Source organism: Kribbella sp. NPDC043289 (assembly GCF_056436705.1).
The window spans coordinates 56,180-111,985 of record NZ_JBWKCB010000006.1; the positions used below are offsets into that span (position 1 = coordinate 56,180).

Genomic DNA, 55,806 nt, shown 5'->3' on the forward strand with positions numbered 1-55,806 from the left:
CAGCACCGGCCGCTGTGCCGCCGAGGATCGCGCGGCGGGACGGCGTACCCATCAGCAGGCTGCTGTCGGGGTGAAGTCGGCGCCGTACGTTCCGACCGAGTTTCCGCCGGTGTTGCCGGACATCGTGTTCCCGCAGACCTGGCCCTGCGGCGTGCGCATGAACTTGATACCGCCGGAGCCGTTGTTCGTGATGGTGTTTCCGTAGACGTTGTTGTCCACGCCATCGGTTTCCGTGTCGCCGCCGAGGCGGACACCGGCGCCGACGTTGTCGTGCAGGGTGTTGTACCGGAAAGTGTTTCCGTTGCCGCGGGCATCCAGGCCGCCCGAGCTCGAGTCCTGCTGCTGGCTGCAGTCGTTGTGCTCGACCGTGTTCGCGGTCGAGTTCTCCTTCACGTCCACGCACTCGTTGCCGTACGTCGCGATCGTGTTGTCGTGGATGTGGTTGTTCCGGCTGCGGTCCGGCTGTGCGTCCGGCGCGCCGTTCTGGCCCTGCTGTTCCGGCGCGGTGCCGAGGTAGATCCCCTCGCCGTTCTTCCCGCCGTCGTTGAACTTGAAGTCGTACACGCCGCACGGGCCGATCGTGTTGTCGTGTACGTCGGCGTTCGTGACCAGGTACCGGAGCCGCAGGCACTCGCCGCCGGCGTTCTTCAACCGCATGTTCCGGATCGTCAGTGTGCCCACGCCGTCACCAGGCGACGTGCTCATCACGTACACCAGCTTGTCCCGGTACCCGGACTTGCTGCTCGACGAGCCGAACAAGCCGTCGATCGTGAATCCGTCCAGCGTCACGCCGTCGTGCTGGACCTGGAAGATCCTTGAGTTCCCCGCACCTTTCACCACCGCGCTCGACGGTCCGGTGACCGTCACTCCCGATCGGATGGTCACCGCATCCTGCAGATAGGTGCCAGAGGCAAGATGTACGGTCGCCCCGCGCGGAGCGGTGTCGAGGGCTTTCTGGATGGTCGCGAACGGCGTACCGGACGACGTACCGGAGTTGCTGTCGCTGCCGGTGGTCGAGACGTAGTAGTCGGTCGCGGCGTGCGCCGGTACGGCGGGCAGCGCGAGCGCGGCGCCGAGCAGCAGAATCGGGACGGCTCTGAACATGATGGTCCTCCTGATAGGGCGGTCAGAAACGGACTGTGCACGGCCGGAACAGAGCATCCGGCCAGAACGGAACGTCCTGTCGGAAACGGAACGTCCGTTGTCGGAACGGAAAGTCTGCGGAGTGGGCTAGGCGCGGTCGGCGACGAGCAGACCGACCAGGACCGGGACGGTGGTGCCGAGAAGCAGCGGGCCTGCCGGAATCGGGAGTGAGAACACCGGCGCGGCGATCGCGGCGCCGAGGAGTGCGGTGCCTCGGGGGACGGAGGTGAAGGCGAGTTGGAAGGCGGTACGGCGCCACTCGGCGGCTGACCCGGACGGGTTCCGGCCGGCGGCGACAGCGAGGGCGATGTGGTATGTGACCGCGGCGGCGATCAGGCCGACGTGGATCATGAAGAGCGTCACGACGAGCGGCCCGGAACGACCGGACAGGAACGACAGGTTGCTGGCAGCAACCACTGCGGCAATGGTCATCAGGATCGAGTGCGGGAGCAGCGGGCGCCAGTACTTGCGCCATCCGGCGAACACCCCGGTGAAGCAGCGCGTGTCCCCGTCGGTCCGCCACCGGTTGAGGGCGAACCCGACCGCCGCCAGCGCCGGCAACCAGGTGACGATCCCCAGGCACAGCAGCACGAACGCCGCCCCGGAAAGCGCTGGACTGGCAATCCAGCCCAACCAGTCCAGCGCTTTCCTGGTCATACCGTGATCCTCCGGTCCGCGGTCTGGATCACGGCCTTCGCCTGCTCGTCCTCGATCATTCCGTCGTCGTCCGGCAACAGAACGGTTTCTCCGTCGAAGGCGATCCCGTGGCCGCGCGCGAGCGTGAGCCGGCGGACGGTCGGTGGTGACGGGTGCAGAGAAGAGGTCGGCTCGATCGTCGTGAGGAGCGTCGCGATCGAGGACTGCTCGGCGGTCGCGCGCAGGGTGTGCATCGTCCGAGTCAGGCGGAGGCTCGGCGTACTCGAGGTGGGGTTGGCCTCCACCTCGGTGACGGCGGACTCGACCGTCAGCGGGGTGTGCAGCCGGACCCAGGCCTGCGCGGAACCGGAACGGAGCGCGATTTCCTTGCCGTACTCGATCGGCCAGTCGGCGTGCAGCAGGAGGGTCCAGTCCCGTGGAGAGTCCGCAGCGCAGCGGTCGAGCAGGACGATGCGGCCGGCGGGGGTGAAGACCAGTGTCCGGTCGAGCCGCGTGATCCCGAGCTGGGCCGGGTACATCGCGGCGATCTGAGCCGTCGCGTGCGCCATCCCGTCGACCGCGTGGACGTCGACCATCCGCGCCTGCCGCTCGTACGGAATCTCCTTGTAGACGTGGTAGCGATCCTCGTCGGCGTAACCGAACCCGTCCACCAGGATCAGGTTGTGGTCGCCGGCGCGCTTGCGGTTGCTATATCCCTCGTCCACCGCCAGGAACGCGCCCCGCGACGTGAGCACGAACGATCCCGCGTCGGGGTGATGATGTCCGGCGCTCAGCGTGTCCCACCCGCGTTCGCGGTCCAACTGATGCGACGTCTCCCACGCCTGATGCCCACCACCCGGCGCGGCCTTGAACGACACCATGGTGGCCTCGTCGTCCCATCCGGTCCGCGCCGTGACCAGACCGAGGTCCGGAAAGTACGCCGACAGCGGAGCATTCTTCGCGGGATCGACCGGCGGCAGCGAGTCGTCGTACCAGAGCATCTCCAGGTACGCCTCCGGCATCACGCCGGGTTTGACGCCGCTCGCGTACGCCTCACGCCAGAAAAATCGTTCGGACACCAGGTCGGCGAGCCACTGTGCTTCGCCGATCCGGTACGCGGCGGCCAGTTTCCGGTACAGCGCGACGCTGTGACCACTCCGCCGATCGTGGCAGTCGCCGTGGTCGATGTTTTCCTCGAATCCTGGCGCGCATTGCTGCAGCCGGTAGGAAAACGTGTTCGCGAGGAACGCGCAGCGCTGCCACCAGTCGAGGCGTTCCTGATCCTGCAGCAGATCCAGGTACGTCGCGAGCCACGGAACGCCGTACCGCCAGTAGACGACGCCTTCCATGTCCGACCCGTCGGCCGGCAGCATTTCGATCACGGTCGCGAAGTTCGTCTTCGCCCGCTCGGTCCACTCGGTACGCCCGAGCGCGTACCCGGCGGCGGCGAGGCCGGTGTAGCAGATCCAGTTGTGGTTCTGCCAGTACGACGAACTCCACCACGAGCCCTCGGACTCGACGGCGAACTCGTACAACCGGGAACCTTGCAGCTCCAGCTTCGCCCGCAGCTCCTTCGCGAGCTCGAAGTCCTCGCCCAGCCAGGCCGACGCGAGCGACAGACCGTGCAGCAACCACCCGGCGTCGAGGTCGTGGTCGGGCATGTGCGCCTTGCCCCAGTGCGGGAACCCGATCGCGGCCGAGATCCACCGCGCCGCCTCGGCGCGGTAGCCCTCGTTGCCGGTCAGGCGGTAGGCGAGCGCGAGGTTCGCCGCCGCCGGACCGAAGAACGTGATGCTCGCCGACGGGTGCTCGGTGGGCGGGGTCTGCGTCCGGTACCAGTCGCACTGCTCGCGCAGCCGCCGCCACTGCGCCGCGTACCGCCCGTCGAGACCGGCACGGAGTACGTCGAGCCGCTCGTCATACATCGGAAATCACGTCCTCGAGGTTTCCGTCGATCGGCGTGGTCGAGTACACGGAACGGAAAGTCGCCGTCGTCCCGACCACCGTCCAGTCCACCCAGGTGCGGGTTCGCTGCGGGTCGTCGGCCGGGCCAGGCCCGGGTCGCGTCACCGGAACGCCGTCTCCACGGTGGTAGCCGTACAGCGTTTCGTCTCCGGCCCACGTCGTCCGGAACGCGTCCGGCCCGACCTGCACCGCGAGGTCGACATCCGGCCGGAACTGGAGCACGATCTCGCGCTCGCGATCCGCCGTCACCCGGACCACGTCGATCAGGAAACCGTTACCGGAAATCAGTTGCCGCGTTGCCCGCACGCCTTCGTACCAACCGTCGACCGTGGCCGTCACCGACGTTGCGTCCTGGGTGAGCACTCCGGTCGCCTCAGCGGGTTCGAGATCGTCGATGCGGATGGTCGGGTGGGAGGTGACGGACTTGTAGTGGCGGCGCCACTCGGCATGGCCGTACGGGACCTGTCCCGGATCCGGCTGCCACGGCGTGTCCACGCCGTACAGATAAAGCGCGAGCTTGTCGTCGTGACCGTGCGAACCGCCGTGCGGCCCGTGGTCGAGGACCGCGTGGATGCCACCGACCCGGACCACCGCGTACGACGAGCTCACGGGCTCAGGCGACAGCGCATCCGACCGTGGCTCCCCGGCGAACCAGCCGGTGAGCTTGTCCTCCAGGCCGTCGTACCCGTCCCCGACCTCCGCGAGGGCGCGTGCCGCGACAGCGTCGAGACCGTGTTCGGACGTGAACTGCCTGGCCAGCGCGGCGATCTCCAGCCACTCCAGCGCCAGCGGGATCCGCTGGTACGGACCGTCGTGGAGGGCCGGCAGGACGCCGCCGTCGGTGGCGAGCCCGGCCAGCGCGCCGATCATCCGGCCGAGCCGCTCGGGAGCGGCGGCGGGGTCGAAGCCGCGCAGGCTCAGCAGGTACGCCCGCAGGACGAAGCCGTGGTAGTACGTGCTGGCTTCCCATTCCAGGCCATCCTCGCCGGTCGCGACCTCGAGGTGCGCGAACTGCCCGTGCTCACCGGTCAACCACTCCTTCGCGCCGTCCCAGGTCTCGCCCCGAACGGCAGCGGCCGCCTGACTCGCCGTCGTACCCAGCGCGTTGAACCACGCCGTGTAGTTCGACGAGAACTTGTCCTGGGCAACCATCGCGTCCCGCGCTCGCCGGGCCCCGGCGACCATGTCGTCGAGCATCGGCAGCGTCTCGGCCAGCTCGGCCGACCCGGACCGCTCGGCAAGGTTCAGGATCGAGTGCGCGATCGGCACCCCCCACACGGCATCGGTGAGCGCCTGGTGGAACAGCCGGCCGCGCTGCATCCACCCCTGCGCCTGCTCGTGCTCCCCCGCCTTCGTGAGCTCCAGATACAGCCGCGCGTACGACGTGAGCAGGTCCGCCCCACCCCCGTCGTACGAGAGCAGCCGGATGCGCCGTGCCCAGAAATGATGGGCGAGCACAGTCCAGGCGCCCCGGACCGCGGGCGTGTCGATCCGGCACCCGTACGCGCACGGCACTCCGCCATCCGGAAACTTTCCGGAATCGAAGCCGACGTGCTCGAGTTCGACACCGTGTGCCGGACACACGTACTGGTGCCACCAGCCACCGCGTTCCGTCGGCGGTTTTCCGGTCAGCGGGGCCACGTGCCACCGTCGATGTCGATGGTGATCCCGGTCAGGTACCCCGAGGACGGCAGCGCGAGGAACCGGACCGCGTTCGCCACGTCCTCGACCTGTCCGGCGCGACCGATCGGCGTACCGGCGACCATGTTCGCCTGCGCCTCGGCGGTCGAGAACGTCTGGTGGAACGCCGTTTCCGCGATGTATCCCGGAGCGACCGAGTTGACCGTGATCCCGCGCGACCCGAGCTCCTTCGCCAGGCCCTTGGTGAAACCGCGGACCCCGGCCTTCGCAGCGGCGTAGACCACCGAGCCGGGGCCGCCGCCGTTGTGCGCGGCCAGCGACGCCATCGTGATGATCCGCGGGTTCGCCGACTGCGCGAGGTGCGGGATCGCGGCCCGCGTGGTCCGGAACGTCGCGCCGAGGTTCACGTCGACGACCTGCTGGAAGTGCTCGTCGGTCATCTCCTCGACCTTGACCCGGCCGATCAGGTGGCCGGCGTTGCACACCAGGACGTCGAGTCCGCCGAGGAAACCGGCCGTCTCGTCCAGCAGGCGGTTGACCTCCACCGTGCTCGTCACGTCGGCGCCGACCGCGATCGCTTTCCGGCCGAGTTCCTCGATGGCGGAAACAGTCTGCGCGGCCTCGGCGGCGGACTTTCCGTAGTGCACCACGACGTCGGCCCCGGCCGCGGCCAGCCCGAGCGCGATCCCGCGGCCGATACCGTGCCCGGCTCCGGTCACCAGCGCCCGCGTGCCCTGCAGTTCCCCGGTCATAAGAGGTGTCCTTTCGATGTATGTCATTTGATGCCCGCGTTCGCGAACCCTTGGACGAAGTACCGCTGCCCGATCAGGAACAGCACCACCATCGGAACGGTGGCCAGCGTGGTTCCGGCCATCAGGAACGCCCACTGCGTGTCGTTCTCGGTCCGGAACACCGACAACCCGACCTGGATCACGCGCAGGCTGTCGCTCTTGGTCACCAGCAGCGGCCAGAGGAAGTTGTTCCAGGAACCTTCGAAGGTGAGCAGCGCGACGGTGATGAACGCGGGCTTCACCAGCGGCGTCATGATCCGCGCGTAGATGCCCAGCTCACCGAGGCCGTCCAGCCGCGCGGCCTCCTCGAGTTCGACCGGCAGGTCCAGGTAGAACTGCCGGAACAGGAACACGGAAAACGGACTCACGGCGCCCGGGATGATCAGCGCCCACCAGGTGTCCAGCCACCCGGTGCCGCCCTGCCCGGTGATGTCGTTCCCGCCGAACAACGGCATGAACCGCACGATCAGGAACTCCGGCAGGATCTTCGTGTACGTCGGAATCATCAGCGCCCCGACGAACCCGAGGAAGATCAGCGAGCTGCCCCGGAACCGCAGCCGCGCCAGCGCGTACCCGGCCATCGACGCGATCACCACGTTCAGCAGCGTATGACTCGCGGCGATCACGAAACTGTTCCGCGCGTACGTCGCGAACGGCGCCGCGTGCAACGCGTCCACGTAGTTTCCGAACGCCCATTTCGTCGGAAATAGTTTCGGCGGTACGGCGGCGATGTCGCCCGGCGTCTTCAGCGAGGTGAGCAGCATCCAGACGAACGGCACGATCATCACCAGGGCGATCGCGGTCAGGGTCAGGTACAGCGCGATCCGGCCGGGACTGACGCGCCGTCGCGCACCGGGGCGGACCGGCGATTTCCGGCCCGTACGGACCCGAGGTTGTTGCTCGGTGAGAACCTCAGCGGGTGGCACGGTCACCTCCGGTGATCCGCCGGTTCAGCAGGGTCAGGACGAGGAGCAGCGCGAACAGCACCAGGCTCTGCGCGCAGGCGTACCCCATCCGGAACTCCCGGAACGCGGACTTGTAGATCTCGTACGTCATCATCGTCGTGCTGTTCGCCGGTCCGCCGTCGGTCAGGATGTACACCTGGTCGAACGACTGGAACGCGCCGATCACCGACGTCACGAAGACGAAGAACGTGGCCGGCCGCAGCAACGGCACGGTCAGGCTGAAGAACTGCCGGACCTTGGAGGCGCCGTCCACCGATGCCGCCTCGTACAGGTCGGTCGGCAGACTCTGCAGCGCGGCCAGATAGATCAGCATCTTCAGCCCGATGCCTTGCCAGATCCCGACCACGATCACCGCCGGCATCGCCCAGTCGGTGGACGACAGCCAGGCCGGCCCGTCCAGTCCGAGGAAGGACAGTATGGCGTTGGCCAGTCCACTGCGCGGGTCGTAGATCCACAGCCAGACCAGCGCGACCGCGATCGTCGCGGTCACCTGCGGGATGAAGATCGCGGTCCGGAAGATCGCCCGGCCCTTCAGCTTGGTGTTCAGCATCAGCGCGATCAGCAGTGCGATCGACATCGCCACCGGAACCGTGAAGAACGTGTAGATGCTGGTGTTCAGCACCGCCCGCCGGAAAACGTTGTCGGACAGCAGGTCGCGGAAATTCTCCAGCCCGACGAACCGCGGCGGCGTCAGCACGTCGTACGACGTGAAGCTCAGTACCACCGCGGCGACCAGCGGGATGCCGATCCAGATCAGTGCGTGCAGCACGGCGGGCGCGACCATCAGCAGGCCGGCCCGGCGCCGGTTGCGAAGCAACCGGCCGCTGGGTGGAGGGGAGGCCGGAGCAGGCGCGGTCTCGCGCACCTGCTCCGCCATGGTTGTCGCGCTCACAGCCTCGAGATCGCTTCCTTGCTCAGACCGGCGAGCTCGTCGATCGCCTCCTTGGCGCTCCGCTTACCGACCACCGCGGTCTCCAGCGTGGTCTTGATCTTCTCCCGGATCTCCATCCAGGCCGCCGTCCCGCCCTCGGACCGGGCTTTGCTCATGTTGTCCAGGGCAAGCTTCACGAAACCGTTGTCCTTGACGTACTCGGAGTCCCGCAGGTTCTGTACGCCGGGCACGGATCCGCGCTGCTGCGCCGTCGGCAGGATGGACTCCGGCGTACCCATGAACTCCACCAGGGCCTGGGCCGCGGCGGCGTGCTTGGACGATGCGGAGCGGGCCACCAGGGTTCCGCCCTGCAACATCGCCGGCACCTTGTTGGCCAGGATGAACGCGCCGACCTTGTCGTCCTTGAGCAGCTCCGGGTTCTGCTTCTGCAGCTGCGTCCAGAGCGAGTTGTTCGCCATCATCATCGCGGAACGACCCTGCTGCAGGGTGGTCGGCTGACCGGCAGAAGACTTGAACGAGTAGTCGGCGGACTTGTCCTTGATCACGTCGAGGAACAGCTGCAGCGCCTCGACACCGCGGTCGTCGTCGAACTTGACCTGCTGTCCGGAATCGTCGAACAGGTTTCCGTCGTTCGCGAACAGGAACGTCTCCCAGCACTGCCGCAGATCGATCGAGAACGGATCGAATCCGACCCGCGTCAGCTTTCCGGAACCGTCCCGGCGGGCGAGTTCCTTGGAGATCTCGCGCAGCTCGGCCCAGTCCTTCGGCGGCGCCTTGATCCCGGCCTCGGCGAACAGGTCCTTGCGGTAGGTGACGATCCGGGTGTCCAGGACCATCGGCAGCGCGTACAGCTTTCCGTCGAACCGGGACGGCTCGAGCACCCGGTCCTCGTACTCGTACCGCTTGGCCAGGTCGTCGGGCAGCGGCGCGAGCACCTTCTTGTGCGCGAACGGCGGGATCCAGCCGACACCGAGCATCACCACGTCCGGCATCAGGCCGCCGGCCAGGCTGGTGGTGATCTTCTCGTTCAGGGCGGCGTACGTCGTGTAGTCGACCTTGACCGCGACGTTCGGGTTCTTCTGCTTGAACGCCGGCAGCAGCTTGCCCTCGAGCAACTGCTTGCCGGTACTGCCCTCGAACAGCGGGGTGAGCAGCGAGATCTCACCTTCGACGGGTCCGTCGGCGGCCGCCTGGGTGTTGCCGCCCGACGCGGAGCACCCGGTGGCCGCGGCGACGGCGCCGAGCCCGAGGGCGGTCAGGACTGATCTACGGGTGTACTCCATGGCGCGCCTTTCGTGGTGCTGCGGAAGTGGAGTGGTGCATCGATGCACTGGCTGGAGCGGCGCAGATGTGCGAGGTCGGTGCAACGATGCACCGCATGTTAGGAACGGATTTCGCGGCCCGTCAAGAGGTTGACGCCTCTCGAGTTCTGCTGGACTTTCGGAAGATCCTGATGCATCGTTGCACTGCAGTCCAGATCGAACCACGGGGTGACAGAATGCGCGGGTGGCCGGTGAATTGAGGACGGGTGAGGTGACGATCCAGCAGGTTGCGACCGAGGCGGGCGTCTCGCCGAGCACGGTGTCGAACCTGCTCAACGGGCGCAGTCACCGGATGCTGCCCGAGACCCGGCAACGGATCGAGCGCGCGATCGACAAGCTCGGGTACCGGCCGAACCGGGCCGCCCGGCAACTGCGGACCGGCCGGAACACGACGATCGGACTCGTCGTTCCGTCGGTCGGAAACCCTTTCTGGGGCGCGCTCGCACGACACCTGGAGTCCGCCGCGCTGGCCGAGGGCTATCACGTTCTGCTCTGCAACTCCGAGCGCGATCCGCGCCGCGAGCGCGACTACATCGACGAACTGTGGGCCGACGGCGTGCACGGCGTCGTACTGTGCTCGTCGCTGCCGTCGCTCGAGCATGTGATGCCGCTGGTCGAGCGTGGACTCCAACTGGTCGCCTTCGACCGTACGTCGCAAGCCGGCGATCCGGCCTCACTGGTGAGCATCAGCGTCGACAACTCGATCGGCAGTCAGTTGGCCACGCAGCATCTGACCGAGCTCGGGCACCGTCGGCTGGCCTTCGTTTCCGGCGCGCTGGCGAGCGTGAACCGCAAGGAGCGGTACCGCGGTTTCGTGGCCGCGCTCGAACAAGCCGGAATCGATGCGGAAAGTTCTGTCCGGGCTCCGGTCAAGGGCGACGCGGACGACTTCGGTGACGTCGAGGCGTCCGAGCTGGGCCGCGCGGCCGCCGCCGAGTTGCTGGCCCTGGAGGAACCGCCGACCGGGATCGTCGCGATCAACGACATGTGCGCGCTCGGCGTCTGCCGTGGACTGCGGGACGGCGGGCTCGAAGTCGGCAAGGACGTCTCGGTGGTCGGCTTCGACGACATCGTGCTCGCGGACCTGTACGCGCCGACGCTGACCACGGTGCGGCAGCCGATGCGCGAGATGGCCGCGGCCGCGTTCACCCAGCTCAGGGCACGATTGGACGATTCCGGACCGACACAAGGACAGTCGCTGCTGTTCCGGCCCGAGCTGATCGTCCGCGAGTCGACTGCGCCGCCAACTCCCTAGGGCGCCTGCCCGTAGAGTGGTGGCTGTGCAACGGATCTCGTCGCGGAATGCCCGTTTCCAGGTCTGGCAGGCGTCGCTCACCAACCGGACCAAGCGGCAGCGGTCCGGCGAGTTCCTGGTCCAGGGCGTGCGGCCGATTTCGGTTGCCGTGGACAACGGCTGGGTGGTGCGGACAATCATCACCGACGCATCGCGGCCGCTTTCCGGATGGGCGTCCGAGCTGCTGCAACGACTTTCCGGCGTGGAACGGGTGTCGATGGCGCCGGAGTTGCTGGCCGAGCTCGGCGAGAAGCAGGAGCCCGAACTGGTCGCCGTACTCGAGTTGCCGGCCGACGACCTGGATCGGATTCCGGTCGGGCCGGACTTCCTCGGCGTGGTGTTCGACCGGCCGACCGGGCCGGGGAACATCGGATCGATCATCCGGTCCGCGGACGCGTTCGGCGCCGGCGGCGTGATCGTCACCGGGCACGCGGCCGACATCTACGACCCGAAGGCGGTCCGCGCGACGACGGGATCGCTGTTCGCGGTTCCCGCCGTCCGCGCACCGTCACACCGCGAGGTCCTCGACTGGGTACGGCGTTCCGCGGTCCCGATCGTCGTGGTCGGGACCGACGAGCACGGCACGACGGACGTCTACGACTTCGACTTCACGCAGCCGGTTCTGCTGCTGATCGGAAACGAGACCGCCGGCCTGAGCACGGCGTGGAAGGAGGCGGCCGACCACCTGGTCCGGATCCCGATCACCGGCTCGGCCAGCTCCCTCAACGCCGCCAACGCGGCGACCGCCGTGCTGTACGAGATCTCCCGCCAGCGATCACGCCACGCACAGTAGTTCGGCGTGCAGGACGGAAATCCAGCCATCCGGAGTTTCCGTCCACGTCCGCCACGCCCGCGAGATCGCTTCCAGCTCTTGCTCGGGTACGCCGTCCGCTCGGGCCTGATCCGCGAGAGCGGACTTCAGGATCCGGTCGGCCCACATCCCACCCCAGAACGCACGGCCCTCGGGATCGGTGAACGCCCAGGTCGACGTGGTCGCGTCGACCTTCTCGAAGCCGGCCGCGTGCGCCCACGACAGCAGACGCCGGCCTGCATCGGGCTCACCACCGTTGGCGCGGGCGAGGCGCTGATAGAGCGCCATCCACTCGTCCAACTCCGGCAACGCCGGGTACCAGACGAAGCCGTGGTAGTCGGAGTCGCGCACCGCGACGATCCCGCCGGGCTTGCAGACCCGCCGCATCTCCCGCAGTGCCTGCACCGGATCCGCGACATGCTGCAGCACCTGGTGCGCGTGCACGACGTCGTAGGTGTCGTCCGGAATATCCAGCGCGTGCACGTCACCGACAACGAATTCCACGTCGAGGTCCAGGTCCGCGAACGTCGCCTTGGTGATGTCGAGCGCCGAGTTGCTCGCCTCCAGCGCGGTCGTCCGGCCGGGCTCGACCAGTCGCGCAAGATCCGCGGTGATGGTGCCGGGACCGGCGCCGACGTCGAGCAGCGACATCCCGGGCCGTAGGTGCGGAATCAGGTAACCGGCAGAATTTTCCGCGGTCCGCCAACTGTGCGACCGCAGCACAGACTCGTGATGTCCGTGGGTGTACACGTTGTTCATCGCAGGCTCCTTTGCCCTCCGCCAACGTTTTCCACCGTAGTCCAGGATCTTGAAAAATGAGACATATCGTCTCTATATACGAGACGATCAGAGATGACCGAGATGACCGAATATGGCCAGACCCACCCCCGGCCGGCAGGCGAACCTTGAGGTACTTCGAACCGACCACAGGAGGAAATCCGATGCTGGCCAAGGTGTTTCCGATCAAACTCAAGGACGGCAACCAGGCCGCCGCCGAGGCGATCGTGCAGGAGTTCGCGCCGAAGGGGCCGGGAACCGAGGAAGGCACGTTGTCCTTCCGCGTCTACCGCGACCCGGCGAACCCGGACTACCTGCTGTTCGTCGAGCACTTCGCGGACCAGGCGGCGTACGACGCGCACACCGGCTCGGCGGCGTACAAGGAACTGATCGCGGGGCGGTTCGCCGGCCTGATCGTCGAATTCGTCGAGATCGACCACGAACTGCTGGTCAGCCTGTGAGCGCGCGGAACGAGCTGGCGCGGCGGCTGCGCGAACTGCACGGACAGCCGCCGCTCGTGCTGCCGAACGCGTGGGACGCCGGCTCGGCGCGGGCGATCGAAGCGGCCGGCGCGGCGGCGATCGCGACGACGAGTGCGGGCGTCGCGTGGGCCTACGGCGTCGAGGACGGCGGCCCGCTGGACCGGGCGTCCGCGATCGCGACGATCCGCGCGGTGTGCGCGGCGGTCGCGCTCCCGGTGACGGCGGACATCGAGGCCGGGTACGGCGATGTCGCGGGCACGGTCAGCGAAGTCATCGAGGCCGGCGCCGTCGGGATCAACCTCGAGGACAGTACGGCGCGAGTTCTCGACGACCCGTTGGTGCATGCCGAGCGGATCAAGGCGGCGCGCGCCGCAGCTGTTGCTGCCGGCATCGAACTGGTGATCAACGCACGGACCGACACCTACCTGTTCGGCGACCGGACCGGCACGATCGAGCGCGCGAAGATCTACGCCGACGCGGGCGCGGACGTGCTGTTCGTCCCGGGCGTGGTCGACGCCGAGGTCATCGCGGGGCTGGTGAAGGAGTCGCCGCTGCCGCTGAACGTGATGGTCGGTCCGGGCGCTCCCCCGGTCGCCGAACTCGCGGACCTCGGCGTGGCGCGGATCAGCGTCGGGCCGGCGATCACGAGCGCGGCGTACGCGCTGGCAACGGCCGCCGCGAAGGAGCTCCTGACCAGCGGCACCTACACCACCTTGACCAGCTGACCGGCCTAGGCAGCGTCGAGGAGTTGGTAGACGGCGGCGAGTGAGCGCCACGGGCGGAGGTGCTCGGACTCGCCGCCGAGCGGCCAGGCGTCGCGAGCGCCGAGTCGCAGCGCGATTTCCTGGGCGGCGCGGGTGCTCGTGACGGCCTCGAGCGACGGGATCAGCGCCTCCGAGTCCTCCAGCGTGATGTTGCCATCGGCAACCGCACGGGCGAACGAACCGACCAGCTCGGCTCCCGTCAGCGCCTCTGGGCCCGGGAACAAGTGCGTCAGACCATGCCCCAGCCCTGGAACCGCAACGCCGTACACCTCCACCAACTTGCGCAGCGCGTCGGTCGCATCCGCGTCGGGCAGCTGATCACGGACCACGGCTTGTACGGCGACCTCGAACGGGCCCCACGCGCCGGGCACCCGAACACCGGGCCGGGACGCGATGAGCGACCCCAGGCCGGCGTCCGCAGACAACTGCGTGCGGGCACGAATCGGCTCGCACTCGAGACCGGCCAGGCGAGCGGCGCGGTCCACGACATGAATCACGCCCTCCCAGAACGGCAGGTGCGCGCGCAGCAGCAGGTAGTCGTCGCCACCCGCGCTCAGCTCCAGCACGCCCGGCTCACCGTCCAGCGAGATCGTCCGCCGGTACACGCCGTCCACGACCGACTCGACGCCCGGGATTGCGCCCGCCCCGAGGTACGCGCACATCGCCTCCCAGTCGTACGGCGGGGTGAACGGCAACCGCAGTACCAGGCCGCCGTCGGCGACGAGGCGATCGCTGCGCCGCCGCCGGTCGCGCAGCTCGCGCGGCGATGCGCGGAAAATTTCCTGCATGGCCCGGTTGAACTGCCGCAAGCTGCCGAAACCGGATGCGAACGCGATTTCCGCGATGCCCAGATCCGTGTCGTCGATCAGTCGGCGCGCGAAGTGGGCCCGCCGCGACCGGGCGAACTGGTCGGGCGTGACGCCGAGGTGCTCGTGGAACATCCGCCGAAGGTGCCGCGCCGACACCCCGAGCCGCGCGCCGAGCGCCTCCTCGCCGGACTCGTCCAGCAGGCCGGAAATGATCAGCTGCACCGCCCGGCAGACCAGCTCGGGGGTTTCGTCGGCCACCGTCCCGGCCACCCGGTACGGCCGGCAGCGCAGGCACGCGCGGTACCCGGCGGCCTCGGCCGCGGCAGGCAGCTCGAACGTGCTCACGTTTTCCGCGAGCGGCTTGGCCCCACAGCCGGGCCGGCAGTAGATCCCCGTCGTACGGACCGCCGAGTACGTCGTCATGTCCCCCACCCCTGTCGTCCGGACCAACGGTAGGCACGGCCGCCGACAGTTCATGACACGCGTTTTACACCGAGCGCCGACCGTCACCGCTAAGGTACGGCGAGTGCAGTCGAAACCGATGCTTGTCGTGGTCAGTGGTCCGCCGGGGACCGGAAAAACGACGCTGGCGCACCGGATCGCCACCGCGATCGGCTGCCCGGCCATCTGCCGGGACGAGATCAAGGAAGGCATGGTGCACGCCACTCCGGGGTTCGTTCCGGGGCCCGGCGACCCGCTCCAGATGCGGACGCTGTCGACTTTCTTCGACGTCATCGGCCTGCTGATCGGCCGCGGTACGACGGTGGTCGCGGAGGCGGCGTTCCAGGACCGGCTCTGGACACCGGGACTGAGCCCGCTGCTCGGTCGCGCGGACATCCGGATCGTGCACTGCACGGTTCCGGCCGAGGTCGCCCTCGAGCGGATCACTGACCGGTCAGCCAACGATCCGCGGCGGGCCGCCCATGAGGACGCGCAGATCAGCCCGGAGGCCCGGCTGCGGACCCACAACTCCTTCCAGCCGGTCGATCTGCCAGTGCCGTCGATGACCCTGGACACCACCGCCGAGCCGGCGCTCGACGAGGTCGTCGCGTTCCTGTCGCACTGACCGGGATCCGCTGCGTCCGGGAGTTGGACAAGCGTGGTGGACTGTTTCCTGTCGGGATCCGGGTGTTGAGGGGGCTGGGATGTTGGAGCGGTTCGCGGAGCTGACCACCGCGCACGTCGCGGATGCGTGTCTTCGGGCCGGAGTACCGGTTCGGACGGTGTCGGTGTCGGCTGTTGCCGGGTCCAAGGTGGCGGGGCGGGTGCTGCCGGCTCAGCATGTCGGCAGTGTCGACGTTTTCCTGGAGGCGTTCGAGTCCGCTGCCGAGGGCGACGTACTCGTCGTGGACAACGGTGGCCGGCGGGACGAGGCGTGTGTCGGTGACCTGGTGGCGCTGGAGGCCGCGGCGGCCGGACTCGCCGGGATCGTGATCTGGGGCTTGCACCGGGACACGGTCGACATCGCCGCGATCGGGCTGCCGGTGTTCAGTCTCGGAGCGCTGCCGACCGGACCGTTGCGGCTCGATCCGCAGCCGGCCGACGCGTTGTCCACGGCAACGATCGGCGAGTGGCCGGTGACCCGCGAGGACACCGTTTTCGCTGACCAGGACGGGGCGATCTTCGTGCCGTCCGAACGGGTGGACGAGGTGCTCGGGCTGGCCGAGTCGATCCGGGACACGGAACGCCGGCAGGCGGAGGAAATCCGGAACGGAAATTCCTTGCGTGCCCAGGTGAGTTTCCGGACATTCCTCGAGAACCGTGCCGCGGATCCGTCGTTGACGTTCCGGCAGCACCTGCGGGCGGTCCGGGGAGCGATCGAAGAGTGAACGCGGCCGCGGCAGGGACCTGGAAACTCGGCGATGTCACCGTCAACCGCCTGGGCTTCGGCGCCATGCGGATCACCGCGAACCCGGACCGAGCGGTCGCGATCGCGGTACTGCGGCGCGCGGTCGAGCTCGGCGTGAATCACATCGACACGGCGGCGTTCTACGCGTCACCGGGCGGGACTTTGCGAGTCGGCGAGGGCGCGAAACGGTACGCGAACGAATTGATTCGGGAGGCGTTGGCGCCGTACCCCGGGGGTTTGACGATCACCACGAAGGTCGGGCCGGGAGAGGACGCGGCGCGCGGGTTCTACAACGCCACTACGGCCGCGGAACTGCGTGAGCAGGTGGAGACGAACCTGCGGCAACTCGGCGTCGACTGCCTGGACGTCGCGAACCTGCGGATCATGAACAAGCCCGGCGAGTCGATCGGCGAACGCTTCGGCTGGCTCACCGAGCTCCGCGACGAGGGCCTGATCCGGCAGCTCGGGATCTCGAACGTCCGCCTCGACCACCTCGAGGAAGCGCTCGCGATCGCGCCGGTGGTGTGCGTGCAGAACAGCTACGCCGTCGACCTGCGGCGGGACGAGGACGAGCTGATCCGGTACTGCGCCGCGCGTGACATCGCGTACGTCCCGTTCTTCGCGATCGCCGGCTCGGCCCGCGAGTCCGGACCGAGCACCGACCATTCGTCGGCCGTCGAGACGATCGCTGCCGCGCACGGCGTCACACCGCAGCAGGTCCGGCTGGCCTGGACGCTGCACCAGGCGCCCAACGTCCTGGCGATTCCGGGCACCGGCAACATCGCCCACCTCGAGGAGAACGTCGCGGCCGGCGCTCTGCAGCTCTCGGCGACGGAACTCGCCACGCTGGATTGATCGGCGCTGCGGTGAGACCGGCGCTGGATTGATCAGCTGATCGCGGTGCGGACCGCGGGAACGATTTCCTGGGACCAGCGGGTGAGCTGCACGTCGTACGGCTCGGAACGCCCCGGAAACAAGGTGAAGCCGGCGGCGTTGTGGTTGAGCACGGCGTCGGTGAGTTCCTCGATCCACTGCGCCGGGGAGCCGCCGATCCAGCGGCCGTCCTCGTCGCGGGTACTGCGCAGTGGCGCGGCGGTGATCGTTCCGGGCAGGTTGTAGATGGTCGCCACGTCCGACGGTTTCCGGCCGACGGCGAGCGCGGCCTCGTCGATCAGCGGGCGGGACCAGCGGTAGCGGTCACTCAGCCAGTCGGCGGCGCGGCCCGGGATCCAGCCGTCTGCCTGACGACCGGTCGCGGCAAGCGATTTCGGACCGTTCGATCCGGTCCAGATCAGTGGCGCAGGCACGGGCGCCGGGCGGAGCTCACCGATCGGGTAGTGCTTGGTCGGCGCCGGCTGGCCGCCCTCGGACATCCCGTGCACGAGTTGCATGGCTTCCTCGAAGGCCTCGACCGCGGCGGCCGGGCGCAGTTCGGGCACGCCCATCGTGGTGATCCGGTCCCAGGCGCCACCGGCACCGAGTCCGAGGATGAAGCGTCCGCCGGAAAGCGCCGACAGTGAGGTCGCCGTCCGGGCGAGCATCGGGGCCGGGCGGAGCGGGAGGTTGGTGACGTTGACGAACGCGGACAGGCGCTCGGTGCGGCCGAGCAGGAAAGCGATGGCGGCGTACCCGTCGAGCAGATTCGGGACGTACGGGTGATCCGAGAGGGTCAGATGGTCGAGACCGTCGCGATCCGCCTGCTGCGCGAACCGCACGATGTCCGCGACGTCCCGCACGCTGTCGGGTGATCCGTAGCCGAACCGCACGTTCATGACCGCTCCTTCAGATAGTTCGATGTCCTAACTAGTAGTAGCACAGAAACTTAGAACCACAAACTATTAGGCCAGCGGACTATCATGGACGAATGGTGACGACGACGGCCCGGGACCAGGACCTGGCGAGTGCGCTGGTGCAGACGATGCACCGGTTGCAGGACGTGCACGCCGAAAGCAGCCGACCGCTCGGCCTCACCCCGCAGCAGGCCCATCTCCTGTGCGTGCTGCTCACCGGCCCGCTCGGCATGACCGAACTCAGTCGCATCCTGAGCATCGAGCGGTCCAGCCTGACCAGCATGGTCGACCGGCTGGCGCGCCGGACGCTGGTCGCGCGGATCCCGAATCCCAGTGACCGACGGGCCTGTCACATCGAGCTCACCACCGCGGGCAAGGACCTCGCCCACGAGGCCCACGACGCGGTCGTCGCGCGCATCGAGACCTTGACCGCGGACCTTCCGCCGGCAACCCGCCGTACCCTCACCACCGCTTTGCAGTCCATCGCCGCCCGGTCCTGATGCACCCTGCGACGCGTCGGCGGGCGGCCGACGCGTCACTTCAGCGCGCTAGTCGCGGCGCGGGCGCTGGAGGGTGAAGGTCTCGAACTCGCGCAGGTCGCCGCCGGGGCCGAGGACGTCGTAGTACTTGACCTCGATCGTGGTCTGGCCGCCCGGGTGGCCGGGGTCGACGGTGAAGGCCGCGAACCCGTACGGGTGAGCGGCGTTGCGCGCGGCTGACCAGGGCGCGGGCTCCGTCACGTACACCGGCGGGCGCTTACCCGTCTTCGGGTCCGGGGCGCCGACCGACGTGATCACGCGGCAGGCCGGCGGGTTGAAGAGCACGCCGTTCGAGCCGACCGACGTACCGCCGCCGCCGATGACCATGTGGACGGTGCCCTTGGAGGTGTCCACGACGTCGGTGCGGGTGGTGGTGGGGATCGGGGTCAGCGTCGGGTTCGGCTGCTGACCGCGGATCGGGTGCGAGCGCTCGTAGTGGTGCTCGTGACCGCAGACGACCAGGTCGACGCCGTACTTGTCGAACAGCGGAACCCATTCCTGCCGGATTCCGAGGTCGGCGCCGTTCGCCTGGTCCGCGCTGCTCACCACGACCTGGTGCATGCAGACCACGATCCAGTCGATGTCCCGGTCCGCCCGCGTCGCCTTGAGTTCCTTCTCCAGCCAGGCCTTCTGCGCACCGGCGGAATATCCACGGACATAGCTGTTTCCGCCGTCCTGGTAGCAGACGTCGTCGTTCGCGAGGCTGATGACGCGCACCGAGCCGACCGTGAACGAGTACCAGAGACCACGCGTCACGTCCGTCTGACCGCTCTGCCGCGGCAAGGCGAAGTACGTCTGGTACGCCTCGTACCCGATCGGACCGTTTCCGAGTTCGTTCTCGTGGTTTCCGGCCGACGGCATCCACGGGCGGTTCCGTGCACTGCGGGAATTGTTTTCCCAGAAGTCGTTCCAGGTCCGGACGCGGTCCTCGGACAGGTTGGCGTAGCAGAGGTCCCCGTTGAACAGGTGAAACAGCGGACGGACCCGCTCCACCCCGGCGGTGACGTCACCCGCGGCCGGCGAACCGAGATTGTCGTTCACGTACGGCGGGTTCGGGATCGTCACGCCCGCCGGCGGAACGTAGCGTTTTCCGAGCGTCGGCGTCCCTTGGTCACCGAAGCTCGTGAAGGTGAACTTCGACCGCCCCTTCGGCGCGGTGCGGAACGTTCCGAATTCCGCCTCGGCCCCGTCGTGCACGGCGGCGTACACGTACTCGTCGGCCGGGCGCAGCCGGATGATCCGGGCGTGCTGGACGTACACGATCTGCCCGGACTTGGCGTCGGTGTAGTTCGTGCTGACCGCGGTCACGGTGCGCTCGAAGTCACCGTCCGGACCACCGAGCAGAACGCGCGGGCGACGGACCGGCTGGCGGGTGTGCCAGGAAACCGTTACCTCGGTCGCGGCGTCGACGCCGAACTGCAGGTGCAGCCCGCCGACCCGCGGCGTGGTCACCGGGTCGGCCGCAGGCGCCGTTTGCGGAACCGAACCGGCCGAGGCGGCCTGAGCGGGGGCCGCGGTCGTCAGCAGTGAACCACCGGTGACGACCGTGGCAGACGCGAGAAATCCACGCCGTGAGAAGTGCGACTCGAACAGCTCTTCGTCATCGATCACAGGTCCACGCTGGGCGCCGGAGGTGAATCCGAGCCGTCACCCAGGCGAGAACGTCGCCAACTCGCTACCGCCTGCCGCCGAACTCCCACGGGTGTACTTCGGCCTCGTCCGCCTCGATCAACCGCGCGGCGGCCGCCGCGTCCGGGGCTTCCACCAAGGCGGCCCTGCCCACGTGGCGATCGCCGTCGAGCAGGTCGCCGTACAGGATCAGTTGGTCCGAGGTGAGCGGCTTCGGGGCGTCCTTGGTGAGGACGAGGAAACGGCCGTAGCCCTCGACCGCGGTCGCGAACTCCCACATCGTGCGGCCGGTGTGGTCGGCGAAGCGGTAGACGTCGACCGTGTCGAACGCGCCGCCGAGGTAGTACGGCTCGTCGTAAACGAAGGTCTTCAGCGCCTCGCTGTCCGGGAGGTCGACGACGTGCAGGCTGCCCGTCGACTCCTCCCGGTCCTCAGTGAGGGTCGGGCCGCGGGCGATCAGCTCCGCGGCGTACCCGTCCATGAAGGCCCAGTGCTCCTCGGTCAACCGGGCCTTCACCTCGCCGGAACCGGAGCGGTCCCGGCCGTAGACGAAGTACCGCGTCACGCGCCGGCGGCCAGGTGCAGTCGGAGGATCGTGTCGTAGTCGACGACCTCGACGCCGTCCGTGGGCGGGACCGGCTCCTGGCTCGCGACGATCACGAGCTGCCGCGGGTCGGCCACGTCGACGTCGTACTTCGACTTCACCTGGGAACGGTGCTCCGGGTTCGCGAGGTACTCCGCGGCGCGCGCGAGCTCGGCCGCGCTGTCCTGGACCGGCGTACGGAAAACGCGGCGGCGCTTCTTTCCGTTGACCGTGTCGACGACCGGGAGCTCGAGCCGGCCGACGATGTGGCTGCCGTCCGGGCGCTCGAGGATGAAGTCAGGGTGTACGTCGTCGAGCGCCGGCTGCCGGACCAGCTTCGTGGCGCCGAGCGCGGACAACAGGATGCTCTCGTGCTGATCGAGGAAATCGTCGACAGTCGAGTCCTGCAGACCGTGCGCGAGGTACGTGCTCTCGAACGCGTCGGCCTTCAGCGTGTCCGCGTCGACCGGCAGGCTGATCGTGCCGGCCGGGTCGAGGTGCGGTTGGGAGCTGGTGTAGCTGCGCAGGAAATCGAGGTACTTGTCGGCCGGCTCCGAGCGGTGGATGGCCAGCGCGAAGAACACCCAGTGCGCCCGCAGCGAGTCACCGGCGGTGTGCACGAGCAGCGCCCGATCGAAGGTCGTGTAGTTTCCGGGCGCGAACCGCAGCAGCTCGTCCGCCGGGCCGACTACCTCGTTTCCGAGCATGTTCGCGGCGGTCGGAAACTGCTCGTCCAGCGCGTTCCGTCCGGCCTGGGTCGCGATCGTCGCGTCCTTGAACCAGTTCTCGCCCTCGAGATTCGCGACCACGGTGCCGCCGTCGCCCAGCCCGAAGTACTCCTCGACGCTTCCCAGCTTCTGCCGGCGTACTTCGAGGCTCCGGTACTCGCGGCTCAGCCCGACGAGCTCGAGGATGTTCCAGTCCGGCGTCTCGGTCAGCACCATCATCCGCGGGAACAGCATCGGCCCCGGCAGCTCGGTCCGGTGGCTCACCGGCAGATGCCCGGCCACACCCTTCAGGTGCTCGCCCCAGAACTGCCCGTTGACCTTCACGAACTCGGTGGGTTTCATCCTCCGGCCTTTCCTCAACACTCCGACGTAGCATCGCAACCCGCGACGGTCCCGCCCTTATTCCCCCGGGGTCAACCGTACGATGACCCGCACCATGACCACGCGACTCACCCTCGCCACCCTCAACACCCGCGGCCTCCCACTGCCCGGAACGCGGATCGCCGAGCGCCACACCGCGATCGCCACCGAGCTCGCCGACTCGACCATCGACGTGGCGTGCCTCCAGGAAGTCCTCACCTATCGCCAACTCGCGCGCCTGAGGAAAACGTTCCCGTACGCCGCCTACCGCCCGTCACTCATCGGCCCGGCAGGCGGCCTGGTCACGCTGTCCCGACTGCCGTTCACACGCGTCACCTACGCCCGCCTCCCGCAACCTTCTCGCCACGCGGGCATCCCCTGGCGTGCGCGTCTCAATGCGCTGCAGAGCGGCGTACTGGCAACCGAGTTGGCCGGCGGACTCCGCATCCTCAACGTCCACCCCGTCGCCAACACGGACGGCGACTGGTCGGCGGAAAACCGTTTCTTCGAGGTGCAGCGTGCGCAACTCGGGATGCTCGCGCGGTCGGCGACTCCGCCCGCGGTGGCCTGCGGCGATTTCAATATCTCCCGGGAGAGCCCGCTCTACGCCGAGTTCGGCCTGCGCGACGCCTTCGACGGCGACTGCCCGCCCACCTTCCACGCGGACTACCTCCCGCCGGGTAGCACGCCCCAGTGCATCGACTTCATCTTCGTCACGCCGACCATCAAGGTCGAACACACCGCCCTCGTCTTCACCGACAAGCACCGCCTACCCAGCGGTCCCGGACACGTCTCGGACCACATCGGCCTACTGGCCCAACTCCAGTCACCCGATCAGATCGGCTAGCGCCCCAGCCCGCGGCCATCCTGGGCACCGGTCCGATTCATCTGCCCCATCACTCGCTGCGCCGCGGGCGAAAGTCGCTGGCTCAACCTTCCTGCGGTCTTCGGAGGCAGAACGTCCAGAGCCCCTTCCCAGCCGGCCTTCGCCGCGATGAACGCCGGCGACTGCCGCTTGCGCGCCAGCATGAACCTGCCGAAGACCTCGCAGTCTCGCTCGGTCTGCCAACTGAGCGCCCTGCCACTCCCGATCGCCTCGGCCAGCCGGATCATCTTCGGCACATCCTTCTGCCGAACGACGCCACCGATTGTCCCGAACGTATGGAGCAAGGTCCGCGGATCGATGGTTTCAATCGGCCGATCGAGCAGGTTCGCCGTGCGTGACCGGAAGAGTCTGCTCGGGACTGGGAACATCATCTGACGGTGCGTCAGGTAGGACTTTCTCGGTCCGGGCGAAAGTCGACATAAACGTCCGCCGCGACAGTATCGACCTTGAACGGCGGTACGCCGTTCCTCGCCGTTGCAGCGTACGACTTGACGTCGGTGAGTCGATGACGCGGCACCAGTAGGTCCACATCCGGAATGCGCTGCGTCGGGTTGGCCGCGCCGCCGCGGTCGAAGTCCAGGGAGCGGCCCTCGTCGATGTGCGCGGCGACGGCGAGGCCACCGATGATGCGGTATTCAATACCTTCTGAACCCAGCCAGGTGCCCAACCGTGTCAGTGCGTCGAGAAACTCCTGCCGACGGAGTTCGACCGGGGTCACCTGTCGTCCTCGTTCAGAACCTCCCACCAGTGCTGTGGCGCATGGCCGAAGTCATCTGGTGGCGGACTGACCGGCAATGTCGTCGGTGGGACGTGCTGCCCATCAGCACACTGGGCGAAGGGACCGTCAGCACCGAACAGCACAGCAAGGTTGGGATCGAGGTGATCATGAATCCAGCCGGCTATGCCGTACACCGGATCCAGCGAGGCGGCCTCCCACGTGCGCCACAGCGCGCTCAGCCGGAGTACCGCCTCGGGGTGATCCCACCACATGGCACACCATCGCGCCTGCTCCGGACCCCGACCGAATGTGAGCACGAAGAACTCGTGCACCCAGGCCTCCAGGTCAGGGAAACTCGGCCGAACCCCAGTCGGGGCCGGACGTGCCGAAGTCTGACGCAGTCCGTCCATCGCGTGCTGAATCGCCGCGAGGTCGGACAGCGTCAGGTCCGACCGCCCTGATGGCCTGTCACCGTTGTCCGCCATCTACATCACATCCGTTCATCTGATCGTCGCCACGTGACAGTTCACACCACAAAACCGCCCTCGCTCGGGTTATCCACAGGGCTCCTTCGGCGCCTCCGGTCCCACTGTTCACACCAGTGGCCAGTTAAGTTAGGTTTGCCTAACTCAACGAGGGGACTGGTAGTGACAGCCGAGTGGTTGTGGCACCGGTCGGCGCGTTTCATTCCCGGATGGGTGATGGTGAGTGCCGAGTCGGGACGCTTGCTGGACGACCCCGAGCAACTGGCTGTCGATCTCGGCGACCTGCGGCACGACGGCAATGGCGTGTACACGATCACGACCGGCAGGGCTGAGACGTTTCGGTTGATCAAGCGGGTCGGTCCGCTCGCGCCGGGTGTGACCCTCGAGTACTCCGTGGACGACGAGAACGGCGTACCGACCGTCGACCTGAAACTCTCGGAACGTCTTCCGGAAAACGATGTCGCCCCAGCCCTCGCCCGCGCCCTGGCCGAAGCCTCAGCGGTCCTGCACAACGAGAGCGCAGACGGCGAGCGGGTGTTCGGGCCCGGCGGTACGCCTGACGTCGACGCCGTACAGCGGGCGGTTGATGCCGGGTATCGGGCTGAGCTTCGGCAGCGAGGAGCCCTGGCGGCGGAACGAACGCGGCGCGGGGCCGCGGAGCGTCAGAAGATCCGGGCGCTTGCGCTCACCACGGGGGTGGCCGACGGGCAGCCGAATGCTGAGTTGCTTCGGGCGCTGCTGCCCGAGACTGAGCGGGCCATTCTCGACCGCGCCGCGGATCCAGCCCGGCGGCCGCTTGAGGATCGGGTGGACCAGCGGGGGTACTTCGCGAAGGCGGTCGGGGGCTCGGGTGTTTCCGCCGTGGTGATCGGTACCGCGGCGGCGGCGTTCACCGGCGACCCGCTCGTGGGTCTCGGGATCGCGATTCCGACGATCGTGAACGCGACCGTCGGTTCGTTCGCCGAGCGGCGTCTGGACCAGCAGAAAATGACCGGACGGAAACCGGCGTACGCGGCGGAACGGAAACAACGCGAGTACGAGCATCCCGGACTGCTCGGTCTGATCGACGGTGCGGAAACTTTCCGGCCGCCGGAGCAGAAGATGCCGCGGGCAACGGCGTGGCGGAACTACCTCCGCCGGCACACGATGCCGACGCTCGCCACGGCCGCGGTCGCGGGCGCGCTCACGCCCTTCGGTGTACCGGCGCTGTCGACCGCCATGGTCATCGCGTCGTCCGCCCTCGCCAAGTCCCTCGCGGAACGCCTCGTCGACACGAAGAAACTCGATTTCCGCCTCCGCCGCATCGACGCCACGGAACGCCTCCGCCTCTCCGACCCCACCCTCTACGCCAACCAACTGACCACCGAAATCGCCGACCTCCAAACCCGCTTCCCCCGCGCCCTCACGGCCCTTGCCACACCAGACACTCCAACCCACGCCGCTCCCCAGAACGTCCCGACATCCGCAGCACCCCACGCACCGCCAGCCCAGCAACCGGGTGAGCCGGCAAGCCCGACAGTCGGTGACGCGACAGGCGCGGCGGTCGCTGGCGCGGAAGGCGGGACGGTCGGTGACGCGGCAGGCGCGGCAGGCACGGCAGTCTGTGGGACGTCAGGAGTTGTGCAGGTTCCGGGGTCTCCGCCGTTTACGGTCAGTCTGGCTGCTCAGTTGATCGAGAACGTGTCAGGTACTGCGCGACGGGCGTTGCTCGGAGGGCGGCGTACGAGCGGCGCGGAGCCGGCCGCGCTCGCCCGACACGTCAGCCCGGAACTGCAAAGCATGCTAGCCGCGGCCGGCCCGGGGCTGCTCGGCGCGCTGACCGGTGCGATGGGCGACAAGTACTTCCTCAACCGCGACGAACCTGCGCGCGACGCCTCGAAGCAGTGGTCACGCACCCACCAGGAGGCCGCTCAGGCAGCAGCCCTCGCTGGAACAGTGGAGCCGCGACTGCGCGCGTTCCGCGAGCTCGCCGACCAATTGGAGCAGCTGGCCGGTCTGCCGTCGGACCTGTCGACCAAGGCTGCAGCGCACGGCCTCCCAACAGTCACCACCCCACCGACCGGTCCCCGTCCGCCGGCGCGTGCACCGCTGTCGGCGTACGCCGTCCAGGCGGCCGCGGGTTCGCTCGGTGGGGTGACCGGTGCGGTCGGTCTCGACCTCGTCTTCGACCTGCCGGGCCTCGCGGTGGTCCTGACCGGCGCCGGCGCGGTGGGTTCGATGACCGCGACGCCAGCCGCCCGCTATCGGTTCCGCCGCCGCGAGCTAGGTGTCCACGAAGGCCTGGAATCCAACAAGGCAGTCCGCGCCGTCAACCAGACCGAACTCCTCGAACACCGGGCAATCACCCGCTACCTCATGACCCAACTGACCATGCAGGCCGAAACAGTCGCCACGCAGCCCAGAACCATCGACTCCCCAACCACAGACCACATCCGAGCCGCCGTACGCCGAGCCGAACTCGACAACGTCCCATCAGGCCAGCCGGAATCCCCCGCCGACCGAGCCGCCCGATCGCAACGAGTCCAAGCCCTCGAACAAATCGACAACCGCGCGTCCGACCTCGACTACCCCGACGCACCGCCAGACGCCCGCGACCAGCTGCGAATCGCCATCGAACGCTACGAATCCATTGCCAACAGCAACGGCCGCCGGCACCTCTTCCCGGATCCCACCACAGTCGACCCGGCCGACGGCGGGCGCGTCACCGGCGGCCTCACCGACCAGGCTCGAGCCGCCGCAACCCAAGCGGTACGCCGCCTCGCCGCAGAACCACCCGGCAAACCCCTCCTGGCCGAACGCCTCATCACTCTGGAACGCCTCGCCCACACCGCGGACGCCGTGGACCATCACGCACTCCACGGAACAGTCGACTCCCGCGCCTACGTGCAGACCGAGTTCGACCAGACCCTCGAGAAGGCACACCGACTCTGGCGCGAATCCGACGTACCAGAAGGTCTCGTCCTCCCGGCCCTGACCATCGCCGCATCACAAGAGCAGTCCCACGATGCCGACCTCGAAAGACTGCGCCGCCTGATCGACACCCCAATCACCGCCGTCCGGACGCCCGAGACATCACCACACACAGAAAGCGGCAGCCCTCGCCGAGTAGGGAACGCTCCCCGAGAGCGATAACCCCGCCGAGTTGAGCGAGCGCGGCTGGGGGCGGGTTCCAGGCCTTGATCGGCTGGCCGGCCAGGGTCAGACTGCCGAGATGCCTCAAGATCCCGTTGACGTCGCATGCCGGTGGGTTGACGCGTTGGAGCAGGCCGACGTTCCGGCAGCCAACGCGGTCAGCGACTTCGGCGGATGGGATCCGGGTCCGTGGATCGACGCGACGTGGCGCCCAAGGGTGGAGGAGTTTGCGGGTTCGGATCGGACGGTGAGCAGTGCGCGGCAGGTCAACGAACGTCTGGTCCGCGTTGTCCTCGACGGCGACCGTGGGCAGGCATTTGTCAGCGTGGTGCTCGACGAGGCCACCAAGGTGGTCGGTACGTCGGTCGACCCCGACGAACAGGACGGACGGTTCTGGGTCGTCGTCGGCTGTCCCGAGGAGCGGGAGGACGAGCTTCGCCGGTTCTACGCGATGCTCACCGACGGACGCGTCGGGCCTGGCGAGGGCGCGATGCGTCCGCCGCGCTGGCGCGATCCTGCGCGGCCGACGCAGATCCATCTCGACGTACAGGTCGCGGACCTGGATGCCGCCGGGCGGGCGGTACTGGAGTACGGGGCGACGAAGCTGGAGGAGTTCCCCGGCTGGCGCGTGTACGCCGACCCGGTGGGCCACCCCTTCTGCCTCTACCCCGGCCACACCGAACCCACGGACCGACTCGGCACGCTCATCCGCGTGGTGATCGACTGCGCGGAGCCGGTATCCCTGGCGCGCTTCTGGAGCGGCGTACTGGACATGCCCCGTACCGTTGAGAAGTCACCCGACCGCATCGTGATCGCCCGCGACGACGACCGGCTCCCGATGCTCGCGCTGCAGCGCGTCCCGACGTACCAACCACCGCGGTGGCCCGACCCCGCCTATCCGCCGCAGATGCATTTCGACATCGGCGTCGACAACCGCGCCGAGAAGGAACGCCTCGCCCTCGATCTCGGCGGGACCTTGCTACCACCGCAGGGCGGCAGCTGCCCCGTGTACGCCGACCCAGCCGGCCACCCGTTCTGCCTCTGCTACAAGGGCGAATAGACCAGGAACACCACCTGCTCTCGCTCGGGCGGGCTTCAGACCCGGTCGCGCCGGCCGACTCGGTCGTCCCGAGGAAATTGGATTGCCCGGGGTACGGCGCTCGCGTTGGCTGGCCGCATGGCTGAACTGCGAACCGATCGCCTCCTGCTCCGGCGATGGCAAGATTCCGACCTTGAACCGTGGGCGGCGATGAATGCTGATCCCGAGGTCCGGGAGCACCTGGGCGACCTGCTGACCCGCGAACAGAGCGATGCCTCCGTGGCGCAGTTCCAGGCCGACTTCGACCAGCGAGGCTTCGGATGGTGGGCGGTTGAGGTGCAAGCCACCGGCGAGTTCATCGGCTTCGCGGGCTTGGACCCGGTGGATGACGGCATGCCGTTCACGGGCGTGGAGATCGGTTGGCGGCTCGCACGCTCGGCCTGGGGCCACGGTTACGCCACCGAGGCCGCCTTGGCCGGCCTGGCCTTCGGCTTCGAGACGCTTGAACTCCCCGAGATCCTGGCAGTGACGACTGCCACCAACGTCCGTTCCCAAGCAGTAATGCGCCGGATCGGCATGACCCGAAACCCAGCCGACGACTTCGACGACCCCACCGAACCCGAAGGCCCGCTGCGCCCCAACGTCCTGTACCGAATCGAGCGCGGCACGAGAGCCTGATCGCGCCGTCGACCACCAGATACGAAAATGGCCCGTGAGCTGCGTTTTCGCAGGTCACGGGCCACTTTCTCGCACTCGTGGCGGGTGCAGGGTTCGAACCTGCGTAGGCATAAGCCGACAGATTTACAGTCTGCTCCCTTTGGCCGCTCGGGCAACCCGCCAGGGTGGCTGCCGGTTCGTGAACCGGCGTGGGAGACGATACAACAGGTAGTGGCCCTGACAGCAAATCGGAAAGGAAGTGCCATGGCTTCGGAGTCCTCCTTCGACATCGTGAACAAGGTGGATCACCAGGAGGTGGACAACGCCGTGAACCAGGCGGCGAAGGAGATCAGCCAGCGGTTCGACTTCAAGAACGTCGACGCCGGGATCAAGTGGTCCGGTGAGGCGATCGACATGCAGGCGAACACCGAGGAGCGGGTGAACGCCGTGCTGGACGTGTTCAAGGACAAGCTGGTGAAGCGGCAGATCTCGCTCAAGGGGCTGGAGGCCGACGAGCCGAAGCTGTCCGGGAAGATCTACAAGATCAACGCCACGATCGACGCCGGGATCACGCAGGAGAACGCGAAGAAGATCTCGAAGCTGATCCGTGACGAGGGCCCGAAGGGCGTCAAGGCGCAGATCCAGGGCGACGAGCTGCGGGTGTCCAGCAAGAGCCGTGACGACCTGCAGGCGGTCCAAGCGCTGGTCAAGGGCCAGGACTACGACTTCGCGGTCCAGTTCGTGAACTACCGCTGACCCACAGCACCACAGGCACCCACAGCGCCCACAGCAGGCCCGGTGATCGGCTCGGTAATCGGCTCGCCACCGGGCCGGTTGCCGGGCATGCTGGCGGGCGTGGGTGACACGTTGCTGCGGAAGTGGTTGCTGGCGGACTTCGGGCTCGAGGTGGTGGAGCTCACACCGGTCGCGGACGGGGCGGACGTCGCCGCGCAGGTCTGGAAGATGAGTACGGCGACCAACTCGTACGCCGTGAAGTGGAGCGGCGCCGGGACGAACACGGGTCATCAGGTCGCGGCGTTCCTCGCGGACAGCGGTCTGCCCGGCGTACCGGAGATGATCCGGACCACCGAGGGCGGCCTGTGGACGTTCCACGGGAACAAGAAGCGGCTGACGGTCACGCCGTGGATCGACGGCGTGCGAGCGGCCGACACCGGGCTGACGGACGAGCAGTGGGCGGAGTACGGCGTACTGCTGAGGCGGGTGCATGACTCGGAGCCGCCGATGCGGTTGCGGGACGCGTTGCCCAAGCACAGCCACATCGACGCGCGGACGCCTGCGCTGGCGGAGGAGGTCCGCAGGCGGCTCGAGACTCCCGAAGGGGAGGTCGAGGAGGAGTTGGCCGCGATATGGAAGCAGTACGACGGGGTCATCGCGGATCTGCTCACCAATCGTCCGCCGGCACCGAGTGGACCGCGGGTCGTGTGTCATGGGGATCCGCATATCGGCAACGTCCTGGTCGACGACGCGCTGCACCTGATCGACTGGGACGACGTGATCTACGCGCCGCGCGAGCAGGACCTGATGTTCATGCTCGGCGGCATGGGCGACGTGGGCCCGACGACCGCCGCCCAACGCGCCGCGTTCCTGACCGGATACGGCCCGCACGTGCTCGACGAGGACGCCGTTCACTACTACCGCCACGTCCGAGCCTTCGAAGACGTCATCGGCTGGTCCCACCAAGCCATCACCGGCCCCGACGAGCCCTACTGCCTCGAAGTAACCAAAGGCATCCTCACCACCGGTCTGGCCGCCCTGGCGGTCCGCTAGATGCTCACGGTCGAACAGATCCAGCAGCACTTCATCGAAGGGCTGAGCAACGCGATCCGTCGACCGGGAATGCACGGCGGTGAGCTCGGTCTGGACTACATGCTCGACCGGGTCGTGTACGTGACGGAGACCGGCGACCGTCGTACGTGGCGCGGGGCGCTGGAGGCCGCCGGTGCGTGGTCATCCATCGGCGTCACTGGAATGGTGCAGACGGTGCTGCCGGGAGACCGCACCGGCGCCGTTGCCTCGGTGTACGCCGACTACGCGCACCAGCACGGCTGGCTGTCGCTTGACCGGACGCTCAGCGAGGCCGAGTACGGCGACCTTCGCGGGCAACTGACGGAGTACTGCGCGAGCGATCGCTCGTGGACCGACGTCCTCGCTCAGCTCGGTGAGCCGAGTGTGCAGATCGGAGGTGTCGTCAAGGAGGCGATCGGCTACGGCCGGCCCGGAGAGGCGATCGTCTGGTTCCACGTCGCGAGCGATCAGGCTGTGTTGGCGGCCCGGTGTGGAGTGCCCCTCGTCGAGTCGATGCGGTTCACGCCTGAAGGTGCGCGCCGGAAGCCTGCGGACTAGGCGTGGCGGAGCCAGATGTTGGGTTCTTTGTAGGTGCCTGAGTTGGACTCGCGGTTGATTTCTAGGGTGGTTAGGCCGGCGGGGATGGTGTAGGTGCCGGTGGAGGGGAAGGGCATTTTGGTCCACTGTTCCCAGTCGGTGACGGTGCCGGTCATGGTTTGGGAGGCGGGGGCCGGGGCGAGGAGGGTGGCGCCGAGGCGGACGTGGGTGCGGAGCCAGGGGTCGAGTGGGAGGCCGTCGTCGCGGGTCCAGGTCATGAAGGTTTCGATGGGCGTCAGCGGGTAGCTCGACTTCAGCGTCGGGCGGACGGGGGCGATGACGTGCGCCAGACCGCCGGCGATGGCGCGGTCGCGGACGGCGGTGATGACGCGGCCGGCGTGGCCCTGCCCCTGCTCGTCGGAGCGGACGGCGGCCGCCATTAGCACGAAGGTGTTCGGTACGACGCCTGCCTCGTACGACGTCACCGCCCGCGCCAGCGAGTCGGTGAACCCACCGGGCAGGTCCGCCACCGTCCCGTCCCACGGGAGCGGCACGCCCCAGCACCCGGCGATCAGCCGCTCGTCCGACGACACCAGGTAGAACTCCCACTCGGGGAAGTACTCCAGCCGCCGGTCCCGCCAGCGCCCCACCTCGACGTCGTGGAAGATGAACTCCGGCCACTCCTCGCTGAAGCGCTGCTCAGCCTCTTCGTCGTACTGCGGACCGTCGGCGACCGGGATCAGTTCGTACACGTCCCGCACGCTAACCTCCCGTCCCGCTCCCGGCCATGGCATTACGCACCGAGCGCGGCGACGCCCCCAACTCCCGCCGGCACGTCTTGTTGAACGCCTGCAGATCGGGGACGCCCACCGAGGCCGCGATCGCCGGGATCGACAGCGTCGACGACACGAGCAGGTGCCGGGCGCGTGCCATCCGGCGGGTCCGGACGTAGGCGATCACGGTCTGCCCGGTCTCGGCCTGGAACAGGCGGGTCAGGTGGTTGTGCGAAACGCCGGCCAGCCGAGCCAGGTCGGGTACGGCGAGCGGCTGCGCGAGGTTGGCCTCGATGTGCGCGATCGCGGTGGACACGGCCGGGTGACCGGCCTCCGTGGTGGCCGGGGTCAGTTCGGCGATCCGCCAGAGCGCGGTCCAGACCTCCGCGGTGGTGCGGGCCGAACCGGACGGGGAGGACTCGATCGCGGAGCGCAGCAGTCGCGACAGCAGCGGCGCGGCATCGCCTGCGTCCTGGACCACCGGAACGTACGACGGCTCGCCGATCTCGACCGGCCGGAAATGCGCGTACAGATGTTCCGAACGGCCGCGGTAGTCGAACTGCACCTGCGTTCCGGCCGGCGTCAGTGAGACGTACCCGGGCGCGACGGAATACGTCGTACCGAACAGGGTCAGCTCGGCGGAGTAGTTGTACAGGTGCAGCTGCCAGAGGTCCGGGAGGCGGAAGAGGTCGCGCAGTTTCCGGACTCCGTGGATGCCCGCGCCGGCGTTCACGACCTCCGGCGGGGTCTGCAGGTGCAGTTCGATCATGGTGAAAAATTACCACTAGTAGTGATCACAGCCCACGCGCTCACACGTTCTTCCCACCTAGCCTGGAGGAGTAGTGACCACTACCGCGAACAGGGAGTCTCCATGCCCCATCCGCATCGCAAGCATCTGCTCACCTCCGTCCAGGTGGCGCATTTCGTCGCGACCGGCGCACTCCGGATGGACGCCGTCGTACCGGACGAGATGAACCAGCAGGCGATCGAGGTCCTGAAGAACGGCATTCCGGGGGTTCCGTACGGCACCCCGTTGTCGGAAGCGTTCGTGGACAGCGACTTCGTCCAGCGGCTGGTGCAACTGCCCGAGGTGGCAGGCGCGATCCACAGTCTGGTCGGTCCCGAGCCGACCGTGGACCACCACGCGGTCCACATCCGCAAGGCGCACGAGGGCGAGGCGCAGAACCTGCACGGTGACGCGATCATCGACGTCCGCACCGACGCCTTCGACGTACAACTCATGTACTACCCGCAGGACGTGACGCTCGAGATGGGCGGCACGCTCAGCGTTCCCGGCAGCCACCTGCGCCGGACCAACGAGTCCGACACCGGTCGCTACCAGAACCTGCTCGGCCAGACCCGGCTGGTCTGCCCGGCCGGCACCGTGCAGTTCCTGCACCACGGCATCTGGCACGGCGGCCGCAAGAACGACAGCGACCTCGACCGCTACATGTTCAAGATCCGGTTCAACCCGACCGTCCGTCAGGTCCGGCTCTGGAACACCGACGACCTGTACGACGACGCGGTCGCGGCCGAGCTCGAGCAGAACTTCCCCTGGTACGAGAACGCCACCGGCCGGCTCGAGCGGTACAACCGCATCCTGATGTGGCGCGCCCTCAGCGGCGACGACACCTACGACCCGAACTACTGGGTCACCCGCGTCTCGAACCGCCCGCAGCGGGTGGTCGCCGACCGCGCCAACAACCCGCACGCCGGCGGCAAGAAGGAGATGGCATGACCTCCACCGCGGAAACCCCAGTCCAGACCGGTCTTCGCCAGAAGGTGCTGGTGCTCTACCTGGCCTCCTCGGCGCTGGACGCGCGGACGGTCGGCTGGTCGGAGTACGACGGGACGGGCGCGACGCACCCCACCACGGGTGACAGCGACGAACCGCCGTACGCGACCGGGCTCGACGCGCTCAAGGACGGCTGGCGGCTGTTCCAGGCGTCGCAGCTGAACCCGCCGTACCCGGGGCACGAGTACGACGTGTCGTTCCTCAAGCACGAGTTCTTCTTCGAGAAGCTCGTCTAGATCGGCAGTACGCAGACCGGCTTCGGCCAGCTGACCGGCTCCCCGTGAGCGGCCAGCTGGCCGTTGTCGTCGATGGCGAAGGTCGCGATCTGGTCCGAGCGCTCGTTCGCGGCGTACAACGTTTTCCCGTCGTTTCCGAAAGCCAGGTGCCGTGGCCAGTCGCCGCCCGACGAGATGGTCTGCACCAGCTCGACGCTCTGTCCGTCGGCGGCGATCGCGAAGACCGCGATCGTGTTGTCGCCGCGGTTCGATCCGTACAGGAACCGGCCGTCGGCGGAGATCAGCAGCTCGGCCGGGAAGTTCTCGCCCGGCGAGTCGGCCGGCCGGGTCGAGGCGGTCTGCACGATCTGCAGCTTCCCGTCGGCGTAATTGCAGACGGTCAGCGTCGAGTCGAGCTCGTTGATCACGTACGCCGCGCCCGCGCTCGGGTGGAACACCAGGTGCCGCGGGCCCGCGCCCGGGTGGATGTGCAGCCGGTCGACCTCTTCGAGCTGACCGTCCGCGGTCAGCGTCGAGGAGTAGACCGTGTCGGACCCGAGGTCGACGTCGAACACGTAGGCACCGGCCGGGTCGAACGCGATCTGGTGCGCGTGCGGACCCTCCTGGCGTTCCTGGTTCGGCCCGGAGCCCTCCCGCTGCAGGTACTGCGTCGCGTCGCCGAGAGCACCGTTGTCGTTGATCGGGTGGATCGCGACCGACCCCGACGAGTAGTTCGCCGACAGCAGGTACCGGCCCGAGGGGTCGATGTCGAGGTGGCACGGGTGCATGCCGTTCGTGGGCTGCTGGTTGAGCAGCTCGAGCCCGTTGTCCGGCTGGACCGCGAACGCCGCGACCTGACCGCCCTCCTCCTCGTTCGTGGCGTAGAGGAACCGCCCGTCCGCGGACCTGACCAGGAACGACGGGTCGACGGTCGTCACCACCGGCTCGATCGCGTCCAGGGGCCCGAACGCGATCCCGTCCCCACCACCGGGCTGACTGGTGTAGCTCCCGACATAGATCCGCTCAGAGGTCATGGCCATACATTGCCAGCTCAGCGGCCGACCGGCACTGCCGTGTCCAGCCGACGACCCGATCTAGCCTGGGCCGCATGGATACGGCTGGGTTGTTGCGGCGGATCGGGGTCGAGCGGTACGACGGGCCGCCGCGGCTGGAGGCTTTGACCGCGTTGCACGAAGCGTTCGTCGATCAGGTGCCGTATGAGACGGTGCAGTACCAGCTCGTTCCGGGTGGACCGTTGGATCCGGCGGACGTGGCGAAGCGGATCGTCGCGCGGGAGGCCGGTGGGTACTGCTTCCAGCTGAACGGGACCTTCGCACGGCTGCTCACCGAGCTCGGGTATGACGTGCGGATGCACCGCGGCGGCGTACAGACCGCGAACCGGCCTGGCGGCGTTGACGGCAGTCATCTGGTGCTCACCGTCAGCGGACTGGCCGAGGATCCGGAGCGGGTCTGGCTCGTCGACGCCGGCCTGGGCGACGGGCTGCGGCAGCCGATGCCGCTCGAGCCCGGCGAGGCAGCGCAGTACCCGTTCACGCTGCGGCTTCGCCGGTCCGAGAAGACCGACGGGTGGCGTCTCGATCACGACCCGCGGGCGAACCTGATCGGGATGGACTTCGAGTCCGCCGCCGTCACGCTGGACGCGTTCGCCGACCAGCACGCCTATCTCTCGGCCGACCCCACGTCCCCGTTCGTCCGGGTCGCGTCGGCGTTCCGGCGTACGCCGGAGTCGGTCGTCGTACTGCGTTCTGTCGGACTGAGCGAGACGTTCGCGGACCGCGTCGACAACACGCTGCTCGAAGATCCCCGGAGCTACTTCACCGCACTGGCCGACGTGTTCCGGCTCCCGCTCCCCCATTACTCCCAGGCCGACCGCGACGCCTTGTGGCGGCGAGTATGGACGCAGTACGAGGACTTCCTGGCTAGGTCGCGAGGGTGAACAGAATGCTGGGGAGGACCGAGACGACAGCGGTGACCGCGGCGCACAAGGAGATCATCGCGACGGCCGGCGTCTCGATGTCGACCGAGAACGGGTCGTCGGCGGGCAGCCGGAAGAGCTCGGCGACCCAGCGGAGGTAGACGGCGAGCCCGATCATCACGTTGATCGCCATCACGATCGCGAGCCAGCCGAGGTGGGCGTCGATGACGGCCTGGAACGCGGCGAACTTGGTGAACAGGCCCGCGAGCCCCGGCGGGAGACCGGCCAGGACGACGAGGAAGAAGATCAGGGCAGCGGCCAGCCCGGGCTCGGAGCGGACCATGCCGCGGTAGTCGCTGAGCAGACCGCCGGGCCGGTGCCGTTGCACGACGGCGACCGCACCGAAGGCTCCCAGCGTGACCACGACGTACGCCGCGAGGTAGCCGACGACTGCCTGCGCGTCACCGACGGCCAGCGGCGCGAGCAGGAAACCGACCTGTCCGATCGAGGACCAGGCGAGCAGGCGGACCGCCTCGACCTGACGCAGCGCGGCCAGGTTGCCGACCGTCATCGTGACGGCGGCGAGGATCGCGACCGCCGTCCGCAGTTCTGACCCGGCCGGCGCGATCCCAGATGTCACAAGCACCAGAAGTCCCGCGACCCCGGCCGACTTCGACACCACCGCGAGGAACGTGGTGACCTCGACCGGCGCCCCGACGTACGTGTCCGGAAGCCAGGCGTGGAAGGGCACCGCGGCGATCTTGAACGCGAACCCGACGATCACGAACAGACCGGCCGCGAACGCGACGCGGCGCAGATCCGGGTCCAGTCCGACCAACCGGTTAGCCACCGTGTTGAGGTACAGCGAACCGGTCACGCCGTACAGGTAGGAGACGCCGAAGAGCATCACCGCGGTCGACAGCACCGAGACCAGGAACGCCTTCATCGCGCCCTCGGAGCCGCGCCGGTCCCGTCGGAGCGCGACCATCGCGAAGCTCGGCAGCGACACCACCTCGAGTGCGATCACCAGCGTCGCGAGATCCCGCGCGCCGGCCAGCACGGTGGCACCGGTCAACGCGCTCAGCAGCAGGAAGTGGTACTCCCCGATCGGTATGTCGGCGGCCAGCAACCGGTACGCCGACAGGCCGACCACTCCGAGCCCACCGACCAGAAGCACCGCCCACAACCCGGCCGTCAACGGCTCGAAGACCAGACTGCACCGCGCCGGCCCTTCGACCGCCGGCTGGCAGAACGCGGGCTTGAAGTCGCCCCGGTGTGCCCACACGAACACCAGCCCGAACAGGATCACCGCGCTGGTCAGCAAGGTGACCACGGTATGCCGGAGCTCGGCCGAGGCACTCTTCCAGAAACTGTCGATCAGCAGTACGGCGACAGCGCCGATCGCCAGCACCACGGGCACCGCGATCGCCTGCCAGTCGGTCCACGTCAGACTCACAACGCCCCCCATTGCTGCAGAAGAAGGCCGGGCCAGACGCCGAGCAGGACGGTCAGTGTGATCAGCGGAGTCCAGGTGATCAGCTCGATACCGCTGAGGTCGACCGCGAAGGCGGTCCGCGGGTACTCCGCCGGGTCACCCTGGCAGAGGTTGCGGATCAGCCGCAGGAAGTACGCCGCGGTCAGGACCGTGCCGACCCCGGCGACCACCATGAACACCAGGAAAGTTGTCCGCGGCAACCACGGCGCCGGGTCGTACGCCCCGAGCAGCACCAGCATCTCGCCCCAGAACCCGGCCAGCCCGGGCAGGCCGAGCGACGCCAGGCAGGCGAACGTCAGCAGGCCTGCGATCCGCGGCAACCGCGCGTACAGGGCCCGCCCGATCGCTCGCAGGTCGCTGGTGTCGTGCCGGTCCTTGATCGCTCCGGCGAGGAAGAACAGCAGGCCGGTGATCACGCCGTGCGCGATGTTCGCGAACAACGCCCCGCGCAGACCGGCCGGTGACATCGTCGCGATGCCGAGCACGATGAAGCCCATGTGCCCGACGCTCGAGTACGCGATCAGCCGCTTCACGTCGGTCTGAGCCAGACAGGCCAGCGACCCGGCGACGACCGCCACGGTCGCGAAGGCCCCCAGGTACGGCGCGATGGTCGCGGTCGCGTCCGGAAGGATCGGCACCAGGATCCGGATCAGACCGTACGTGCCCAGCTTCAGCAGGACGCCGGCGAGCAGCACCGATCCCACCGTCGGCGCCTTCGCGTGCGCGTCCGGCAGCCAGATGTGCAGCGGCCAGAGCGGCACCTTCACCGCCAGCCCGATCGCGATCAGCAGCGCCGCCGCCAACGGGACCCCGTGCCCGCCACGCACCGGCGCGGCGGTCAGCTGGACGATGTCGAACGTCCCGGCGACCCGCTGGACCAGCAGGAACCCGAGCAGCATCAACGCCGACCCGAGCACCGTCATCAGGATGAACGTGGTCGCGGCCCGCTTCCGTCCGGCCGGGTCGTGGTGGTCGCCCCAGATGTCGATCACCAGCCACATCGGGATCAGCACGATCTCGAAGCAGACGAAGAACAGCACCAGGTCGAGCGCCGAGAACGTCCCGATCACACCGGTCTCGATCACCAGCAGCAGCGCGATCAGCGAGCGGGTCCGGCCGATCCTCGGGGTGATCTTCAGCGAGTACAGGCAGCACAGGAAGGTCAGCAGCGCGGTCAGCACGATCAGCGGCGCCGAGATCGAGTCGACGCCGACGTGGAACCGGACGCCGAGCGACGGGATCCACGCGACGTTGATGTCGGTGGTCGGGCCGTTCCGTGGTACGTAGGCGAACCAACCACCACTCGTCCGCGGCCAGAGCAGCACCGACCCGACCAGCACCAGCCCCGAGATCACCGAGCCGTACTTCGCGGCCAGGCGGTCCCCGATCGTCGGCGGAATCGCCCACAACGCCATCGCAGCGAGGAGCGGAAGCGCCAGTACGGCGAGCAGGATCGCGTTCACGAGCCGATCACCCCCGCCAGCACGGCCAGCGCGACGACACCGATCACGGCCGCGGTCAGATAGGTCTGCACGTTGCCGGTCTGCAGCCGCCGGAACCCTTGCGACACCAGAGTCCCCGACCGACCGGCCGCCCGTACATAAGCACCGATGACGTCGCGATCGCCCGCGACCGTCAGTTTCGCCAACCACCGCACCGGCACGACGAACATCGCGTGGTACGCCGGGTCCACGCCGAACTCACGCTCCAGGAGAACCGGCCGCGGATCCGCACCGCGGCGCCACAACGAGTACGCCGGCAGCGCTCCGAGCACCACGAGCGCGGTGGACACCAGCCCGATCACCCAGTTGAGGTGCGCGCCATCGGCGTACCCGAGAGTGATGGCGCCGATGGCGAGCAGGACGAGTGGTGCGAGCATCACCCAGGGCGCGTCGCGCAGCTTCGAGGTGTCGGGATCGTCCAGCTCCCCGGACGCGTCACCTCCCTCGAAGGCCTCGGCGCCGGCGGCCAGCGCGGGCGTCCGGAAGAACACCCACAGCCACAGCCGCATGCAGTAGAACGCGGTGAACGCCGCCGTCACGCAGACCGAGACCAGTACGACCCACCCGACCACCGAACCGTCCCGCGCCTTCTCCCAGGCCGCGTCGATCACGGCGTCCTTGGAGAAGAACCCGGCGAACCCCGGTACGCCGGCCAGCGAGGCGAGCCCGATCGTCATCGTCACGAAAGTGACCCGCAGCGCTTTCCGCAACCGGCCGCGGCGGGTGTACCGACGAAGGACGACGATGGCCGCGCTGCCGACCTGGTGCAGGAGCACGCCGGCGCAGAGGAACAGCAGACCCTTGAACGCGGCGTGCGTGACGAGGTGGAAGAGCGCGGCGTGCCGGCCGTCCGCCGTACCGAGGGACAGCGCGGAGAACATGATCGCGAGCTGGCTGACCGTCGACCAGGCGAGCACCCGCTTCACCTCGACCGCCGCCATCGCACAGAGCGCGGAAAACAGCATCGTCACGCAGGCGACGATCGCGAGCACCGTGAGCGTCGTGTGCGCCGCGGAGAAAACGTTGTACATCCGGGCGATCAGGAAAACGCCGGCCGCGACCATCGTCGCCGCGTGGATCAGCGCACTGACCGGACTCGGACCGGGCATCGCGTCCGGGAGCCAGGTCTGCAGCGGAACCTGCGCGGATTTTCCGACCACGCCGACCAGCAGCAGCAACGTTCCGGTGGTCAGCACCGCGGGCGAGATCTTCGCCGGATCGAGGTCGGAAATCCGGAAAGTGTGCGCGCCGACACCGAGCACGAAGATTCCGAACAGGAAACCGACGTCCGCGAACCGCGTCATCAGGAACGCCTTCACCGCACCGGACCGGGCGTCCCGGCGTTCCCAGTAGTGACCGATCAGCAGGTACGAGCAGGCGCCCATCACCTCCCACCCGATCAGCAGGAGGAACAGGCTGTCCGAGACCACCACGAGAACCATCGCCGCGGTGAACAAGGTGACCAGCGCGTGGTACGACGCCGGGCGCTCCTGCAGGTATCCGAGGGAGTAGACCTGGACGCACGTCGCGATCACCCCGACGACTGTCAGGAGCAGAACCGTCAGGTCGTCGGTGCGCACGGCGAAGCCGATCGTGAGGTCGCCGACCTGCGAGTTCAGGAAGGCTGCCTGGTCCGGGCTGACGCCATGCAGCAGCACCGCGAACAACAGGATCAGCAGTGAGAACCCGACACCGACGACCCGCCAGACGGTCGCGATCATGACGGCTCCTCCTGCTCCACCAGGTCCCGGGCAGCGTCGGCGTCGACGTGGCCGTGACCGCGGAACAGCAGCAGGACGATCGCCAGCCCGAGACCGATCTCGGCCGCGGCCAGCGTGATCACGAAGACCGCGAGCGTCTGACCGGTGCCTTCGTCGACCCGCCACGCGTCGAAGGCGACCAGGTTCAGGTTCACCGCGTTCAGCATCAGCTCGAACGACATCAGCATCGTGATCAGGTTGCGGCGCGCGAGCACGCCGTACACACCGATGCAGAACAGGACGACGGCCAGCAGCAGTGGGAGGATCAGCGGCACGTCAGTCCTCCTTCTTCCGCTGGGACAGCGCGATCGCTCCGATCAGCGCCGCCAGCAGGAGAACCGAGAGGACTTCGAACGGGAGCACCCAGGTCTTGAACACCTGAGTACCGACAGCCTGCGCCGAACCGTCCGGCACCGGCTTGATCTTCTCGTTGCCAAAGGCAAGTACGACGCCGGAGCCGAGGACCAGCGCGAGGACCGCCGCGACGACGGCCGCGAAGGGGCTCCGGCCGGTGGTGAGGTCGGGCAACGGGTTCGTCGGCGCCTTCGTGAGCATCAGCGCGAACAGGACGAGGACGACGATCGCGCCGACGTACACGAGGATCTGGACCAGGGCGACGAACTCGGCGTGCAGCGCACCGAAGCAGCCGGCCACCGCGCCCAGCGCGACGACCAGCCAGAGCGCGGCGTGCACGATCCGGCGGGAGGTGACGACGAGCACGGCGGCGGCCACCGCCACCACGCCGGCGACGGAGAACAGGGCTGTGGTCACGCCTCGTCCTCGGGTGTCTGCTCCGGACTCTGCTCAGCAATCTGCTCGGGTGGTCCCGGGTCGATGGGCTGCGGCGCGGGGACCGTCCACATCCAGTCGCGGAGGCGGTCCTTCTCGTGCGTCAGGTTCCGGATGTCGGTCTCGGCGTACTCGAACTCCGGCGACCAGAACAGCGCGTCGAACGGGCAGGCCTCGATACAGATCCCGCAGTACATGCAGAGGCTGAAGTCGATCGCGAACCGGTCCAGCACGTTCCGGCTGCGTTCCCGCGCCTGCTCACCGACCGACGGCGCGGTCTCGGTGTGCGAGTCGATGTAGATGCACCAACTCGGGCACTCCCGGGCGCACAGCATGCAGGAGGTGCAGTTCTCCTCCATCAACGCGATGACGCCCCGGCTCCGCGGCGGCAACTCCGGCAGAACGTCCGGATACTGCTCGGTGACGGACCGACGGGCCAGCGTCCTCGCGGTGACCTTCAGCCCCTCGACCAGCCCCTTACCAGGCAGCCCCACGCTCCACCTCCCGTCTGTTGATCAGGACACTAGCGTCCCACGCCTCTTTCCGCCCGTGCTCACAACTCGCGCTCCAGGCGGGCCGCGACCTGGCGGTAGCGGCTGACCGGTACCAGGTGAACGCCGTCGAAGGCTCCCGAGTCACGGATCTTCAGGATCTGCTCGCAGGCATGGTCGACGCCGGCGTCACGATCGCTCTCGACCGCCTCGACCAGGCTCGCCGGGATCTTCAGCTGCGGCAGCGCCGCGAGGTTGTGGGCCATCTTCGCCGAGGCGAGCACCATCACGCCGGCGTACACCGGGATGTCGAGAGCGACCGACTCGCGCCAGCGAAGCAGCTCGTCGAGGTCGTAGCTGACCTGGACGTAGAGGAAGTCGGCCTCCGCCTTCCAGCGCGGGACCTTGGTGAGCCGGGTCGCGGCGCCGACCTTGAACGGCTCACACCCCGGGTACGTCGTCTCGCGGGTCTGCTCGATCATCTGGCGCACGGTCAGCTGACTGGTGCGCGCGCCCTCGGCCGGGTCGTCGCCATGCACGAACAGGAAGTGCTCGACGCCGTACGCCGCCGCGGTCAGCAGGTCCCGCCGGAACCCGAGGAGGTTGCGGTCCCGGGAGTTCAGGCAGGCGATGCCGCGGGCGCCCATCAACTGCACCTCGTTCGCCACCGCGACGCTGGAGACCGTCGCCCGGCCGATGTGGTTGTCGGGGATGAGGAAGCCGTCGGCGATCGGGCTCATCACCCCGATCTGGTGCCGGACCTTCTTCAGATCCGGCCGGGTCGGCGGCTCCACTTCACAGATCAACTCGAATCCCGGCACGACTGGACCCTACAGAATCCCCCGGCGGTGCGCGGGGGATTCCGTAGGGTCCGGCGTCAGCGGGCGGCCGGCTGCGGCTCCTCGACGACCGGTTCCGGGGCCGGTACGCGCAGGTTCTCGCCCTCCACGTCGATCCTGGGCAGCAGGCGGTCCAGCCACCTCGGCATCCACCACGCGCGTTCCCCGAGCACCGCCATGGTGGTCGGCATGATGATCATCCGCACCAGGAACGCGTCGAAGACGATCGCCGCCGCCATCGCGAAGCCCATCAGCTTCAGAAAGGTCTCCGAGGAAAGGGTGAATCCGGCGAAGACCGAGATCATGATCACTGCGGCTGCCGTGACCACCCGGGCGCCGGCCCGGTAGCCGGTCCGGATCGCCTCGATCGGCGCGGCCCCGTGGTGGTGCTCCTCGCGCATCCGGCTGACCAGGAAGACCTGGTAGTCCATCGCCAGGCCGAAGACGATGCCGATCAGGAAGATCGGCATGAAGACCAGGATCGGCCCGCGGTCCTCCGGCTTGATCCAGCCCAGCCAGCCGTCCTGGAAGACGCCGACGGTGGCCCCGAAGGTCGCCGCGATCGAGAGCAGGAAACCCAGCGACGCGATCAGCGGGATGATCACCGACCGGAACACGACCATCAGCAGCAGGAACGCGAGCCCGACGACGACGATCAGGTACAGCGGCAGCTTGCTGGTCAGCGCGTGCGAGAAGTCGGCCTGGATCGCCGCGACGCCACCGATGCCGACGAACGCTCCGGTCTCGGCGGCCACGCTGTCCGCCTTGTCCCTGACCTGGTCGAGGAGCTTGGTGGTCTCCGGACTGGACGGCCCCGAGTCGGAGACGATGATGAACTGCGCCGCGTTCCCCTTCGGGTTCGGGATCGGGCCTACGAAGCCGTCCTTGGCAACGTGATCGAGTTCCTTGACCTGCTCGGCGAACTTGACCGCGGCGGCCGTCGCGCCGGCTTTGTCGTCCGCCGAGATCACCGCGATCAGCGGCGAGGACTTGCCGGCGCCGAACGCGTCCTTCTCGATCTTGATCGCCGCCTTGTCCGACTGCGCCGCCGTGTCCAACCCGAGCTCCAGCTTGGACAGCGGCAGTGCCGACAGCACCAGGATCGCGATCGCGGCGATCAGGTACGGCCAGGGCCGGGTGGTCAGCTCGACCCCGATGCGGTCGCCCAGGGTGCGCCGCCCGGTCCGCTCAGGGGTCCAGAGCACGGGCAGCCGCGGCTTGAAGACGACCGACTTGAAGAGCCCCAGCAGGGCCGGCAGCACGGTCAGGGCGACCAGGACGGCGAGCACCACGGTGACCGCCGCGCCCAGACCCATCTGGCCGAGGAACGACAGACCGGTCAGGGTCAGACCGCACAGTGCGATGACGACCGTGAGACCTGCGAAGACGACCGCCGAACCGGCCGTTGCGACAGCGACACCGGCTGCGTGGGCACGATCCTTCGTCGTGGTCGTTTCCTGGCGGTAGCGCGAGATGACGAACAACGAGTAGTCGATCCCGACCGCCAGGCCGATCATCGTGGACAGGCCGGTGGTGGAGGTGCCGAGGGTGAGGAACGCCGTACCGATCGAGATGATCGAGGTGGACAACGCGATACCGATCATCGCGGCGGTCAGCGGCATCAGCGCCGAGAGCAGGGCCGCGAAGGTGATGATCAGAACGATGATCGCGACCACGATGCCGACCAGTTCCAGCGGCGGCTCGGCCGAGGGCTTGTTGGCCGCGCCCGCGGTCTCGACCGTGAGACCGGCCTTGGTGCCGATCTCCGTCGCCGCAGCTACCGTGTCGATGGTCTCCTGCGAGACGCCGAGGCTGGCTCCGCTCGGCTTCGCGTCCAACATCATCGTCAGGACGGCGACCGTACGGTCCTTGTTCATCGTCTCGGCAGTCGCCGGACCCTTGGTCGGGTTGACCACAGCGGCGCGCTGGGCGGCGGTCAACTGCGGGACCTCGCGCAACTTGGCGACCACGGCGTCGATCGCGGCCGCGTTCGCGCCCTGGTCGAGCGGCTGCCCGTTCTTGGACTGGAACACGACGGTCGCGGTGGGTGCCGCCGTGTCGGCGGTCTGCGGGAACTCGCGCTGGAGCACCTCCTGCGCCTTCACCGCCTGGCTGTTCGGCAGGTTGAAGTCGTCCTTGAACGGCTTCGACACCGCCGAGCCGATACCGCCGATCGCTACCGCGGCGACGATCCAGAGCGCGAGGACGACCCACCACCTGCGATAGGAAAAGGAGCCGATCTTGTACAGGAACGAGGCCACGGGAACTCTCTTCTCGCCGGTCGACCGAATCGGGCGGCCTCCAGCGGAGGCCCTGATCGCGAGTCTGGCGGGCCCGTTTCGGTCCTGGCAACGCACTACACACAACTGCAAACCTTGGTGCCGCAGACGTGGACGAAAGTCGACACTTCGGTGCTACCGGCAACCACATTGTGATGCCGATCGGCCCGCCGGACCGGTCCGATCGGCTACATTCGCTGTTCCGTCGGGTCCGATCGGCCGGCGGCGGGTACGGTGGCGCAATGGGCTCGATCGAGTCGGCACGGGGCCAGTTCCTCGTCTTCGCCGGACTGACGGCGTTCGCGCTCGGCCTGGGACTGGCGGGGCAGCACAGCCTGCTGCACGGCCTGGACGGCTATCCGGTGGCGCTGCGCGTGGCCGACGGAGTCTGTGGTGCTCTCGGCTTCGTGGCGTTGTGGTGGCGCCGTCGGTTCCCGGTGGTGTTCGCGATCTTCATCGCCGGAATCGCCACCTTCTCGACGCTTGCCGGCGGGCTGGCTGTGATCGCCGTGGTCACCGTGGCGGCCCACCGCAGCTGGCGCACCGCGCTGCTGATCGCAACCGTGATCGCTGCCACGACCTGGCCGTCGACACGGCTCTACCCGGCCGACGGCGCGGACTGGCAGCTGCTGTGGGCGTGCGTCTTCTACTACGGCGTCTCCGGGTGGGGCATGTTCATGCAGGCCCGTCGGCAACTGGTCGAGACGCTGCGCGAGCGCGCGGATCGGGCCGAGGCCAGCCGCGAGCAGCACGCCGGGCACGCCCGGATCGCCGAACGGCACCGCATCGCCCGCGAGATGCACGACGTACTCGCGCATCGACTGTCCCTGCTCAGCGTGCAGGCGGGCGCCTTCGAGGTCGCCGTCGGCAGCACGGACACGACCTCGGCCGAACTCGCCCAGGCAGCGCAGGCGATCCGCTCGACGACCCATCTGGCCCTGCACGAACTGCGCGGCGCCGTCCAGGTGCTGCGCACCGACACCGACGACAGCACCGCCGCGCCGCAGCCGGGCGCCGCGGACCTGCCCGCGCTGCTGGCGGAGGCGAGCGCGGCCACTGAGCTCCAGGTCGCGATCGACCTCGATCTGAGCGACCTGCCGGAAGATACTGGCCGGACCCTGTACCGGATCGTCCAGGAAGGCCTGACCAATGCCCGCAAGCACGCGCCGCTCAGCACCGTGAACGTCGAGCTGTCCGGGGATCCGGAGGCCGGTGTGCGGCTGCGGCTCACGTCGTGGCTGCCGACCGAACCCGCACCGTCGACGACGCCCGGCTCGGGCTCCGGGCTGATCGGTCTGCGCGAGCGGGCAGCTCTGGCCGGCGGCGATCTCGAGGTGACGGTCACGGCCGACGAGCGCTTCCAGCTCTCCGCCTGGTTGCCGTGGAGCCGTTGATGACGATCCGCGTGCTGCTCGTCGACGACGACACCCTGCTCCGCGCCGGGCTGCGGATGATGCTGCGGATCGATCCCGAGATCGAAGTGGTCGGCGAGGCCGCCGACGGAGCCGCCGCGATCGCCGCCGCGACCGAGCTCCGGCCGGACGTCATCCTGATGGACGTCCGGATGCCCGGCATGGACGGCGTCACCGCGACCCAGCAGATCACCGCGACGCCGGAGCTGCGCGCGTCCCGGATCGTCGTCCTCACCACCTTCGATGCCGATGACCTCGTTCGCAAGGCCATCGGCGCCGGGGCGGTCGGCTACCTGGTCAAGGACACACCGCCCGCCGAGATCGCCAGCGCCGTTCGTGCCGTTGCCGCCGGACACGCCGTACTCTCGCCGGCGGTCACCCGCCCGCTGCTCCAGGACATCCGAACGGCCGGTGAGCCCACGGACTCCCGGACGGACTCGCTGACCGAGCGGGAACGCGAGGTCGCGCTCGCCGTGGCCGGTGGCGCCTCGAACGCGGAGATCGCGGCACGCCTGTACGTCAGCCAGGCCACCGTCAAGGCCGCGATCTCCCGCATCCTCGCCAAACTCGACCTCACCAACCGGACCCAGATCGCTGTCATCATGCGCGGCGAGCGCTGAGCGGTGGGCTGTCAGGACCTGTTAGGACACGGTGGCGCGTCGGCGGGTGAGGTAGGTGCGTTCGGTGGTGTTGGCGCAGAGGTCGATGGCGGTGTCGTACGCCTCGCGTGCGTCGGCCGGGCGGTTCAGGCGGTTGAGGAGGTCGGCCCGGATGGCATGGAAGAGGTAGTAAGTCTCGAGCGGGAGGTCGTCGACGAGCTCGAGCGCCGCCGCCGGGCCGTCCACCTCCGCGACCGCGACGGCTCGGTTGAGGGCGATCACCGGCGAGGGGTCGAGGGTCAGCAGATGGTCGTAGAGCTGGATGATCTGTGCCCAGTCGGTGGCTGAGGCAGTCGGCGCGTCGGCGTGGACGGCGTTGATCGCGGCCTGCAGTTGGTACGGACCAGGCTGATTACGCCGCAGACATCGGCGTACGAGATCTTGTCCTTCGGTGACCAGCGCTCGGTCCCATGTCCCGCGGTCCTGATCGGGCAGGCGGATCAGCGAGCCGTCGGCAGCGACCCGCGCCGGGCGCCGGGACTGCTGGAGGAGCAGCAACGCGAGCAACCCCACCGCCTCGGGTTCGTCGGGCATCAGGTCGACGAGCAGACGGCCCAGGCGGATGGCTTCGAGGGCGAGCTCGTCGCGAACGAGCGAGTCGCCGGACGAAGCGGCGTACCCCTCGTTGAAGATCAGGTAGACGACGGCGAGGACGCCGCGGACGCGGTCGGGGAGATCGGCCTCGGCGGGGATCCGGTACGGGATGCCGGCCGCGCGGATCTTGGCCTTGGCGCGAACCAGTCGCTGCGCCATCGTCGGCTCCGGGACCAGGAACGAGTGCGCGATCTCGGCGGTGCTCAGGCCGCCGAGCATCCTGAGGGTGAGGGCCACGCGGACGTTCAGCGCGAGCGCCGGGTGGCAGCAGGTGAAGATCAGCCGGAGACGGTCGTCCTGCACCACGCCCACCTCCTCCGGCTCGTCCTGCGCATGCAGCAGCGCAGCCTCGGCTTGTTTGTCGGCGCGCGCGGACTCGCGGCGCAGGCGGTCGATCGCGCGGTTCCGCGCGGTGGTGATGATCCAGCCGGCCGGACTCGGCGGTACGCCGTTCGCGGGCCACTTCTCCAGCGCCGTGGCGAACGCGTCCTGGACCGCGTCCTCGGCGATCTCCAGGTCCCCGAACACCCGGGTCAGTACGGCGACTGCTCGCCCGTGCTCGGCCCGGAAGATCGCGGCGACGTCGGTCACGACTGGAACGGTCGCACTTCTACCGACAGGTTGCGGAGGACTTCGGCGAGGCGGCGGGCCCAGTGCAGGGCGGCGTCCAGGTCGTCCACCTCGATGACGGTGAAGCCGCCCAGATGTTCCTTGCCCTCGGTGAACGGGCCGTCGGTGATCAGGACCTCGTCACCCTTCGCCTTCAGAACCGTGGCGGTCTCCGGCGGGTGCAGGCCCGCGGCGAACACCCAGACGCCGGCGGACCGCATCTCCTCGTTGAGGGTCTGCAGGTCGCGCAGGATCGGTTCGAGGACCTCGGGTGCGGGCGGCGGGCCGTCGGGCTGGTAGATGCTGAGCAGGTACTGAGTCATGGTTGCCTCCTTCTCGTCATCTATACGAACCACGTCAGCCGGGATCGACAGGTAGCACCACGGTAATTTCCAAGCCTCCGCCCGGCCGCGGTACGGCGGTCACGTTTCCACCATGCGCCTCAGCGACCGAACGCACGATCGACAACCCCAGACCGGCGCCCTTTCCACCCACCAGCCGCTCGGCGCCGAGCCGGTAGAACGGCTTGAACAGACTCTCCACCTCGTACGGCGGGATCTCGGGTCCCGTGTTGGTCACCACCAGCTCGACCCGTTCCCCCGCTGTCCGGCTCAGCACCCGGACCCAACGCTCGGACACGTCGGCGTTGTGGCGGATGCCGTTCTCGACGAGGTTGTGGACGAGGCGTTCGAGGAGCAGCGCGTCGCCCCGGGTCGGTGCGTCGCCCGGGCCGCGGATCACCTCGACGCCGGCCTTTGTCGCCTCGCTCGAGAGTTGGCTGCTCACGTGGGTCACGACGTCGCTCAGGTTCACCGGGTACGACGTCGTCAGCTGCTTCTCCGAGTCGGCGAGGATCAGCAACCCCTCGATCAACTGCTCGTGGCGCGCATTGATCGTCAGGAGGCTCTCCCCCAGTTCCTTCACATCCGCGGACGCCGTACGCCGATGCATCGCGACCTCCACCAGCGCCCGCCCGAGCGTCAGCGGCGTCCGCAGTTCGTGCGACGCGTTGGCGACGAACCGGCGCTGACCGTCGAACGAATGGTCCAGCCGCTCGACCATCGTGTCGAACGCGTCCGCGAGGTTCTTCACCTCGTCGTCCGGCCCCCGCAGACCGATCCGCTCGTGCAACGAGGACGGCGACGCGGCGATCCGGCGCGCCGTGTCGGTGACCCGATGCAGCGGCGCCAGGACCCGCCCCGCTACCAACCACCCGAACCCGGCGGCCAGCGCGCCGACTGCGATCAGCGCGATGCTGCCCTGGGTCAACAACGACTTGATCGCGGCCTTCCGCACCAGCTCGCGTTGCTGTTTCATCACCCGCTCGGCGTCCGAACCGGTCAGGACGTCGCCGTCCTTGTTCAGGACGAAGACCTGGTTGGACCCGTTCGGCGACGGCGGCCGAGCCGACGGTATCGCGACGGTCGGGTTCCCGCCGGATGGCGGCGTCAGGTACGTGCCCTGCACGATCACGCGGTACTGCTGGCCCAGATTCGCGGAGAACAGCGCGTACGTGACGCCGAGCAGCACGACCCCGGCGACCATGAACAGGCCGCCGTACAACAACGTCAGCCGCCCTCGCAGCGAGAGCCGGCTCACGGGATGCGGTAGCCGACGCCGGTGATGGTCTCGACGAGTCCCGGTTCGCCCAGTTTCCGGCGTAGTTTCAGGATCGTCAGCCGGACCGCTCCGGTGAACGGGTCCACGTGCTCGTCCCATGCCTTCTCCAGCAGTTGTTCGGCCGACACGGTCGCGCCGTCGGCTCGCAACAGCTCCGCGAGTACGGCGAATTCCTTCTTCGACAACGGCACGTACCTGCCGTCGCGGAACACCTCGTGCCGGGCCGGATCCAGCGTCACGCCGGAACGCCGCAGTACCGGCGGATCGGCCGGCCGGCTGCGGCGCCCCAGCGCGAGCACCCGCGCCGCCAGCTCGGCGAACGCGAACGGCTTGGTCAGGTAGTCGTCCGCCCCCAGCCCGAGCCCTTCCACCCGATCCGTCACCGCGGCCGCCGCGGTCAGCATCAGCACCCGCGTGTCGGAACCGGAATCCACGAGTTTCCGGCACACGTCGTCGCCGTGCACGACCGGAATGTCGCGATCCAGCACGAGGACGTCGTACTCGTTCACCGCCAGGCGTTCCAGGGCCGCGCCGCCGTCACCAACCACATCGACGGCATGCGCCTCGTCCCGCAACCATTCCGCGATCGCTGCCGCCAGCAACGGTTCGTCCTCGACCACCAGTACCCGCACGCTCCCCATGATCCCCGACGGCGTTGTTTCCCCTGTGTTTCCGCACTCGGAAACGGCCCGGAAACGGCCGCTGCCGGAACGTTGCCGGAAACGAGAGGAGCACCAATGCTCAAGACCATCCCGGCCGCCACCGTGCTCGCGGCCGCGGTCCTGTTGACCGGTTGTGGCGCGGACAAGCCGGACGCTCAGGTCGCCTCCGGCTCCCAGGGCCAGTCCACGACGCCGGGCAGTACGGCCGGCAGCGCGCCGGCCAGTCTCAGTCAGGACGAGATGGCGGTGAAGTTCACCCAATGCCTGCGCGAGCAGGGCCTGAACGTCCCGGACCCGGAGCCTGGCAAGGGACCGATGCTGAAGTTCGACAAGAACTCCGGCGTCACCCAGGAGCAGGTCCAGAAAGCGATGGAAGCCTGCCGGCAGTACAACCCGCAGTCGGAGGGCGGAGCCAACCCGCAGCAGCAGGAAAACGGCCGCAAGTACGCCGAGTGCATGCGCAAGAACGGCGTCGAGAAGTTTCCGGACCCGAAGCCGGACCAGCGCGGAATCATGATCGGCCCGGGCGTCGCCGACGACCCGGACTTCCAGAAGGCCCAGGACGCCTGCCAGAGCATCTTGGCGGGCAACTGATGCGGAAGGCACTGACGGTTGTGGTCGTCCTGGCCGCCGGGGGCGCCGCAAGCGCGTTCCTGGTGAACCGGGGCGACACCGGCCAGGCAACGAATGCGACCGCGCCGGCCGTGCCGATCAACACCGCCAAGGTCACCCAGCAGACCCTGAAGGACACCGAGACCGAGGACGGCCGACTCGGCTTCGGTACGACGTCCGCCGCGGTCAGCCGGGCCGCCGGAACCGTCACCGCAGTACCCGACGGTGGGCAGGAGCTGCGCCGCGGAAACACCGTCTACAGCATCGACAACAAGCCGACCACGCTGCTGTACGGCGCGCTCCCGGCGTACCGGCGACTCGCGGTCGGGACCGAGGGCAACGACGTACTGCAGCTCGAGGAGAACCTGAAGGCGATGGGGTACTCCGGGTTCACCGTGGACGACGAGTACACCGATGCGACCGCCGCGGCCGTCGAGGAATGGCAGGACGACCTCAGTCTGGACGAGACGGGGGTGGTGGAGCTCGGTCAGGTGCTGTTCGCGCCGGGGCACATCCGCGTCGACAGCGTGCAGGCGCAGGAGGGTTCGCCACTCGCTCCGAACCAGCCGGTGCTCACCTACACCGGTACGACGCGCGCCGTCACGGTCGAGCTGGACGCGGCGGACCAGCGGTTGGCGACACCGAACGCGGCGGTCAGCGTCGCGCTTCCGGACGGAAAATCCGTTCCGGGAAAGATCCAGAAAGTGTCCACGGTGATCGTTCCGGCGGACAGCCCGGATCAGGATCCGGAAACAAAGGTCGAGGTGATCGTCGCGATCGCGGACCAGAAAACGGTGTCGGCCTGGTCGTCGGCGGCCACCGACGTCACCTTCACCGCCTCGGAACGGAAGAACGTGCTGACCGTTCCGGTCGCGGCCCTGGTCGCCCTCCGGGAAGGCGGTTTCGGCGTCGAGGTCACGGACGGCACGGCGACGCACTACGTGCCGGTGAAGACCGGCCTGTTCGCGAACGGTCAGGTCGAGATCAGCGGCGCCGGCATCAAGGCCGGCACCACGGTCGGGATGCCCAAATGATCGAGCTGACCGCGGTGACCAAGCGGTACCCGGGCGGCGTCGCCGCGCTGGACGGCGTGGACCTGCGGATCGATCGCGGCGAGCTGGTCGCGATCGTCGGTCCGTCCGGTTCCGGAAAGTCCACGATGCTGAATGTCCTCGGCACCCTCGACCGACCGACTTCCGGCACGGTCCGGATCGACCGGTACGACGTCGCCCGGCTGTCCGACGCCGGGCTGTCCGCACTGCGCGCGACGCGGATCGGGTTCGTGTTCCAGCAGTTCCACCTGGCGGCCGGCGTCCGCGCGATCGACAACGTCGCCGACGGCCTGCTGTACTCCGGTCTCCGGCGTTCGGTACGCCGCAAACGCGCCGCGGCCGCCCTGGAGCGGGTGGGTCTCGGGCACCGTCTGGACCACGAGCCGCACGAGTTGTCCGGCGGCGAACGCCAACGCGTCGCCGTCGCGCGGGCGGTCGCCGGCGAACCCGCCGTACTCCTGGCCGACGAGCCGACCGGCGCCCTCGACTCGGCCTCCGGAGCCGGCGTCATGCAACTTCTCCGCGACCTGCACGCCGCCGGCACCACCGTCGTCGTCATCACCCACGACCGAGACATCGCCGCCGCCCTCCCCCGCCAGATCCGCATGCGCGACGGCCGAATCATCGAGGAGACCCACACGTGAGCACCCCCGACAGCACCAGCCCCAGCCCCTCTCCGAGCCCGACCACCAACACCGACACCGACACCAACACCGAGAACGACCACGTGCCCAGCGGCGTGGATGGAGGCGGCCGGGGGCGGCGGGGTGGGGAGTTGCGGCCGGTGGGGTTGGGGGTGGGCGATGTTGTGCGGGTGGGGGCGGTGGGGTTGCGGACCCGGCCGGGGCGGGCGTTCTTGTCGGCGTTGGGGATCGCGATAGGGATCGCGGCGATGGTGGCGGTCGTGGGGATCTCGTCGTCGTCGCGGGCCGAGCTCGACGGGCAGCTCGACGCGCTGGGGACCAACCTGCTGACGGTCACCCCGGGCACCCGGCTGACCGGGGAGCAGGCGCAACTGCCGCTCGCAGCGGAGGCGATGGTCGCGCGGATCGCGCCGGTCCGGGCCGAGTCGGCGATCGGCAAGGTCGACGACGCTTCCGTCTACCGGACGAACAAGATCCCGGACGTCGAGACGAACGGCATCATCGCGTACGCCGCCCGGACGAACCTGCTCGCCACGATCGGCGCGACGGTCCGCAGCGGAAAGTGGATCGACGCGGCCACCGGAAAGTTTCCGGCAACCGTTCTCGGCGCCAGCGCCGCGGAACGGCTCGGAATCACCCAGGCCGGTCCGGAAACTCAAGTACTGATCGGAAACTCCTGGTTCACCGTGCTCGGCATTCTGGAGCCGGCCGCACTCGCCCCCGAGCTGGACAGCGCCGCGTTGATGGGCTGGCCGGCCGCCGGCAAGCTGTCCTTCGACGGCCACCCGACCACGATCTACACCCGCTCGGACGACGCCCAGGTGGCGGCAGTCCGATCGGTGCTCGGGGCAACGGCCAACCCGGAGGCACCGAACGAGGTCGAGGTCTCCCGCCCGTCCGACGCACTGGCCGCGAAGCAGGCTGCCGGCCAAGCGTTCACCGGACTGCTGCTCGGTCTGGGCGCCGTCGCGCTCCTGGTCGGCGGCGTCGGGGTCGCGAACATCATGGTGATCTCGGTCCTCGAACGCCGCGCCGAGATCGGGCTCCGCCGGTCGCTCGGCGCGACCCGCGGCCAGATCCGCACCCAGTTCCTGACCGAGTCGCTGCTGCTTTCCGCGCTCGGCGGCCTCGGCGGCGCGCTGATCGGATCCGCGGTCACCGCTGCGTATGCGTCGTACCAGAGCTGGTTGACGGTGATTCCCGTGTGGTCGCTGGTCGGTGGGGTTCTCGCGACGCTGCTGATCGGCGGTCTGGCAGGCCTCTACCCCGCGATCCGGGCGGCCCGGCTCTCGCCGACGGAAGCACTCAGAACAGCATGACGACCGACGCGCTCAGAACAACGTGACGCCGATGCCGGTGAGGGCGAGCTGGATCAGCGCCACCGGCACCAGGCCCTGCCACGCGAGCTTCTGCAACTGGTCGGCCCGCAGCCGCGGGAAGGACACCCGCACCCAGATCACCACGAGCGACACGAGCGCGACCTTCAGCAGCGTCCAGATCCAGCCGATCGATTCCGGCCCCGGACCACTCCAGCCGCCGAGGAACAGCACGGTCGTGAGCGCCGCGAGTACGACGATCCCGGCGTACTCGGCGAGCAGGAACATCGCGAACCGCAGACCGGTGTACTCCGTGTACGGGCCGAAGATCACCTCGGAGTCCGCGACCGGCATGTCGAACGGCGGCCGCTGCAACTCGGCCAGACCCGCGATGAAGAAGACGACCAGACCGGGCAGCTGCCAGAGCAGCCACCACGGGTTCCACGCGTGCGCGATGCCGGTCAGGCTCAGCGTGCCGGCGGCGACCGCGACGCTCGCCGCGGACAGCACGAACGGCAGCTCGTAGCTCATCAGCTGCGCCGCGACCCGGAGCCCGCCGAGCAGGCTGTACTTGTTGCCGCTGCCCCAACCGGCCATCAGCGAGCCCAGTACGCCGATGCTCATCACCGCGAGCACGAAGAACAACCCGGAGTCGAGGTCCGCGCCGACGATGCCCGGCGCCAGCGGGATCGCGGCCAGCGCGGCGAGGTACGGGAGGATCGCCACGATCGGCGCCCACTCGAAGACCCGCTTGTCGGCGGCGGCCGGCGTCACGCTCTCCTTCTGGACGAACTTCACGCCGTCCGCGACCAGCTGGGCCCAGCCGTGGAACGCACCGGCGTACATCGGGCCGAGCCGTGACTGCATGTGTGCCATCACCTTGTGCTCGGCCTGGCCGACCAGCAACGGCGCCACCAGGAAGGCGACCAGCACGCCCACCACCCGCACCACGAACTCCAGCATGCACAGCATGTTAGTGGGTTCGGCTTGACCTCAACCATGGTTCAGGTCAAAGGGTAGGGGCATGACCACTGTTCTTGTCACCGGAGCCACCGGCCGCGTCGGGCGGCATGTCGTCGACGGGCTGCGCGCCGCGGGCGTGACCGTCCGAGCCCTCGCCCGTACGCCGGACCTCGCCGGTTTCCCGCCGGACGTCGAGCTGATCCAGGGCGATCTCTACGACCCAGAGGCGGTCCGCCGAGCCGCGGCGGACGTCGACTCGGCCTTCCTGCTCTGGCCGTCGTTCAGCGCGGACGGAGCCGCGGACATCATCGGCGAACTCCCCCGGCGCGTCGTCTACCTGTCCTCGCTCAACGCGCCGTCGGGCGGCGTCTGGGCCGACGTCGAGAAACTGCTCGAGGACGCGGGAAAGGACTGGACGTTCGTGCGCCCGGGCGGGTTCGCGGTGAACGCGCAGAACTGGGCCGGCGACTTCCGCACCGGCGACATCGTCCGGGTCCCGTCGCCCGAGGCCGGCCGCTCGCTGATCCACGAACGGGACATCGCCGCGGTCGCCGTACTCGCGCTGCTCAACGACCGGCACATCGGGCAGATCTACAACCTGACCGGCCCTGAGGTACTCACCCAGGCCGAGCAGATCCAGACCATCGCCCGGGTGATCGGCAAGGAGATGCGCGTCGAGGCCGTGCCGGACGCGGCGGCGCGACAGGCGATGCTCGACCTCGGTCTCGACCCGATCCTCGCCGAGAGTTCGGTCGCGTA

At 68.5% G+C, this 55,806-nt stretch carries 58 protein-coding genes, 1 tRNA gene and 1 pseudogene (2 of these 60 only partly in view); 25 read left to right on the forward strand and 35 right to left on the reverse strand.

The window, feature by feature from the left end:
- From AC0662_RS30965 to AC0662_RS31005, 9 genes are all read right to left on the reverse strand, one after another.
- On the reverse strand, positions 1-52 hold the start of the coding sequence (locus tag AC0662_RS30965; RefSeq protein WP_478305071.1) for a GDSL-type esterase/lipase family protein. It extends 1,118 nt beyond the left edge of the window; only the first 52 of its 1,170 coding nucleotides appear in the window; the start codon lies at positions 50-52; its stop codon lies beyond the left edge, outside the window.
- On the reverse strand, positions 52-1,104 hold the full coding sequence (locus tag AC0662_RS30970; RefSeq protein ID WP_478305073.1) for a DUF1565 domain-containing protein: 1,053 nt from the start codon (positions 1,102-1,104) through the stop codon (positions 52-54). Before AC0662_RS30970 ends, AC0662_RS30965 begins: the two co-directional genes overlap by 1 nt.
- Before the next feature lie 126 nt (positions 1,105-1,230).
- Positions 1,231-1,800 (reverse strand): hypothetical protein, encoded by a 570-nt coding sequence (locus AC0662_RS30975; protein WP_478305075.1) that lies wholly within the window; start codon positions 1,798-1,800, stop codon positions 1,231-1,233.
- A complete protein-coding gene (locus AC0662_RS30980) occupies positions 1,797-3,704 on the reverse strand; it encodes a heparinase II/III family protein (RefSeq protein WP_478305077.1) in 1,908 nt (635 codons plus the stop codon). Before AC0662_RS30980 ends, AC0662_RS30975 begins: the two co-directional genes overlap by 4 nt.
- Positions 3,697-5,385 (reverse strand): heparinase II/III domain-containing protein, encoded by a 1,689-nt coding sequence (locus AC0662_RS30985; protein ID WP_478305079.1) that lies wholly within the window; start codon positions 5,383-5,385, stop codon positions 3,697-3,699. Before AC0662_RS30985 ends, AC0662_RS30980 begins: the two co-directional genes overlap by 8 nt.
- Positions 5,373-6,137, reverse strand: a complete 765-nt coding sequence (locus AC0662_RS30990) for an SDR family NAD(P)-dependent oxidoreductase (protein WP_478305081.1) — start codon at positions 6,135-6,137, stop codon at positions 5,373-5,375. Before AC0662_RS30990 ends, AC0662_RS30985 begins: the two co-directional genes overlap by 13 nt.
- A gap of 23 nt (positions 6,138-6,160) precedes the next feature.
- The gene (locus AC0662_RS30995) at positions 6,161-7,108 is read right to left on the reverse strand and encodes a carbohydrate ABC transporter permease (protein WP_478305083.1); all 948 of its coding nucleotides are present in this window, start codon (positions 7,106-7,108) and stop codon (positions 6,161-6,163) included.
- A complete protein-coding gene (locus AC0662_RS31000) occupies positions 7,089-8,033 on the reverse strand; it encodes a carbohydrate ABC transporter permease (protein WP_478305085.1) in 945 nt (314 codons plus the stop codon). The genes AC0662_RS30995 and AC0662_RS31000 overlap by 20 nt, the downstream gene beginning before the upstream one ends.
- Complete coding sequence (locus AC0662_RS31005; protein ID WP_478305087.1) at positions 8,030-9,316, reverse strand: extracellular solute-binding protein; 1,287 nt, start codon at positions 9,314-9,316, stop codon at positions 8,030-8,032. Before AC0662_RS31005 ends, AC0662_RS31000 begins: the two co-directional genes overlap by 4 nt.
- Before the next feature lie 250 nt (positions 9,317-9,566).
- Between AC0662_RS31005 and AC0662_RS31010 the strand changes: the two genes are divergently transcribed.
- Both AC0662_RS31010 and AC0662_RS31015 read left to right on the forward strand, forming a co-directional pair.
- Entirely contained in the window at positions 9,567-10,610 is a 1,044-nt protein-coding gene (locus tag AC0662_RS31010) for a LacI family DNA-binding transcriptional regulator (RefSeq protein ID WP_452193687.1), read from the forward strand.
- Between the two features lie 25 nt (positions 10,611-10,635).
- On the forward strand, positions 10,636-11,442 hold the full coding sequence (locus AC0662_RS31015) for a TrmH family RNA methyltransferase (RefSeq protein WP_452193685.1): 807 nt from the start codon (positions 10,636-10,638) through the stop codon (positions 11,440-11,442).
- Here the strand turns inward: AC0662_RS31015 and AC0662_RS31020 are convergent.
- Entirely contained in the window at positions 11,425-12,219 is a 795-nt protein-coding gene (locus tag AC0662_RS31020; RefSeq protein WP_452193683.1) for a class I SAM-dependent methyltransferase, read from the reverse strand. The two genes, AC0662_RS31015 and AC0662_RS31020, sit on opposite strands and share 18 nt — an antisense overlap.
- A 182-nt stretch (positions 12,220-12,401) precedes the next feature.
- On the opposite strand from AC0662_RS31020, the gene AC0662_RS31025 reads away from it, so the two are divergent.
- The gene (locus tag AC0662_RS31025; RefSeq protein ID WP_478305090.1) at positions 12,402-12,698 is read left to right on the forward strand and encodes a putative quinol monooxygenase; all 297 of its coding nucleotides are present in this window, start codon (positions 12,402-12,404) and stop codon (positions 12,696-12,698) included.
- Positions 12,695-13,444, forward strand: coding sequence for an isocitrate lyase/PEP mutase family protein (locus tag AC0662_RS31030; protein WP_452193680.1), 750 nt, complete (start codon positions 12,695-12,697; stop codon positions 13,442-13,444). Before AC0662_RS31025 ends, AC0662_RS31030 begins: the two co-directional genes overlap by 4 nt.
- A gap of 5 nt (positions 13,445-13,449) precedes the next feature.
- On the opposite strand, the gene AC0662_RS31035 is transcribed toward AC0662_RS31030, so the two are convergent.
- Complete coding sequence (locus AC0662_RS31035; RefSeq protein WP_478305093.1) at positions 13,450-14,715, reverse strand: AlkA N-terminal domain-containing protein; 1,266 nt, start codon at positions 14,713-14,715, stop codon at positions 13,450-13,452.
- 103 nt (positions 14,716-14,818) lie between these two features.
- Here AC0662_RS31035 and AC0662_RS31040 point away from each other — a divergent pair, with 103 nt between their 5' ends.
- The 3 genes from AC0662_RS31040 to AC0662_RS31050 all read left to right on the forward strand — a co-directional run bounded on the left by AC0662_RS31040 (position 14,819) and on the right by AC0662_RS31050 (position 16,996).
- Positions 14,819-15,358 (forward strand): P-loop nucleotide/nucleoside kinase family protein, encoded by a 540-nt coding sequence (locus AC0662_RS31040; protein ID WP_452193676.1) that lies wholly within the window; start codon positions 14,819-14,821, stop codon positions 15,356-15,358.
- 79 nt (positions 15,359-15,437) lie between these two features.
- Positions 15,438-16,121, forward strand: a complete 684-nt coding sequence (locus tag AC0662_RS31045) for an RraA family protein (protein WP_478305095.1) — start codon at positions 15,438-15,440, stop codon at positions 16,119-16,121.
- Positions 16,118-16,996 carry an aldo/keto reductase gene (locus AC0662_RS31050; protein ID WP_478305097.1) on the forward strand — a complete coding sequence of 293 codons (879 nt, stop codon included), beginning with the start codon at positions 16,118-16,120 and terminating at the stop codon, positions 16,994-16,996. The genes AC0662_RS31045 and AC0662_RS31050 overlap by 4 nt, the downstream gene beginning before the upstream one ends.
- 32 nt (positions 16,997-17,028) lie before the next feature.
- Here the strand turns inward: AC0662_RS31050 and AC0662_RS31055 are convergent, their stop codons facing one another.
- Positions 17,029-17,913, reverse strand: coding sequence for an LLM class flavin-dependent oxidoreductase (locus AC0662_RS31055; RefSeq protein WP_452193670.1), 885 nt, complete (start codon positions 17,911-17,913; stop codon positions 17,029-17,031).
- Positions 17,914-18,005: 92 nt separating this feature from the next.
- Between AC0662_RS31055 and AC0662_RS31060 the strand changes: the two genes are divergently transcribed.
- Positions 18,006-18,431, forward strand: a complete 426-nt coding sequence (locus tag AC0662_RS31060; protein WP_478305099.1) for a MarR family winged helix-turn-helix transcriptional regulator — start codon at positions 18,006-18,008, stop codon at positions 18,429-18,431.
- 48 nt (positions 18,432-18,479) lie between these two features.
- On the opposite strand, the gene AC0662_RS31065 is transcribed toward AC0662_RS31060, so the two are convergent.
- From AC0662_RS31065 to AC0662_RS31075, 3 genes are all read right to left on the reverse strand, one after another.
- Complete coding sequence (locus AC0662_RS31065) at positions 18,480-20,081, reverse strand: purple acid phosphatase family protein (protein WP_478305101.1); 1,602 nt, start codon at positions 20,079-20,081, stop codon at positions 18,480-18,482.
- A gap of 64 nt (positions 20,082-20,145) precedes the next feature.
- Entirely contained in the window at positions 20,146-20,664 is a 519-nt protein-coding gene (locus AC0662_RS31070) for a YciI family protein (protein ID WP_478305103.1), read from the reverse strand.
- On the reverse strand, positions 20,661-21,752 hold the full coding sequence (locus AC0662_RS31075) for a hypothetical protein (protein ID WP_478305105.1): 1,092 nt from the start codon (positions 21,750-21,752) through the stop codon (positions 20,661-20,663). The genes AC0662_RS31070 and AC0662_RS31075 overlap by 4 nt, the downstream gene beginning before the upstream one ends.
- 94 nt (positions 21,753-21,846) lie before the next feature.
- Between AC0662_RS31075 and AC0662_RS31080 the strand changes: the two genes are divergently transcribed.
- Positions 21,847-22,617 carry an endonuclease/exonuclease/phosphatase family protein gene (locus AC0662_RS31080; protein ID WP_452193663.1) on the forward strand — a complete coding sequence of 257 codons (771 nt, stop codon included), beginning with the start codon at positions 21,847-21,849 and terminating at the stop codon, positions 22,615-22,617.
- On the opposite strand, the gene AC0662_RS31085 is transcribed toward AC0662_RS31080, so the two are convergent.
- From AC0662_RS31085 to AC0662_RS31095, 3 genes are read right to left on the reverse strand one after another with little or no spacing between them, the layout of a single operon-like run.
- Positions 22,614-23,024: a hypothetical protein gene (locus AC0662_RS31085; protein WP_478305107.1), complete on the reverse strand. Its 411-nt coding sequence runs from the start codon at positions 23,022-23,024 to the stop codon at positions 22,614-22,616. The two genes, AC0662_RS31080 and AC0662_RS31085, sit on opposite strands and share 4 nt — an antisense overlap.
- Before the next feature lie 14 nt (positions 23,025-23,038).
- The gene (locus AC0662_RS31090; RefSeq protein ID WP_478305109.1) at positions 23,039-23,374 is read right to left on the reverse strand and encodes a hypothetical protein; all 336 of its coding nucleotides are present in this window, start codon (positions 23,372-23,374) and stop codon (positions 23,039-23,041) included.
- Complete coding sequence (locus AC0662_RS31095) at positions 23,371-23,859, reverse strand: DUF4913 domain-containing protein (RefSeq protein WP_478305111.1); 489 nt, start codon at positions 23,857-23,859, stop codon at positions 23,371-23,373. Before AC0662_RS31095 ends, AC0662_RS31090 begins: the two co-directional genes overlap by 4 nt.
- 216 nt (positions 23,860-24,075) lie before the next feature.
- On the opposite strand from AC0662_RS31095, the gene AC0662_RS31100 reads away from it, so the two are divergent.
- The 3 genes from AC0662_RS31100 to AC0662_RS31110 all read left to right on the forward strand — a co-directional run bounded on the left by AC0662_RS31100 (position 24,076) and on the right by AC0662_RS31110 (position 28,708).
- Positions 24,076-26,991 carry a hypothetical protein gene (locus tag AC0662_RS31100; protein ID WP_478305113.1) on the forward strand — a complete coding sequence of 972 codons (2,916 nt, stop codon included), beginning with the start codon at positions 24,076-24,078 and terminating at the stop codon, positions 26,989-26,991.
- A gap of 247 nt (positions 26,992-27,238) precedes the next feature.
- Complete coding sequence (locus tag AC0662_RS31105; RefSeq protein WP_478305115.1) at positions 27,239-28,051, forward strand: VOC family protein; 813 nt, start codon at positions 27,239-27,241, stop codon at positions 28,049-28,051.
- A gap of 105 nt (positions 28,052-28,156) precedes the next feature.
- Positions 28,157-28,708, forward strand: a complete 552-nt coding sequence (locus tag AC0662_RS31110) for a GNAT family N-acetyltransferase (RefSeq protein WP_478305117.1) — start codon at positions 28,157-28,159, stop codon at positions 28,706-28,708.
- 78 nt (positions 28,709-28,786) lie between these two features.
- Here AC0662_RS31110 and AC0662_RS31115 read toward each other — a convergent pair.
- A tRNA-Tyr gene (locus AC0662_RS31115) sits at positions 28,787-28,869 on the reverse strand.
- A gap of 82 nt (positions 28,870-28,951) precedes the next feature.
- On the opposite strand from AC0662_RS31115, the gene AC0662_RS31120 reads away from it, so the two are divergent.
- The 3 genes from AC0662_RS31120 to AC0662_RS31130 are packed head-to-tail and all read left to right on the forward strand — an operon-like array spanning position 28,952 to position 31,051.
- Positions 28,952-29,443: a YajQ family cyclic di-GMP-binding protein gene (locus AC0662_RS31120; protein WP_452193654.1), complete on the forward strand. Its 492-nt coding sequence runs from the start codon at positions 28,952-28,954 to the stop codon at positions 29,441-29,443.
- A gap of 42 nt (positions 29,444-29,485) precedes the next feature.
- A complete protein-coding gene (locus AC0662_RS31125; RefSeq protein WP_478305119.1) occupies positions 29,486-30,475 on the forward strand; it encodes a phosphotransferase enzyme family protein in 990 nt (329 codons plus the stop codon).
- Positions 30,476-31,051, forward strand: a complete 576-nt coding sequence (locus tag AC0662_RS31130) for a hypothetical protein (RefSeq protein WP_452193651.1) — start codon at positions 30,476-30,478, stop codon at positions 31,049-31,051. It abuts the gene before it with no gap.
- Here AC0662_RS31130 and AC0662_RS31135 read toward each other — a convergent pair.
- A complete protein-coding gene (locus AC0662_RS31135) occupies positions 31,048-31,782 on the reverse strand; it encodes a hypothetical protein (protein ID WP_452193649.1) in 735 nt (244 codons plus the stop codon). The genes AC0662_RS31130 and AC0662_RS31135 overlap by 4 nt on opposite strands.
- A 10-nt stretch (positions 31,783-31,792) precedes the next feature.
- The gene (locus tag AC0662_RS31140) at positions 31,793-32,572 is read right to left on the reverse strand and encodes an AraC family transcriptional regulator (RefSeq protein WP_452193648.1); all 780 of its coding nucleotides are present in this window, start codon (positions 32,570-32,572) and stop codon (positions 31,793-31,795) included.
- Between the two features lie 102 nt (positions 32,573-32,674).
- Here AC0662_RS31140 and AC0662_RS31145 point away from each other — a divergent pair, with 102 nt between their 5' ends.
- Together AC0662_RS31145 and AC0662_RS31150 are read left to right on the forward strand one after the other, a co-directional pair.
- Positions 32,675-33,541 (forward strand): phytanoyl-CoA dioxygenase family protein, encoded by an 867-nt coding sequence (locus tag AC0662_RS31145; protein ID WP_478305121.1) that lies wholly within the window; start codon positions 32,675-32,677, stop codon positions 33,539-33,541.
- Complete coding sequence (locus tag AC0662_RS31150; RefSeq protein WP_452193644.1) at positions 33,538-33,834, forward strand: hypothetical protein; 297 nt, start codon at positions 33,538-33,540, stop codon at positions 33,832-33,834. Before AC0662_RS31145 ends, AC0662_RS31150 begins: the two co-directional genes overlap by 4 nt.
- Here the strand turns inward: AC0662_RS31150 and AC0662_RS31155 are convergent.
- The gene (locus AC0662_RS31155; RefSeq protein ID WP_478305123.1) at positions 33,831-34,847 is read right to left on the reverse strand and encodes a lactonase family protein; all 1,017 of its coding nucleotides are present in this window, start codon (positions 34,845-34,847) and stop codon (positions 33,831-33,833) included. The genes AC0662_RS31150 and AC0662_RS31155 overlap by 4 nt on opposite strands.
- A gap of 74 nt (positions 34,848-34,921) precedes the next feature.
- On the opposite strand from AC0662_RS31155, the gene AC0662_RS31160 reads away from it, so the two are divergent.
- On the forward strand, positions 34,922-35,770 hold the full coding sequence (locus AC0662_RS31160; protein ID WP_478305125.1) for an arylamine N-acetyltransferase family protein: 849 nt from the start codon (positions 34,922-34,924) through the stop codon (positions 35,768-35,770).
- Here AC0662_RS31160 and AC0662_RS31165 read toward each other — a convergent pair.
- The 8 genes and pseudogenes from AC0662_RS31165 to AC0662_RS31200 all read right to left on the reverse strand — a co-directional run bounded on the left by AC0662_RS31165 (position 35,754) and on the right by AC0662_RS31200 (position 44,886).
- The gene (locus tag AC0662_RS31165) at positions 35,754-37,205 is read right to left on the reverse strand and encodes an NADH-quinone oxidoreductase subunit N (protein WP_478305127.1); all 1,452 of its coding nucleotides are present in this window, start codon (positions 37,203-37,205) and stop codon (positions 35,754-35,756) included. The two genes, AC0662_RS31160 and AC0662_RS31165, sit on opposite strands and share 17 nt — an antisense overlap.
- On the reverse strand, positions 37,202-38,707 hold the full coding sequence (locus AC0662_RS31170; RefSeq protein WP_452193637.1) for a complex I subunit 4 family protein: 1,506 nt from the start codon (positions 38,705-38,707) through the stop codon (positions 37,202-37,204). The genes AC0662_RS31165 and AC0662_RS31170 overlap by 4 nt, the downstream gene beginning before the upstream one ends.
- Entirely contained in the window at positions 38,704-40,467 is a 1,764-nt protein-coding gene (locus AC0662_RS31175; RefSeq protein WP_452193635.1) for an NADH-quinone oxidoreductase subunit 5 family protein, read from the reverse strand. Before AC0662_RS31175 ends, AC0662_RS31170 begins: the two co-directional genes overlap by 4 nt.
- Positions 40,464-40,781, reverse strand: coding sequence for an NADH-quinone oxidoreductase subunit NuoK (gene nuoK / locus AC0662_RS31180; RefSeq protein ID WP_478305130.1), 318 nt, complete (start codon positions 40,779-40,781; stop codon positions 40,464-40,466). The genes AC0662_RS31175 and nuoK overlap by 4 nt, the downstream gene beginning before the upstream one ends.
- A gap of 1 nt (position 40,782) precedes the next feature.
- On the reverse strand, positions 40,783-41,277 hold the full coding sequence (locus tag AC0662_RS31185; protein ID WP_478305132.1) for an NADH-quinone oxidoreductase subunit J family protein: 495 nt from the start codon (positions 41,275-41,277) through the stop codon (positions 40,783-40,785).
- Between the two features lie 161 nt (positions 41,278-41,438).
- A pseudogene (locus tag AC0662_RS31190) lies at positions 41,439-41,654 on the reverse strand (4Fe-4S binding protein); the annotation flags it as partial.
- Between the two features lie 194 nt (positions 41,655-41,848).
- Positions 41,849-42,607, reverse strand: coding sequence for a methylenetetrahydrofolate reductase (locus AC0662_RS31195; RefSeq protein WP_452193630.1), 759 nt, complete (start codon positions 42,605-42,607; stop codon positions 41,849-41,851).
- A gap of 56 nt (positions 42,608-42,663) precedes the next feature.
- Entirely contained in the window at positions 42,664-44,886 is a 2,223-nt protein-coding gene (locus AC0662_RS31200) for an MMPL family transporter (protein WP_452193628.1), read from the reverse strand.
- 260 nt (positions 44,887-45,146) lie between these two features.
- Between AC0662_RS31200 and AC0662_RS31205 the strand changes: the two genes are divergently transcribed.
- Positions 45,147-46,298, forward strand: coding sequence for a sensor histidine kinase (locus AC0662_RS31205; protein WP_478305134.1), 1,152 nt, complete (start codon positions 45,147-45,149; stop codon positions 46,296-46,298).
- The gene (locus AC0662_RS31210) at positions 46,298-46,936 is read left to right on the forward strand and encodes a response regulator (RefSeq protein WP_478305136.1); all 639 of its coding nucleotides are present in this window, start codon (positions 46,298-46,300) and stop codon (positions 46,934-46,936) included. The genes AC0662_RS31205 and AC0662_RS31210 overlap by 1 nt, the downstream gene beginning before the upstream one ends.
- A gap of 21 nt (positions 46,937-46,957) precedes the next feature.
- Here the strand turns inward: AC0662_RS31210 and AC0662_RS31215 are convergent, their stop codons facing one another.
- From AC0662_RS31215 to AC0662_RS31230, 4 genes are read right to left on the reverse strand one after another with little or no spacing between them, the layout of a single operon-like run.
- A complete protein-coding gene (locus AC0662_RS31215; protein ID WP_452193623.1) occupies positions 46,958-48,160 on the reverse strand; it encodes an RNA polymerase sigma factor in 1,203 nt (400 codons plus the stop codon).
- The gene (locus tag AC0662_RS31220) at positions 48,157-48,501 is read right to left on the reverse strand and encodes a YciI family protein (RefSeq protein WP_452193621.1); all 345 of its coding nucleotides are present in this window, start codon (positions 48,499-48,501) and stop codon (positions 48,157-48,159) included. The genes AC0662_RS31215 and AC0662_RS31220 overlap by 4 nt, the downstream gene beginning before the upstream one ends.
- A 34-nt stretch (positions 48,502-48,535) precedes the next feature.
- On the reverse strand, positions 48,536-49,777 hold the full coding sequence (locus tag AC0662_RS31225; RefSeq protein ID WP_452193620.1) for a sensor histidine kinase: 1,242 nt from the start codon (positions 49,775-49,777) through the stop codon (positions 48,536-48,538).
- On the reverse strand, positions 49,774-50,430 hold the full coding sequence (locus tag AC0662_RS31230; RefSeq protein WP_478305138.1) for a response regulator transcription factor: 657 nt from the start codon (positions 50,428-50,430) through the stop codon (positions 49,774-49,776). The genes AC0662_RS31225 and AC0662_RS31230 overlap by 4 nt, the downstream gene beginning before the upstream one ends.
- A gap of 105 nt (positions 50,431-50,535) precedes the next feature.
- Here AC0662_RS31230 and AC0662_RS31235 point away from each other — a divergent pair, with 105 nt between their 5' ends.
- The 4 genes from AC0662_RS31235 to AC0662_RS31250 all read left to right on the forward strand — a co-directional run bounded on the left by AC0662_RS31235 (position 50,536) and on the right by AC0662_RS31250 (position 54,087).
- The gene (locus tag AC0662_RS31235) at positions 50,536-51,054 is read left to right on the forward strand and encodes a hypothetical protein (protein WP_478305140.1); all 519 of its coding nucleotides are present in this window, start codon (positions 50,536-50,538) and stop codon (positions 51,052-51,054) included.
- Complete coding sequence (locus tag AC0662_RS31240) at positions 51,054-52,106, forward strand: peptidoglycan-binding protein (protein ID WP_478305142.1); 1,053 nt, start codon at positions 51,054-51,056, stop codon at positions 52,104-52,106. The genes AC0662_RS31235 and AC0662_RS31240 overlap by 1 nt, the downstream gene beginning before the upstream one ends.
- Positions 52,103-52,768 (forward strand): ABC transporter ATP-binding protein, encoded by a 666-nt coding sequence (locus AC0662_RS31245; protein WP_478305144.1) that lies wholly within the window; start codon positions 52,103-52,105, stop codon positions 52,766-52,768. Before AC0662_RS31240 ends, AC0662_RS31245 begins: the two co-directional genes overlap by 4 nt.
- A gap of 95 nt (positions 52,769-52,863) precedes the next feature.
- Positions 52,864-54,087 (forward strand): ABC transporter permease, encoded by a 1,224-nt coding sequence (locus AC0662_RS31250; protein WP_478305573.1) that lies wholly within the window; start codon positions 52,864-52,866, stop codon positions 54,085-54,087.
- Positions 54,088-54,099: 12 nt separating this feature from the next.
- Here AC0662_RS31250 and AC0662_RS31255 read toward each other — a convergent pair whose 3' ends face one another.
- Positions 54,100-55,047 (reverse strand): complex I subunit 1/NuoH family protein, encoded by a 948-nt coding sequence (locus AC0662_RS31255; protein ID WP_452193612.1) that lies wholly within the window; start codon positions 55,045-55,047, stop codon positions 54,100-54,102.
- Between the two features lie 61 nt (positions 55,048-55,108).
- Between AC0662_RS31255 and AC0662_RS31260 the strand changes: the two genes are divergently transcribed.
- A protein-coding gene (locus AC0662_RS31260; RefSeq protein WP_478305146.1) for an NAD(P)H-binding protein crosses the window boundary here: on the forward strand, positions 55,109-55,806 show its 5' portion. Its footprint extends 493 nt past the window's final position; the window shows 698 of its 1,191 coding nt (coding positions 1-698); the start codon lies at positions 55,109-55,111; the stop codon falls past the right edge of the window.

Excerpts from the sequence above, each read along its gene's own strand:
- AC0662_RS30970 (WP_478305073.1), bottom strand. The coding sequence starts at position 1,104 with ATGTTCAGAGCCGTCCCGATTCTGCTGCTCGGCGCCGCGCTCGCGCTG.
- AC0662_RS30975 (WP_478305075.1), bottom strand. The coding sequence starts at position 1,800 with ATGACCAGGAAAGCGCTGGACTGGTTGGGCTGGATTGCCAGTCCAGCG.
- AC0662_RS30980 (WP_478305077.1), bottom strand. The coding sequence starts at position 3,704 with ATGTATGACGAGCGGCTCGACGTACTCCGTGCCGGTCTCGACGGGCGG.
- AC0662_RS30990 (WP_478305081.1), bottom strand. The coding sequence starts at position 6,137 with ATGACCGGGGAACTGCAGGGCACGCGGGCGCTGGTGACCGGAGCCGGG.
- AC0662_RS31005 (WP_478305087.1), bottom strand. The coding sequence starts at position 9,316 with ATGGAGTACACCCGTAGATCAGTCCTGACCGCCCTCGGGCTCGGCGCC.
- AC0662_RS31020 (WP_452193683.1), bottom strand. The coding sequence starts at position 12,219 with ATGAACAACGTGTACACCCACGGACATCACGAGTCTGTGCTGCGGTCG.
- AC0662_RS31025 (WP_478305090.1), top strand. The coding sequence starts at position 12,402 with ATGCTGGCCAAGGTGTTTCCGATCAAACTCAAGGACGGCAACCAGGCC.
- AC0662_RS31035 (WP_478305093.1), bottom strand. The coding sequence starts at position 14,715 with ATGACGACGTACTCGGCGGTCCGTACGACGGGGATCTACTGCCGGCCC.
- AC0662_RS31045 (WP_478305095.1), top strand. The coding sequence starts at position 15,438 with ATGTTGGAGCGGTTCGCGGAGCTGACCACCGCGCACGTCGCGGATGCG.
- AC0662_RS31055 (WP_452193670.1), bottom strand. The coding sequence starts at position 17,913 with ATGAACGTGCGGTTCGGCTACGGATCACCCGACAGCGTGCGGGACGTC.
- AC0662_RS31060 (WP_478305099.1), top strand. The coding sequence starts at position 18,006 with ATGGTGACGACGACGGCCCGGGACCAGGACCTGGCGAGTGCGCTGGTG.
- AC0662_RS31075 (WP_478305105.1), bottom strand. The coding sequence starts at position 21,752 with ATGAAACCCACCGAGTTCGTGAAGGTCAACGGGCAGTTCTGGGGCGAG.
- AC0662_RS31080 (WP_452193663.1), top strand. The coding sequence starts at position 21,847 with ATGACCACGCGACTCACCCTCGCCACCCTCAACACCCGCGGCCTCCCA.
- AC0662_RS31085 (WP_478305107.1), bottom strand. The coding sequence starts at position 23,024 with ATGTTCCCAGTCCCGAGCAGACTCTTCCGGTCACGCACGGCGAACCTG.
- AC0662_RS31095 (WP_478305111.1), bottom strand. The coding sequence starts at position 23,859 with ATGGCGGACAACGGTGACAGGCCATCAGGGCGGTCGGACCTGACGCTG.
- AC0662_RS31100 (WP_478305113.1), top strand. The coding sequence starts at position 24,076 with ATGGTGAGTGCCGAGTCGGGACGCTTGCTGGACGACCCCGAGCAACTG.
- AC0662_RS31120 (WP_452193654.1), top strand. The coding sequence starts at position 28,952 with ATGGCTTCGGAGTCCTCCTTCGACATCGTGAACAAGGTGGATCACCAG.
- AC0662_RS31130 (WP_452193651.1), top strand. The coding sequence starts at position 30,476 with ATGCTCACGGTCGAACAGATCCAGCAGCACTTCATCGAAGGGCTGAGC.
- AC0662_RS31140 (WP_452193648.1), bottom strand. The coding sequence starts at position 32,572 with ATGATCGAACTGCACCTGCAGACCCCGCCGGAGGTCGTGAACGCCGGC.
- AC0662_RS31145 (WP_478305121.1), top strand. The coding sequence starts at position 32,675 with ATGCCCCATCCGCATCGCAAGCATCTGCTCACCTCCGTCCAGGTGGCG.
- AC0662_RS31150 (WP_452193644.1), top strand. The coding sequence starts at position 33,538 with ATGACCTCCACCGCGGAAACCCCAGTCCAGACCGGTCTTCGCCAGAAG.
- AC0662_RS31155 (WP_478305123.1), bottom strand. The coding sequence starts at position 34,847 with ATGACCTCTGAGCGGATCTATGTCGGGAGCTACACCAGTCAGCCCGGT.
- AC0662_RS31160 (WP_478305125.1), top strand. The coding sequence starts at position 34,922 with ATGGATACGGCTGGGTTGTTGCGGCGGATCGGGGTCGAGCGGTACGAC.
- AC0662_RS31175 (WP_452193635.1), bottom strand. The coding sequence starts at position 40,467 with ATGATCGCGACCGTCTGGCGGGTCGTCGGTGTCGGGTTCTCACTGCTG.
- AC0662_RS31205 (WP_478305134.1), top strand. The coding sequence starts at position 45,147 with ATGGGCTCGATCGAGTCGGCACGGGGCCAGTTCCTCGTCTTCGCCGGA.
- AC0662_RS31210 (WP_478305136.1), top strand. The coding sequence starts at position 46,298 with ATGACGATCCGCGTGCTGCTCGTCGACGACGACACCCTGCTCCGCGCC.
- AC0662_RS31220 (WP_452193621.1), bottom strand. The coding sequence starts at position 48,501 with ATGACTCAGTACCTGCTCAGCATCTACCAGCCCGACGGCCCGCCGCCC.
- AC0662_RS31235 (WP_478305140.1), top strand. The coding sequence starts at position 50,536 with ATGCTCAAGACCATCCCGGCCGCCACCGTGCTCGCGGCCGCGGTCCTG.
- AC0662_RS31240 (WP_478305142.1), top strand. The coding sequence starts at position 51,054 with ATGCGGAAGGCACTGACGGTTGTGGTCGTCCTGGCCGCCGGGGGCGCC.
- AC0662_RS31245 (WP_478305144.1), top strand. The coding sequence starts at position 52,103 with ATGATCGAGCTGACCGCGGTGACCAAGCGGTACCCGGGCGGCGTCGCC.
- AC0662_RS31255 (WP_452193612.1), bottom strand. The coding sequence starts at position 55,047 with ATGCTGGAGTTCGTGGTGCGGGTGGTGGGCGTGCTGGTCGCCTTCCTG.